Source organism: Rathayibacter rhapontici (genome assembly GCF_001995175.1).
Taxonomy (GTDB): Bacteria; Actinomycetota; Actinomycetes; order Actinomycetales; family Microbacteriaceae; genus Rathayibacter.
On the sequence record NZ_MUKN01000001.1, the window covers coordinates 1 to 56406 of the forward strand.

Here is a 56406-nt window from a genome sequence, read left to right on the forward strand (position 1 = left end):
GCCCGCGCGCCGAGGGGCCGCGCTCGCGCTGAGGCGCCGCCCGCGCGCTGAGGCGCCGCCCGGAGCGGGCGCCGCGGCCCTAGGGTGAGCGGCACGCCGAACCCGCGGCGCCCCTCGAGGAAGGCCCCGCCGTGGTCCCCGACATCAATCCCTGGGCCGTCGCCCTCGCCACCCTCTCGACGATGATCGTCGGCTCGGTCTGGTACACCCCGAAGGTCTTCGGCACGCTCTGGATGCGCCTCACCGGCATCACCGACGAGAGCATGCGCACCCGCAGCGCGGTGGTGCCGATCCTGGTGACCCTGGTCGTCAGCCTCGTCACCGCGCTGGTCCTGGCCGGCTGCGTCGACATCGCGCACGCCTTCTACGGCGGCAGCTGGTTCGCGAACTCCCTGATCACCGGTCTGTTCCTCTTCGTCGGCTTCACCGCTGCCCGGATGATCACCCACGACGCCTTCGAGGGCCGCCCCGCGAAGCTCACGATCCTCAACGTGACGCACGAGCTCGTGACGATCCTGGTGATGTCGGTGATCATCGGCCTGCTGCCGGCATGAGTGCTCCGCGCTCAGGTGCCCGGAACGGCTGCCGACGCGCCGCGAGAACGCGCCTTCCCGGGCGACTCGGCGCACAGGCCGGGGTGGCGACCGCGATGGCGCTCGCGCTGGCGGGCTGTGCGCCCGGCCTCTCGGCGTCCGCGACCGACGCCTGCAACCAGCACGCCTACTGGGTGAGCGGGGGGCAGCTGGAGGAGCGGCGCGAGCGCATCGCCGAGACCGTCGCCGAGCTGCTGACGGCCGACGATCCGGCCGAGCTCCGGACCGCGTCGGCCGCGATGACGGCGGCACTCGGCTCCGGTGATGAGGCCGGCTTCACTGCCGCGTCGGCCGCCTTCGCGGACGCCTGCGGCGAGAACGGGTGGGAGCCCCTCGAAGGCTGACGCCGGCCATCGGACCTCGGAGGACGCGGGTCTCGACACGCCGCTGCGCGGCCGCTCGACCGGCAAGGGGGCCGCGCGCCCCCGTCGTCAGAGCGCCCGCCGCAGCGCGATGCGCGCCGTCACCCCGCCGCCCGGGGTGTCGAGCAGCTCGATCGTCCCGGAGTCGTGCTCGACGACCTGCCGCGCGATCGCGAGGCCGAGTCCGGAGCCGTCGGGGCTGGCACTCCAGAAGCGGTCGAACGCGCGGGCGCGGTCGGCGGCGCTCATCCCCGGACCCGTGTCGGCGATCTCGACGACCACCTCCTGTCCGCGCTCGGCCACGCGCAGGAGCACCCGACCGGCGCCCGCGTGCAGCGCGTTGTCGACGAGGTTGTCGACGCCTGCTCGAGGTGCCCGGGAGTGAGGAGCGCCCGCGGTGCGCCGCGCGACGCCGACAGGACGAGCTCGGCGCCCGCGTCGTCGGCCGCCGCGGCCCAGAACGCCGCCCGCTCCCGCAGCAGCGCCGCGACGTCGACGGGCTCGCGCGGACGCGTGGGCGCCTGGCTCCGCGCGAGCACCAGCAGGTCCGAGACGAGGCGTCCGAGCCGGCCCGCCTCGGCGAGCGCCCGGTCGACGGCGGCGCGGTCGCCGGGCGACTCGAGGCGGTCGTGCAGGTTGTCGAGGCTCAGCCGCAGCGCGGTGAGCGGCGTGCGGAGCTGGTGCGAGGCGTCGGCCGTGAACGCCTGCTGGGCGGCGAGCAGCACGCCGATCCGGTGCGCGCCGTCGTTGAGGGTCTCGGCCAGGCGCCGCGTCTCGGCGGGCCCGACCGACGCGGGGTCGAGACGGGCGTCGAAGTCGCCCTGCGACATCCGCCCCGCCATCGCGTCGAGCAGGCGGAGGGGGCGCAGCAGCGAGGTGGAGACCAGGGCGCTCGCGAGCACCGCGAGCCCCAGCACCGCGAGTCCGACGGCGCCGCGGAACAGCCAGATCGACTGCAGCTGCTCGTCGACCGGCGCCGTGGGCAGGGTCAGCCGCACGGCGCGTCGACGACTCCGGCGTCGGTCGTGGCGGGCACGGTCACCTGGAGGCCCGGCTCGCCGAGCACCGAGTCCTCGCGCGAGCGCACGCGCTCCTCCCCCGCTAGCGCCGCCGCGAAATCGGAGTCGTCCGCCCCCGCGACCGCGCGGCCGAGCGCGGGAGCACCGTCGGGCGAGAGCAGCTCCACCCGCCCGTCGGTCTGCGCCTCGAGCTCGGCGCGCAGCCGCACGAGGGCCAGCTCGGCACCCTCGGCGGTCTCCTCGTCGGCCTCCGTCGCGGTCGACAGCAGCACCGCGATGGTCCGCGCCTCGCGGAGCGCCACCTCGCGCTGGTCGTCGCGCAGCACCCGGTCGAGGTCGAGCGCCACCGGCACGGTGAAGACGGCCAGGGCGAGAGTGACCAGCACGACGCACGCGGCGATCAGCCGACGGCGCATCAGGGCCGCTCCAGGCGGAAGCCCACTCCGCGCACGGTCGTGATCACCGCGGCGCCGGCGAGCTTCTGCCGCAGGGTCGAGACGTGCACGTCGAGCGTGCGCGTGGATCCGAACCAGTGGCTGTCCCACACCTCGTCGATCAGCGATTCGCGGGTGAGCACCGCGCCCACCGCGCCGGCCAGCGCGACGAGCAGGTCGAACTCCTTGGGAGCGAGCGCCAGCTCCTCGCCGTCGCGGTGCACGCGGCGGGCGGCGACGTCGATCGCGAGCGGCCCGAGCGCGATCACCGGGCGGGCCGGCGCCTCCCGGTCGAGGACCGCGTGACGCCTCGTCACCGCCCGGATCCGCGCCACGATCTCGCGCACCCCGAACGGCTTCGCGACGTAGTCGTCGGCGCCGACCTCCAGCCCCGCCACGGTGTCGATCTCGTCGCCGCGCGCGGTGATCACGATGATCGGCAGATCGGAGCGGGCACGCAGGCTGCGGCAGACGTCGAGCCCGTCCATGTCGGGCAGCCCGAGATCGAGCAGCACGACGTCCGGGGCGTCGGCGGCGAGCGCCTCGGCCCCGGTCGTCACCCAGTCGACCTCGAACCCGAAGCGCTCGAGCCCCTCCCGGAGGGACTGCGCGATCGAGGGGTCGTCTTCCACGAGCAGAACGAGCACCCTCGAGGGTCCCACCGCCGCCTGGGGAGGAGCGGTCACGCCGCTGCCGGCTCCTTCGAGGAGTGGTGCTCGACGATCAGCCACTCGCCGTCGACCTGCTCGTAGACGAAGGTGAAGCGCGCGGGCACCACGTCGCCGCTCGCGCCCATCGTGAACGTGTAGAGCCCGGAGTGGGACACGGTGCCGTCGCCGAGATCGCGCACGACGCCCTCGGTGATCACGCCCTGCGGCTGGTTGTCGAGGAACATGTCGAAGTAGCCGAGGCGCTCCTCCGGGGTGTCGTGCACGCCGGGCGAGACGGTGGGGAGGAGGACGGCGTCCTCGGCGTAGAAGGTGTTGACCGCCTCGGGGTCGCCCGTCGCGAGCGCGGCGTTCCACTCGTCGAACAGGCCCTGCACCTCGGAGTCGGACGGCGTCGCGAGCACCGGGGCCGAGGCCGCGACGGCTCCCGACGTGCAGCCGGTGAGGGCGAGGATCGCCGCCGCGGGAACGGCGAGCAGCGGGAGGGCGGTGCGGGTGCGGAGTGTCATGAGGAGGTCCTCGAGGTCGTGACCCGGGGCTTCCGGATCGAGCGGTCATCGGTGCAACCACTCTCTCGACCGGCCCGTCAGCGCTCCGTCAGGGGAGCATCAGGGCCGGGACAGGGTTCGCCCCGGACCCCGGCGGGGGGGCAGGTCTCGAGACGCCGCTGCGCGGCTGCTCGACCAGCGAGGATCCGCTCCGAGCTCGCGCACCGGGCCGAGGCCGGATGCCTCCCCCTGCTGATCGAGTAGCCCGCGCAGCGGCCGTATCGAGATCCACCCCCGCCGATCCTCGTCGCCGACGCCGGACGGGGGTCGGGTCGACGGCCGTCGACCTGCCAGGCTCAGAGCATGAACGCCCCCAGCGATCTGCTCGCCGTCCTCGTCGATGCCGACAACGTCCCTCCGTCCCGGATCGGGGCCGTCCTCGCGGAGGTCGCCCGCTTCGGCACGGCCTCGGTGAAGAGGGTCTACGGCGACTGGACGAGCACGCAGCTCACCAGCTGGAAGACCGCTGCGAGCGAGCACGTCATCCAGCCCATGCAGCAGTTCGCGCACACCAAGGGCAAGAACTCGACGGACAGCGCGCTCATCATCGACGCGATGGACCTGCTCTACACGGGGAGGTTCCAGGGCTTCTGCATCGTCTCCTCGGACAGCGACTTCACGCGGCTCGCCTCCCGGATCCGGGAGCAGGGGATCACCGTCTACGGATTCGGCGAGCGCAAGACGCCGACGTCCTTCCGCAACGCCTGCGACCAGTTCACCTACCTCGACGTCCTCGAGGTCATGGCCGGCGAGTCCGCACCCACCGTTCCGGCGCCGGAACGACCGGCGCCGTCCTCGCCCCAGGACGATCCGCGTCTCATCGAGGGGCTCCGGAACAGCGTCAGCACCGCATCGTCCGAAGACGGATGGGCGAGCCTCGCGGCCGTGGGGCAGCTCCTGCGCAAATGGCGCTCGGACTTCGACTCCCGCAACTGGGGCTACGCGAAGCTGTCCGAGCTGGTCCGGGCCACGGGTCAGTTCACGGTCGAGTCGACGGCGACCGGGCACCGCGTCCGCACGGGAGTCTCCTCCCCGGCACGATCCCGTCGCGGGACGGCAGGACGCGGCACCGAGGCCTGATCTCCTCCGCCCCGTCGAACCCACTGACGACGAGACGTCCCCGTGCCGTCGAGACGTCCCGCTGCTGCGGGCTGTCTCGACGGTCCGAGGACGTCTCGTGGAGGGGCGGGTCCTACTTCTTGCGGCGGGGGCCCTTCTCGACCGTGCGGATCCCGGTCGTCCCCGTCACCTGGTTCACGCCCGTGGTGTCGATGTCGGTCGGGCGCTCGCCCGGGCGGTAGGCGGTGTCGACCGCCGACTGCACCGACTCGTCGACGACCGTCGCCGCGGCGATCGCCCGCTCCATCCGGCTCTGGCGCGAGCGGAGGTAGAGGCCGAGCGCGATGATCACGATCAGCGCGAGGTACGCGAAGGCCGCGAACGGACGGGTGACCAGCGCCGTCAGGTCTCCCTGCGAGAGCTGCAGCGCCCGGCGCAGCTGCGCCTCCGCCATCGGGCCGAGGATCAGCCCGATCACCAGCGGCGCGACCGGGTAGCCGAAGCGGCGGAGGAAGTAGCCCACCACTCCGACGACCAGCAGGATCACGATGTCGACCGTCGAGAAGTTGACGGCGTACGCGCCCAGCACCGCGAAGGTCAGGATGCCCGCGTAGAGGTACGGACGCGGGATCTGCAGCAGCTTCACCCACATGCCCACCAGCGGCAGGTTCAGCACCAGCAGCATCACGTTGCCGATGTAGAGGCTCGCGATCAGCGCCCAGACGAGTCCCGGCTGGTTCGTGAACAGCTGCGGTCCCGGCTGGATGCCGTAGCTCTGGAACGCCGAGAGGATGATCGCGGCGGTCGCGGTCGTCGGCAGTCCCAGCGTCAGCAGCGGCACGAGCACGCCCGCCGCCGCCGCGTTGTTCGCCGACTCCGGACCGGCCACGCCCTCGATCGCTCCGCGGCCGAACTCGTGCTTGTGCTTCGAGAGCTTGCGCTCGGTCGCGTACGACAGGAACGTCGCCACATCCGCGCCGCCGGCCGGGATCGTGCCGATCGGGAAGCCGATCGCGGTGCCGCGCAGCCACGGCTTCCACGAGCGCTTGAAGTCGTCGCGGGTCATCCAGCTGCGCCATCCGCGGGTGACGGGGATCACCTGGATGCCGCCGTGCCGCATCCGCGACGCCACGTAGAGCGTCTCGCCGACCGCGAAGAGGCCGACCGCCACGAGCACCACGTCGATGCCGTCGGCCAGCGGCAGCAGTCCGAACGTGTAGCGCTGCTGGCCCGAGAGGATCTCGGTGCCCACCAGGCCCACGAAGAGGCCCAGGCCCAGCGAGCTGAGACCGCGCCAGACGGAGGAGCCCAGCAGGGCGCCCACGGTGATGAACGCGATGACCATGAGCGCCACGTAGTCGGCGGGAGCGAGGTTCACGGCCCAGGCCGCGATGGTCGGGGCGAGCAGGGTCAGCAGCACCGTGGCGACGGTGCCGGCCACGAACGACCCGAGGGCCGCCGTGGCGAGGGCCGCGGCTCCGCGCCCCATCTTCGCCATCTTGTTGCCCTCGAGCGCGGTGACGATCGAGGCCGACTCCCCCGGCGTGTTCAGCAGGATGCTCGTGGTCGAGCCGCCGTACATGCCGCCGTAGTAGATGCCGGCGAAGGTGATCAGCGCCGCGGTGGGGTCGAGCGTGTAGGTCAGGGGCAGCAGCAGAGCCACCGTCATGGCCGGGCCGATGCCGGGCAGCACGCCGACGGCCGTGCCGACCAGCACGCCCAGGAACGCGAAGATCAGGTACTGGGGCTGCGCGGCGATCGCGAAGCCCTCGAGCAGTGCCGAGATGTTGTCCACGTCAGCCTCCGATCGCGTCGAGGAAGGGCTGCAGCCAGCCCAGGAGCGGACCCAGCGGCAGCGAGAGCCCGAGCAGACCGCCGAAGACGATCTGCACGACCAGGCCCAGCGCCAGGCCGACGAGGATCGCGACCCACCACTTCTTCGCGCCCAGCGACCAGGCCACTCCGCCGAAGAGCACGGCCGCGGCGAGTGCCCAGCCGATCAGGTCGACGAGGACGATGTGCGCGATGACGAAGGCGACGAGCTTGCCGAGGGTGACCCAGTCGGTCTTCGCCGTGGAGTCGATGTCCTCGCCCTCCTCCTGCGGACCGAGACGGCCGCGGAGGACGTCGATCAGCACCATGACCGCCGAGAAGGTGAGGATGCCGCTGACCAGGAACGGGAAGACCCTCGGCCCGACCTGCGAGCCGGCGCCGGGGGCGCGGATCGAGAACGCGCCGACGAAGACGAAGATCCCCAGCGCGACGGCGAGCACCGCGAAGATCAGCTCGCCGATCAGGCGGCCCCGGTCGCGCGGGCCGCATCCGTCCCCGGGGCCACCGGAGGAGCGGACGTCGACATCAGTCGACCAGCCCGATGTTCTTCAGCGTCGCGCCGACCTCGGTGATGTCGCTCTCGAGGAAGTCGCCGAACTCGTCGCCGGTGAGGAACGCGTCGGTCCAGCCGCGGGTCGCGAGCTCCTCGGTCCACGCCTCGGTGCCGTGCAGCTCGGTGACGAGGTCCGTGAGGGCCGCGGTCTCCTCCTCCGTGATGTCGGAGGGGGCGAGCACGCCGCGCCAGTTGGTGAGGGTCACGTCGTAGCCGGCCTCGGTCATGGTCTCGACGTCCGGGAGGGACTCGACGGGCTCGGCCGAGGAGACGGCGAGGGCGCGCATGGTGCCGGCCTCGATGTGCTCGAGGAACTCGCCCACGCCCGAGATGCCGGCGCCGACGTTGTTGCCGAGGATCAGCGAGACGGCCTCGCCACCGCCCGAGTTCGGGATGTAGTTGAGCTTCTCGGCGATCTCGTCGCCCGAGAGGCCGGCCGACTCGAGGAGCAGGCCCGCGAGGATGTGGTCGGCGCCGCCCGCGGAGCCGCCGGTGACGGTCACCTCCTGGCCCTTGTCGACGATGTCGTCGGCGAGGTCCTCGAGGGTCTCGTACTCGGACTCGGCCGGCACCACGATGACGAGCGACTCCTCGGTGAGGCGGGCGATCGGAGTCGTGTCCTCCATCCGCACGTCGGCGGCGTTGGTCTCGACCGCGCCGACCATCACGAGGCCGGTGACCATGAGGGTGTTCGGGTCCTTCTCGTTGGCGAGGGAGGCGAGGCCGACGGTGCCGCCCGCGCCGCCCACGTTGGTGACGGGCGCCGAGCCGACGAGCTCCTCGGCGGTCAGCAGCTGCGACATGGCGCGGCCGGTCTGGTCCCAGCCGCCGCCCGGGTCGGCGGGGACGATGATCTGGAGCGACTCGACGGCGCGCCGGCGGCGGCGGGCTCCTCAGAGGCGGTGCCTCCGGACGAGCAGGCGGTGAGGGCGAGGGTCGAGGCGGCGAGCACGACGAGGAAGGGCTTGGATCGCATGGTTCTTTCTCTCCTTTGAGAACTCCCGAGTGCGAGATCGGGGGGCTGCGCCGCTGCGGCGCGCGAGTCAGAACCTAGTGACGGGGACGCGGCGGCCGCGGCTTCGGTAACTAAGAGCGGGCTTTCGTAACTATTGGTCGACAGCCGGTCGGTCTCGATCCGGTCCCGGAGCGACGTGGCGGCACCCGTGGCGCGTCATGATGGGCAGGTGGTTCGGGCAATGTCGCTTCGAGTACAGCTCCTGCTCCTGCAGGCGCTGATCGTCGCTGTCGCCGTCGTCGTGACCGGCCTCGTCGCCGGATCGCTCCAGGAGCGCTCGCTGCGCTCCTCCTATCTCGACCGGATGACCGGAGTCGCGCGCTCGGTCGCGAACCTGCCCGCGATCACCGAGGCCTTCGACGACGAGGACCCCTCGATCGTGATCCAGCCGATCGCCGAGGTGATCCGGGAGGCGTCCGACGTCACCTACGTGGTCGTCACCGACCGCGCGGGCGTGCGCTTCTCGCACCCCGACACCGAGCGGATCGGCGAGCGCGTCTCGACCGATCCGTCCGTGCCGCTGGCCGGGCAGACCTTCGTCGGCACGCAGACGGGGACCCTCGGGGAGTCGTGGCGGGTGAAGGTGCCGGTGTTCGGCTCCGACGGCGAGGTGATCGGCACGGCCTCGGTCGGGATCCTCGAGTCGGCGCTGCGCAAGGACTTCCTCGGGCACCTCAGCTGGCTGCTCTGGGCGATGGCGGGCGCCGCGGTGCTCGGGATCTTCGGAGCGGCCTGGGTCACCGCGATCATCCGCCGCCGCATCTTCCGTCTCGAGCCGGAGGAGATCGCGTCGCTCGTGACGCAGCAGGAGACGATGCTGCACCGGCTCTCGGAGGGCGTGGTCACGGTCGACGCGAGCGGGCGGATCGTGCTCGTCAACGACGCGGCGACCGCGCTGCTGGGCTGGTCGCCGGATCCGACGCTGCCGCCTCCGCTGGCGCGGGACGTCCTGGAGCCGTCGCTCCTCGAGGTGCTCGAGTCGGGCGAGCGCGAGGGCCGGCTGGTCCTCGCGGGCGAGCGGATCCTGATCGCGCGCGGCACCGGCACGCACCGCGGCGAGCGCACGGTCGGCGCGACCCTCCTGCTCCGCGACCACACCGAGCTGCACCAGCTGATGCAGGACACCGACGGCGCGCAGTCGCTCGCCGCCGGCCTGCGCGCCCAGGCCCACGAGTTCGCGAACACCATGCACGTCGTCTCGGGGCTGCTCGAGCTGGACTGCGTCGACGAGGCGCGCGCGTTCATCGCGCGGCTCGGCAGCGGCGGCCCGCTCGGAGTCGGCGGGGCGATCGCGCCCGAGATGCTGATGGAGGACGCGGAGCTCACGGCGCTGCTCATGGTCAAGAGCGCCCACGCCCGCGAGCTGCGGATCGACCTCGCCGTGTCGGCGACTCCCGAGGCCGAGGCCCTCGCCGGTCGGCTGCCCTCGACCCTGCGCGACGACGTCGTCACCGTCGTCGGCAACCTCGTCGACAACGCGCTCGAGGCCTGCTCGGCCGGGCACCGCGTGCGCGTGCAGTTCTCGATCGACGGCGGCGACCTCGTGATCGAGGTCGACGACGACGGAGCCGGCATCCCGCCGGAGCAGCGCGAGCGGGTCTTCGAGGAGGGCGTGTCGTCCAAGGGCGGCCGGGATGCGGGAGTGCGCGTCCACGGCCGCGGCATCGGGCTCGCGCTCGTGCGCCGGATCGCTCAGCGCAACCGCGGCAGGGTCTCGGCGGGGGCGTCGGAGTGGGGAGGGGCGCGCCTCACCGCGCGCCTGCACCTGCCGCCCGTCGCCGTTGCGCAGGTGGTGCGATGACCGCCCCGCTCTCGGTCGTCATCGTCGACGACGACTCTGCCATCGCCGCCCTGCACGAGCGCTTCGTCGCCGCGCACCCCGGGTTCGAGGTGCGGGAGGTGGCGGGCGACGGACCGTCCGCGGTCGCCGCGATCCAGGCACACCAGCCGGACGTGGTGCTGCTCGACTTCCACCTGCCGGGCTTCTCGGGGCTGGACGTGCTGCGGGCGGTGCGGGCGACGGCGGGGCCGCAGCCCGACTTCATCGCGGTGACAGCGGTGCGCGACGTGGAGAGCGTGCGCGCGGCGCGGGCGGCAGGCGTCCACCACTACCTGGTGAAGCCGTTCAGTGCGACGGCGCTGCGGAACCGGCTCGACGAGGTGGCGCACGACCGCCGGCTGTTCGAGGGGGCCGCGGGGCTGCACCAGGACGAGATCGACGTGCTCTTCACCTCCGGATCGCGGGCGCAGGCGCTGCCGAAGGGGCTGAGCACCGAGACGCTCGCCTCGGTGCTGGGCGCGCTGCGACCGGATGCGGACGCATCGGCCACCGAGGTCAGCGTCGCGGTCGGCATCTCCCGGGTGAGTGCGCGGCGCTACCTGGAGCACCTGGTGGCGTCGGGCCGCGCGGCGCGGACGCTGCGCTACTCCACGGGGCGGCCGTCGAGCGTGTACACGCTCGTGGAGTGACCGCCCTGCTGGTCGAGTAGCGCCACAGGCGCCCCCCTTTGCTGGTCGAGTAGCGCCGCAGGCGCGTATCGAGACCCACGACTCCCGGGACACGGGGATCTCGATACGCCGCTGCGCGGCTACTCGATCAGCAAGTGGGCGCGAACCGGGCGCGGCGCCCCAGCCAGGGCCCGGCTCGCGACCACTCGTCACGCCAAATCACGCCGAGTCGACCCGGAACGGGGCCTGCGAGGCCGGCAGGCACCGTTCAGTGACCACTCGCGGCCTCCCTGCTGGTCGAGTAGCGCCGCAGGCGCGGCCCTTGCTGGTCGAGTAGCGCCGCAGGCGCGTATCGAGACCCTCCACCACCGGACACGCGGATCTCGATACGCCGCTGCGCGGCTACTCGATCAGCGAAGAGGGGACCTCAGCCCCGCGCGACCGTCGAGCCGCGCACCAGCAGCTCCGTCGGCATGATCGTCACGCGCTCGACCGTCTCGCCGGCGAGAAGCCGCACCAGCACCTCCGCCATCGCCGAGCCGAGCTCGGTCGAGGGCTGGCGCATCGTGGTGATGGGCGGATCGGCGGCCTGCGCGAAGTAGTCGCCGTCGAAGCCCGCGAGGGCGACGTCGCCCGGCACCGACAGGCCGCGCTCGCGCAGCGCGGCGAGTGCGCCCGCCGCCATCTGGTCGTTGGAGGCGAAGACCGCGTCGATCGGGCGGCCGGAGTCGAGCAGGCGGTGCATCGCCGCGGCTCCGTCGGCCGGCGAGTAGTCGCCGATCTCGACGCGGGAGTCGTCGAGCCCGGCCTCGCGGACCGCGTCGCGCCAGCCGAGCAGCCGGTCGACGGCGGCCGGCATGTCCTGGCGGCTCGCGATCATCGCGGGCTCGCGGCGGCCCAGGCCGAGGAGGTGCTCGGTGATCTCGCGGGCCGACGCGATGTTGTCGACGTCGACGAAGTAGCTGCCCTGCTCCTCGGCGCTGAGCGGCCGACCGCCGAACACCACCGGGAGGCTCGTGCCGAGCCGGGCGTAGGAGTGGTCGCCGCTGTGGTGCGAGACGACGAGCGCCCCGTCGACGTTGCCGCCGAGGAGGTAGCGGCGGGTCTTCTCGGGCGCCGCCTCCGACGCGATGACGATGTTGAGCGTGTACTCGGTGTCGGCGAGCCGCAGCGCCGCCCCCTGCACCACCGACGCGAAGAACGGATCCGAGAACACCTTCGCGGTCGACTCCGGCACCACGAGGGCGATGACCTCGGTCTTGCGGCTCGCGAGCGAGCGGGCGGCGCGGTTCGGCACGTAGCCGAGCTCCTCGATCGCCTTGCGCACGGCCTGGGCCGCGTCGTCCTTCACCCGGGGCGAGTTGTTGACCACGCGGCTGACCGTGGAGCGCGAGACGCCCGCGCGAGCGGCGACCTCTTCGAGCGTCGGCGCGGCCGAGGCGGTGTCGTGACTCATAACGGGCCTCTCGGATCAGTGATCCGAGGGTAGTGGAGCCGCGACACCGCACCGCACGGATCAGCCCTTGACCGCGCCGCTCATGATGCCGGCGATGAGCTGGCGTCCGGCGAGCACGAAGAGCACGAGCAGCGGCACGATCGACATGACCGCTCCGGTGAGCACGATCGAGTAGTCGATGTAGTAGCCCGACTGCAGCTGCGCGAGCGCCGTCTGCAGCGTGGGATTCGTGGGGCTGAGCACGATCAGCGGCCAGAGGAAGTCGGTCCACGCCATCATGAACGTGAACAGCGCCAGGATCGCCATGGCCGGTCGGGCCGCGGGCACCGCGACGGTCAGGAACGTGCGGAACTGGTTCGCCCCGTCCATCCGGGCCGCCTCGATCAGCTCGTCCGGGATCACGTCGATCAGGTACTGGCGCATGAAGAACACGCCGAACGCGGTGACGAGGGTCGGCACGATGACCGCGCCGAGCTCGCCGGTCCAGCCCAGCTCGCGCATCAGGATGAACAGCGGGATGATGCCCAGCTGCGTCGGGATCGCCATGGTCGCGACGACCGTGATCATCAGCCCGTCGCGGCCGCGGAACTTCAGCTTCGCGAAGGCGTAGCCGGCCAGCGTCGAGAAGGTCACGACCGAGACGGTGATGACGCCCGAGACGATGATGCTGTTCATCAGCGCCGTCCAGAACGGCAGGGCGTCGAAGACCTTGGCCGCATTGGCGAGGAAGTTGCCGCCCGGCACCATCGGCAGCGTCTCGCTGCGCGTGGCGTTGGTGCCGCTCGCGACGACGAACGACCACCACAGCGGGTAGGTCGAGCCCAGGATGAACGCGCTGAGTAGTCCGTAGACGAGGAAGCCGGGGCGGTCGACCCGGCCGGCGCCCTTCCTGCGGCGGCGCGGCTCCGTCGCGGAGGCGTCCCCCTCGACGGGGCGGCGGACCGGGAACGCGGCTGATCGGGCGGGGGCGGGGGCGGTCATCGCTCGCTCGCTTTCTGGCCGAGGCCGGTGGAGGACAGGAGGGGGTCGGTCGCGGCGATCTCGTCGGCGCGGTCGGCGTCGTCGGCGCGGTCGGCCGACGAGGCGAGCACGGCCGCGGCCTTCTTCTGCGCCCGCTTGCCGAGCACGCGGTTCTCGACCGAGGCGATCCTCCGCGAGACCGCGAAGTTCACCAGCCCGATCAGCACGATCAGGAGGAACAGCAGCCACGCGATCGCAGCCGCCTCGCCGAAGTTGCCGCGGAAGAACGCCATCTCCCACAGGTAGAGCACGGTGGTCTGGAACTGGCGGTCGGAGCCGCCGATGCCGCCCGCGTTCGAGACGTCGAACAGGCGCGGCTCGGCGAAGATCTGGAGGCCGCCGATGGTCGCCGTGATGATCACGAAGATCAGGGTCGGGCGGATGTTCGGGATCGTGATCGAGACGAAGCGGCGGAACGCGCCGGCGCCGTCGATCGCGGCCGACTCGTGCAGATCGCGCGGCACGGCCTGCATCGCGGCCAGGAGGATCAGGCGTTGTAGCCGGTCCAGCGCCAGTTCACCATCGAGGCGATGGCGACGTGGCTGGCGAGGCGGTCGTTGATCCAGTCGATCTGGGGGACGCCGATCAGGCCGAGCAGGTTGTTCGCGAGGCCGTCCTGCTCGCTGAACACGCTCGAGAAGATGAGCGCCACGCGACCGGGGACACGATGTAGGGCAGCAGCACGCTCATCCGCCAGAACGTTCTGGCGCGCAGCGACTGATCCAGGGCGGCCGCCAGGACGAGCGCGACGAGCAGCTGGGGGATCGTGGACAGCAGGAAGATGCTGACGGTGTTCACGATCGAGTTCCAGAAGAACCGGTCGCCGAGCACGGCCGCGAAGTTGGCGAGGCCGACGAAGTCGCCCTGGCCCTGCAGCAGCTCCCAGTCGAAGAGCGACACGACGAGCGTGTAGACGAGGGGGAACGCGCCGGTGATCGCGAAGAGCAGGAAGAACGGCGAGATGTAGAGGTACGGGGAGGCCTTCACGTCGAAGCGGCCGAGCCGCTGGCGGAAGGTCAGGGGGACGCGGGCGGTGGGCCGCTCGCCCCTCGGCGGGGTCGCCGTCGCCGGCGGGGTCAGTGTGCTCGTCATGGCGCGATCGCTTTCCTCGAGGAGAGGGGCCCCCACCCGGCGGAACGGTGCCGCCGGGTGGGAGCCTGTCGGGAGGGAGGGGTGGGAGAGGCGCGTCAGTCGACGAGCTCGCCGAGGAGCGTCAGCGCTTCGGCCCAGGCGGCGTCACCGTCGAGCTCGCCGCGGTCGACCTTCTGCAGCACGGGGCCGAAGACGTTCTCCTGGATGAGCGAGTCGTCCGGTCCCTTGTACTGGGCGACGACCCCTTCGGCGCGCTTGGCGAGGATCGCACCGGTGGGCGAGCCGTTGAGCGCCGGGTCCGGCTCGGCGGCGGAGGCGAGCTCCTCCTGAGCGGCGACGGTGCTCGGGAAGGGACCGGCCGCTTCGAACGCCGTGATCTGCTGCTCGGGCTCGCTCAGCCACGAGGCGAGAGCGGCGGCCTCAGCGGGGTGCTCCGACTGGGTCGGGACCGAGAGGAAGGAGCCGCCCCAGTTGGCCGCACCGCCCGGGAACACGTCGGCGAAGTCCCAGCCGGTGCTCGCGGGGTCGCCGCCTCCGGCCTCCACGCCGCCCTTGAGGGTGCCGAACATCCACGCGGGGCAGACGAAGGTGGCGAAGGTCTGGTCGGTGAACGACTTGCCCTTGTTCCAGTCCCAGGCCTTCTGGCCGGCCGAGAGACCGGATCCGGCGGCGTCGGTCAGCTGGGCCCAGCGCTCCTCGAGCTCGGGGTTGCCCTCGATGTTCAGCTCGCCGTCGGCCGTGTAGTAGCCCTCGGGAAGCTGGTTGACCATGGCGTTCCAGACGAATCCGGAGTGGTCGAACCAGGCCTTGCCGGTCTTCTCGGTGTACTGCTTCCCCGCGGCGAAGTAGTCGTCCCAGGTCGCGTCCGCGCCGCCGAGCAGCTCGGCGACGGCCTCGCGCTCGGTGGGCAGGCCGGCGGCCTCGAAGGCGGCCGTGCTGTAGCAGAGGCCCTCGGGGCCGATGTCGGTGCCGTAGCCGATGACGCGGCCGTCGGGGTCGGTCGCCTGCTCGTACTTCCAGTCGACCCAGTCGGCCTTGCGGTCCTCGATGCCGTGGTCGCGGAGGTCCACGAACTGGTCCGAGACCTCCATGATCTGGCCGAGCCAGCCCTCCTCGATCGCGAGGACGTCGGCGAGGCCGGAGCCCGCGGCGAGCTTGGTGAAGGCGTCGGTGCGGGCGTTGCCGCCGGTGTCGATGTTGTTCGGGACGATGGTGATCCCGGGGTTCGCCTCCTCGTACTCCGCGTAGAGGTCGTCGAACCCCATCGCGTTGAACGTGGTGACGGTCAGTTCGATGTTCTCGCCCTCGGCGGCGTCGGATCCGGATGACGAGCATCCGGTGACGACGAGGGCGAGGGTTGCGGCGCCGGAGATCGCTGCGGCGATCCTGGCGCGTCGTGATGCGAGCACGGTCACTCCTTCGTGAGTTGGTGAGGGCATCCCGTAGAGCGCTCTCACGCGGCTGTGCTGCGTCCGTGAGAGCGCTCTCACGAGGTGTAGGGCGAGTGTACGAACACTTCCGCGGAGAGGTCAAGAGTTTCGAGAGAGCGCTCTCAAAATGCTCTGGACGCTGTTCTCGAGCCGAAGAGGAGTGGGCATCCGTCCATGCGAGGGGACCGACCACGGCGGCACGCAGAGGCTCGGCGAGGAGCGGCCTTCGCCGACGATCGTGCGCGCCCGGTGCTCCCGGCCGGGGTGCTGCGGCCGTGCCGGTCTGCGCGGCTGGGCGAGGCGGGAGGAGGAGCACCGGCTTCTCCGCCGTCGTCACCCTCGGATCATGCTCCACACCAGGGTCGGACGCGCGGGACCGGCTGAGGGAGCCTCCGCCCTGTCGACATCCTGATCCGGATGCTTCACGTCGGCGATGACCACGGACGCGATGCTCCGCCACCCCGGAGTCTGTCGATCCGTCACGGACGGCCGCCGCGAACCGATCGGAGCGGCCGTTCGTGACGGATCGACGGGGCCACCCGGCCGATCGTGACGGATCGACGCACGTGCGCCCACCGATCCGTCACGAACGGCGCGGCGTCAGCCGATCAGCACCGCGAAGCCCTCGGCGGGCACCGGCACCGTGACCGCACCGGCTGCGGCCTGCTCGCTTACGAGCACCCCGTCAGCCGAGTACACGCGCAGGGTGCCCGAGCCCTCGAGGGTCGCCGAGCGCGTCGACGTGGTGGAGTTGCGCACCAGCTCGGTGCGACCGCCGTCGCCCTCGAGCACGAGCCGCGAGACGACCGGTCGCACCAGCAGCGCGTCGAGCTTCGTCTCACCGGTCACTCCGCGCACCTCGACCGTCGTGGCGTCCGCGGGCACCGTGCGCCGCAGCTTCTGCGGCAGCAGCGCACCCGACGCCTCGGTGATCCCGCGCGCGCCGACAGTGCTCTTCAGCAGGTCCAGCGGTCGCGTCCCGGTCGACCACGCGCTGAGCGGAGTCGTCGCCGTCGCCTTCTCGACGCGCTCGATCACCGGCTCGATCACGCGCTCCTGCGTCGAGGAGCCGATGCCGATCGTCGCCGAGCGGCGCCAGTTCGTCAGCGACAGGTACGAGCCGCTCCACGAGGACTCGCCGGTCCAGCTCGACTCCGGAGTGACGACCGTGCCGCCCTGCGCCGTCTCGGCCTCGACGACCTCGAGGCCCTCGCGGCTCACCTGGGTCGCGACCGAGCGCGCGCGATCGGCCAGCTCGGGCCGGTCGTCGAGCGCGATCATCGCCAGCAGCCCGTGGATCGTGCTCTCGGCGCCGCTGTTGCGGTTGACGCTGCCGTCGGCCTGGACTCCGTCGAAGGTGATGCCCGTCGCGGGGTCGTAGACCGCGGTGCCGCTGCGGTTGAGCCCGAAGAACCAGGCGCCCTGCACACCGGCGAGGTCGGTGAAGGCGCTCGACCCGGTCGCGTCGGCGAGGGCGAGCGAATTCTGCAGCCGCGAATCCGCTCCGTAGGCGATCTGCACCGTCTCGGTCGGGCTCGGGTAGCGGCCGTTGTCGGGGCCGCCCGAGGTCAGCAGCTCCGGCGCGAAGCGGGAGCCCTCGACGACGGCGGGCTCGAGGAGCGAGGCGTCGCCCAGTGCGACGGAGGACTCGGCGAGCGCCGCGGGCATCTGCGACGCCCAGGAGTGCCAGAGCGAGCGCGACTTCGCCCACGGCAGGATCGCGCCGTACGGCCACGACGTGGTGTCCCCCTCCGTCGTCGTGCGCGCGAGCGCCGCCACGCCCTCGGCGAGCTTCGCGGTGCTGGCGCGCACCGCGGAGTCCTCGGGCACGGCCTCGACGTACGCCGAGAGGCCCAGCAGCGCCTCGGCCGTCGCATCGGCGCCGTCGACGATCAGCCAGGCGGGCACCCGGACGCCGTCGGCCGTCGCGTACCGGCCGTAGCGCGTCAGCACCTCGCGGTCGACCGCGGAGACACCGAGGCGGAGGCGCTCCTGCAGGAACGCGGCGAACTCGGGGTCGTCGTCCTCGAACGCCGCGTAGCCCTCGCCGAGCGCCCAGAGGGTGCGGGCGAGCCAGTAGCTGTCCTCGGAGTCGCTCGGGTCCGGCAGCTCGATCGGCTCGGCGCTGGGGTTCAGCTCGCCGTCGGGCTGCATCCAGAGCACCACGTTGCCGGCGTCGTCGCCGTCGGTGGTCTGGAAGTAGGCGAGTGCGCGCAGGGTCTCGTAGGCGTTCTCGCGGCTGGCCGTCGATCCGGTCTGCTGCCAGTGGCGGAGGTAGGCGACCGCGGCGCGCGAGATGTCGTCGGTGTTGTAGGCGCCCTGCCCCCAGTCGCCTGTCGCCGCATCGAGCGGGCCGCCGCCGACGCGCTCGAACGTGCCGCCGTCGCGGGCGTCCGCGTAGGTCCACGGCATCACCAGCTCGGGCTCCTCGGCGAGGCGGTACGTGGTGTGGCCGGGCTCCGGAGTCGGAGTGGCGGTGTCGAGGAGGAAGTCGAGGTGCGCGGTGTTCGCGAGGGGGTCCGCCGCGTGCGCGGGGGCCGCGCGAGGGTGAGACCCCCGGCGACGAGGGCGGTGGCGGCCAGGGCGGCCGCCGTGCGTGTTCTGGCGTTCGTCATTGAACTCTCCGATGGGTGGGTGTGGATGGGCTTCTGATCGTGGGGGGTCTCGAGACGCCCGCTCCGCGGGCTACTCGATCAGCAAGGGAGGGGGACTGCGGCGCGAGCAGCGGACCGCTCGCTGGTCGAGTAGCCCCGCAGGGGCGTATCGAGACCCATCTACTCCAGAAGTGGTCGATCTCGATACGCCCGCGAGCGGGCTACTCGATCAGCAAGGGGCGCGGGCTCCGCTCCCCTCACCCGTCCGTCCGCACGAGCCGGGCCGCGCCGATCTTCGAGTCGGCCATGCCGTAGAAGACGAAGTGCTGCCCGTCGATCTCCTCGATCGCGGTCGGGAAGACGACGTTCGGCACGATGCCCGAGCGCTCCTCCTCCGTCTCGGGGGCGAGCAGTGGCCCGGCCGTGCGCGCGATCACGCGCGACGGGTCGTCGCCGTCGAGGAGGATCGCTCCGGCCGCGTAGTTCACCTTCTGCTGCTGCGCGAACGCGCTGTCGATCACTCCGGTGACCCCGTGGTGGATCAGCAGCCAGCCCTCGGGCACCCGGAGCGGCGCCGGGCCGCCTCCGATCTTCAGCTCCTCGAAGGGGAACTCGGGCCCCGCGAGGAACCGGTGCCGCGTCCACCGGGTGAGGTTCGCGAGGTCGCGGTCGACCTCAGCGACCGGCACGTAGCTGATCCAGATGCTCTGCCGCGGGTCCTCGACGCCGGCCGGCAGGCGCACGCCCTCCCCCGGCTTCGTCTCGCCGAGGTCCCACATGGGCCGGTGCAGCACCGCGAAGGCGCGCGTGCCGTCGGGCGCCGTCACGATCTCGGGGAAGAACACGGTGTCCTTGTTGTGGAAGAGCCCCAGGTCGATGTCGAGCGCGTCGTCGTAGGCGAAGGTCACCGGGCCGAGCCGGCGCCACTCGCGCAGGTCCTCCGACACGGCGAGCGCCGTCCGCGGGCCGAGCGGACCGTACGCCACGTACGTCATCACGTGGAGCCCGAGCGCCTCGATGAACGTGACGCGCGGATCCTCCACTCCGGAGTTCGCCGCGCCCCGCTCGAACCCGCGGTCGGGTGCCAGCACGACGCCCTCGCGCTCGACGCCGACGGGCACGCCGTCCTCGACGAGCACCCGGGCGAGGCCCACGCGCGACACGTTGCCGGTCGCGACCATGCGGGGCAGCAGGTACAGCTCGCCGCCCGGGCCGCGTCCGCTGCCGGGGTTCAGCACGCCCTCGGCCTCGAGGTCGTCGCCCGGCAGGGGCTCCATCACGATGCCGACGCGCTCGAGACGGTAGGGGACGGTGGTGAGGGTGGGAGTCATGGTCAGCCTTTCACTCCGGATCCGAGATCGGTCGAGACGAAGTAGCGCTGGAACACGATGAACAGCACGACGACGGGGGCGGCGAGCACGACGGCGCCCGCCAGGATCGCCCCGAACGGGTTGTCGGTCGACGACGCGACGTTCGAGATGTAGTTGGCCAACGACACGGCGAGCGGCTGCAGCGACGCGTCCTTGGTGATGAGGAAGGGCCAGAGGAACTCGTTCCAGGGGCCGATGAAGGTGAGGAGGACCGCCGTGACGAGCGCGGGACGCACCAGCGGGAGGGCGACGTTCCAGAGCAGCTTCAGCTCGCCGGCGCCGTCGATCCGGGCCGCTTCGAACAGCTCCTTGGGCAGCTGCAGGAAGTACTGGCGGAAGATGATCACCGCCGTCGAGTTGATCGCGAACGGCAGGATCATGCCCACGTGGCTGTCGGCGAGACCGTAGTCGCGGGCGATCAGCACGTAGAGCGGGATCTGCAGCAGCTGGAACGGGATGACCTGCACGAGCAGCGCGAGCGCGAACACGGCGTTGCGTCCGCGCCACTGCAGCATCGCGAGCGCGTACCCGGCCAGCACCCCGAGCACCACGGTGCACAGCAGCACGCCGCCCGTGAAGATCCCGGAGTTGACCAGGCCGGTGAGCAGGCTGATCCGCTCGTTCACGTTGACGTAGTTGTCGAGCGTGAGGTTCGCCGGGTCGGGGACCGCTCCGGCGAGGGTCGGGTCGGGGTCGGTCTGCAGCGAGCCGACGACCATGTAGTAGAAGGGGAACAGGAACACGATCGCGCCCAGCCCGAGGACCACGCCCCGCAGCACGACCGCCGAGCGGCTCATGCCCACGGGGCGTCGGCGCGTCCTGATCGGAGTGACGGCGGGCACGGCCGAGGCCGCTCCTCCCGCGCTGACCTGCGCGCTCATGAGTTCCTCTCCCCGGCGAAGCGGTTCTGCAGGTAGGCGATGATCAGGACGCCGATGACGAGGACGACTCCGATGGCCGACGCCACGTCGGGCTGCCCCTGCTGGAGGCCCAGCTGGTACATCAGCAGCACCGGGGAGGCGGAGGCGCCGTTGGGCCCGCCGCCGCCGGTCAGGAGGTACGGCTCGGTGAAGAGGTTCGCTCCGGTGACCGTCGAGACGAGCAGCACCAGCAGAGTCGCGGGCCGCACGCTCGGCACGGTGACCGAGAAGAACTGGCGCACGCGGCCGGCTCCGTCGGTCGACGCCGACTCGTACAGCTCCTTCGGCACGTTCTGCAGCGCCGCCAGGTACAGCAGGATGTAGAACCCGAGCTGCTTCCACGTGACGAAGATCGCGATGACCGGCATGGCCAGGTTCTCGTTGATCAGCCACGACGGATCCGGCGCCAGCGGGCCGAGCAGGCTGTTGACCAGCCCGTTCCCGTTGAACAGGAACAGCCACACCGCGACGATCGCGACGCTCGCCGTCACGTAGGGCACGTAGAACGACACCCGGAGGAACGTGCGCAGGTGCACGACCTTGTCCAGTGCCGAGGCGAGCAGCAGCGCCAGGACCACCGTGAGCGGCACGTTGATGACCAGGAAGATCCCGATGTTGCCGAACGAGCGGATGACCTGCGGATTCGAGAACGCGGTGACGAAGTTCTCGAGCCCGACGAACGGCCGGTCGACCTGCACGCCGGGCGCCGCGAAGAAGAAGTCGTGGAACGCGATGTAGACCGAGTACCCGACCGGGAACGCGAACACCGCGAGCACGAAGATCAGGTACGGGCCGCCGAACAGCAGTCCGAGCGGCTGGGGTCCGAGCACGCGGCGGAGCAGGCTCCGCTTCGCGCGCGGGCCCGGGGCTCCGGCGCCCGTGGACGCCGGAGCCTTCGGGGTGAGCGTGGTCACGGCCGGCTCACTGCTGGCCGGCGAGCCCGGTGACGGTCTCGGCCGCTCCGTCGAGAGCCGACTGCACGTCGCCCTCGCCGAAGATCACGGTCTTGCCCCACGCGTCGCGGATCGCCTGCAGCATCTGCACCGTGTTCGGTCCCGACGGCACCTCGATGGTGCGGCTCGCCTGGTCGCCGAAGCGCTGGTAGGCGGGGTTGGCCTCGAAGTAGTCGGCGTAGGTGGTCTGCAGGTCGGTGCGCAGCGGCATCTGGCCGGTGGTCTCGAGGAGCGAGCGGTCCTGCTCCTCGCTGGTCGCGAACTTCAGCACCTCCCACGCGGTGCCCTTGTTCTCGCAGGCGGAGTAGAGGCCGACGTTCTTCGCGTCGCTGAACGTCCAGGTGTCCTCGGGCGCGGTGCCGTCGGGGGTGGGCACCGAGACGGAGCCCCAGTTCAGGTCCTCGTAGACCGAGACGGCCCAGGGGCCCACGATCGACATGGCGGCCTGACCGTCGGCGAACGCGTCGCCCTGGTACTGCTCGCGACCGGCGAGGCCCTGGTCGTAGAGGCCCTTCCAGAACTCGGCGACCTCGTAGCCCTCCTCGCTCGCGAAGGTGGCCTCGCCGTCCTCGACCAGGCCCGTCCCTCCGGTGGCCGCGGCGTACAGCGGCATGAAGTCGAACTGGGTCTGGAAGAACTCGCTGGTGGGTGCGGGCTGGATCGCGGCGGGCGCGGCTCCGGACTCGACGAGCGTCTTCGACGTGGCGACGAACTCGTCGTAGGTCGCCAGCGACGGGTTCTCGGGGTCGAGACCGGCCTGCGCGAAGAGGTCCTTGTTGTAGAAGATGACGACCGGATTGCTCTTCCACGGCATCTGGAAGTAGTCGCCGTCGGCGTTCTGGTACTGCTCGGCGAGGTCGCCGCTGCGGGTCTCGATGTGGTCGTCGCCGTCCTCGAACTCCGACAGGTCGACGAGGCCGCCCTGCTTCTCGAACTGGCCGACGGCGCTGGGAGCGGTGTTGAAGACGAGGCACGGCGCGTTGCCGGCGGTGATCGCGGCTCCGATGACCTCCTCGCTGCTCTTGCCGGCCGGGATCTCCTGGCCGGTGATCTCCTGGTCCGGGTTGTCGGCGTTCCAGGCCTCGACCATCGCCTCGCCCCAGGCGACCTCCTGCTCGTTGTTCGAGTACCAGATCGTGATCGGGCCGGTGGCGGTGAGGTCGGTGGACGCTCCTCCACCGCCTCCACTGCAGGCGGTGAGGCCGATCGTCGCCAGTGAGGCGATGCCGATCCCGGTGAGCCATCGTCTCGTCGTCGAGCTGCTCATGGTGTTCTCCTTGTCCTGTGCTCGGCGCGCGCGGCGGTGCGCGCGCCTCTCAGTGGGTCGGCCGCGGCGGAGCGGTCGAGTGGCGCACGACGAGCCCGGCGGGCTCGAGGTCGACGTCGGGGGCGCTCCCGGTCTCGATGAGATCGAGGAGCGTGCGGGCCGCCGCCTCTCCCCAGCGCGCGGGGCGCGTGCGGGCGGAGGTCAGCGACGGGTAGACGTGGGCGGCGATCTCGGAGTCGTCGAATCCGGTGATCGAGAGGTCGTCGGGCAGCCGGAGCCCCCGGGTGTGCGCGACGCCGAGGCCGGCGATGGCCATCGGGTCGTTCGCGTAGACGACGGCGGTGGGCGGCTCGGCGAGGTCGAGCAGCTGCTCCATCGCCCGCGCGCCCTGGCCTGCGCTGAAGTCGGTGGCCACGACCGGGCCGGGCTCGAGTCCCGCGTCGGCGCACGAGCCGAGGAACGCCGCGCGGCGGCGGCGCGAGTGCAGCAGGTGGTCGGGACCGGCGACATGGGCGATGCGCCGGTGGCCGAGTTCGGCGAGGTGCGCGACGCGTCGGCGATGCCCGCGGCGTCGTCCATGACCACCGCGGGCGACGGCGATCCGTGGAAGCGGCCGAGGGTGACGGCGGGCAGGCCGAGCTCGGCGAGCAGGGCGGGGCGGGAGTCGTCCCCGCGCAGATCCGTCAGGAAGATCCCGTCGACGCGGCGATCGGCGGCGAGGGTGCGGTAGACCGCCTCCTCGGACGCGCCCGGCTCGACGACGCTGAGCACGAGCACCCGGCCGTTCTCGGCGAGCACGCGCTCGACGCCCGAGATGAAGGAGGGGAAGAACGGATCCGCGGCGATCACCTCGGGGTCGCGCGCGACGACGAGGCCGACGGCGAACGACACGCTGGTCGAGAGGGAGCGGGCGGTGACGCTGGGGCGGTAGCCCAGCTCGGAGGCGACCTGCAGGATCCGCTCGCGCGTCCCGACGGAGACGCCGGGCCGATCGTTGAGCGCGAACGAGACGAGCGCCTTGCTGACGCCGGCCTCGCGGGCGACGTCGAGGATCGTGGGCCTGCCGGCCATCGTGCGCCTCCTCGTCGAGTGTGAACCGGTTTACTGAACCGGTTCAGAGCACCGTAGCAGGATCGAGGACCGGTGAGAAGGGGCGCGGTCGCCGAACCGGGAACACTCCGCGCCTCCCGTGCGTTGGCACCCGTATGACCGTTCCCCTCTCGATCCTCGACCTCGCCCCCATCGCCCCCGGAGAGACCGCGCGCGACAGCTTCGCCGCCTCGGTGGCGCTGGCGCAGCAGGCCGAGCGCAGCGGGTACCGCCGGGTCTGGTACGCCGAGCACCACAACATGGCCTCGATCGCGTCGAGCGCCACCTCGGTGCTCATCGCGCACGTCGCGTCGCAGACCTCGACGATCCGCCTGGGCTCCGGCGGCGTCATGCTGCCCAACCACTCCCCGCTGACCATCGCCGAGCAGTTCGGCACCCTCGCGACCCTGCACCCCGACCGCATCGACCTGGGCCTGGGCCGCGCGCCGGGCAGCGACCAGGCGACGTTCCGGGCGCTGCGCCGCGATCCGGAGTCATCCGAGCGCTTCCCGCAGGACGTCCTCGAGCTGCAGGCCTTCCTCGCCGGCGAGTCCCGGATCCCCGGTGTCAGCGCGACGCCCGGAGCCGGCACCCGCGTGCCCCTCTACATCCTCGGCTCCTCGCTCTTCGGCGCCCAGCTCGCCGCGGCCCTGGGCCTCCCCTACGCCTTCGCCTCGCACTTCGCGCCCGACGCGCTGCACCAGGCCGTCGCCGAGTACCGCCGCGGCTTCCGCCCGTCCGAGCAGCTCGACGCCCCGTACGTGATCGCCGGAGTGAACGCCATCGCGGCCGACACGACCGCCGACGCCGAGCGCCAGTTCGCCGAGATGAAGCGGGCGCGCCTGCTGATGCTGCTGCGCCAGAGCGGCCAGATCCCGTTCGATCAGCGGTTCTCGGACGACGAGCTCGACAGCCTGCTGAGCGCCCCGGTCGGCGCGCACGTGGCGAGCATGACCCACTACACCGGAGTCGGCACGAGCGAGGAGGTCGCGGACTATGTCAGCGGATTCGCCCGCTCGGCCGACGCCGACGAGGTCATCGTCGCCCACGCCTCGCTCGCGACCCCCGCGCGGTTGCGCTCGGTGGAGCTGCTGGCCGACGCGCACGCCCGCGTCGCCGCGTGACCGCCTGAGGCCCGGAGCGCGGATGTCGCAGCGCAACCGCCTGCAGAAGTAAGGCTGAGAGGCCGGATGTCGCGCACTCCGCGCGAGTCCGGCCTCTCAGCCTTCGTTCCGACGGTCCGGCGTGCGGATCCCGTCCGCAACCGAGGGCCAGAGCCCGCGAGCGGCCCGCAACGGCCCGCCTCAGCCTCCCGACCTCGGTTGCGAACACCTCAGGCCAGCCCCGCCCCGCCCACCGCCAGGCTCACCACGACCGTCAGCGCCGTCGTCCACAGCACGATCGCGACGCCCTGCCACAGCAGCACGCGCCCCTTCGCCACTCCGGCCCCCGCGAGCATCACCGCCGTGAAGTGCGTCGGCAGCAGCAGCGGCCCGAGCAGGCTCACTCCAGGCACCCCGTAACGGGTGAACGCGCGCTGGAACTTCTCGCGCCGCGCGGAGGACTTCCGCGTCCGCCCCTTCGTCACGGCCGAGCGCACCCCCGCCCCCAGCAGCACCAGCAGCGCCACGCAGACGAAGTTGCCCACCGCGCCCGAGATCGCGGCGACCACCGGGTGGATGCCGCCGATGATCCCGATGGTCGCCGCCCCCTCGCCCTCGATGAAGGGCACGGCTCCTGCGGCCGCCACCACGAGGGGCTGCACGAGGTCGGGGACCCGCGCGAGGAGGTCCTGGAATCCGAGGATGGCGTCGGCTGCGATGTTCGACATGTCGTCTCCGCTCTGCTGACCGCGTCGGCGGCCCTCCCGTCTCTCGGGGATGACTCCATCCGACCGGAGTCGCGAGCACCCCGGCAGTGCCGCCGGGTCACCTCGGCAGGGGAGGAACTCACCCCCGAGGGGTGACATCCGTCATGGTCGTACTGTGGGCGGCATGAGCACTGCGCCCGAGACGATCGACGTCGCCCCGCCGTCCGGCCGCGGTGTGTCGGCCACCTGGTGGTACACCCTCGTGTCGGCGGGATCGTTCGTGCTCGCCGTGCTGTTCGTCTGGTCCGTGCCGGTCCTCGTCGGCGATCCGCAGCCGTGGCGCGTCGCCGCGTACTTCGGGAGCGCCGCGGTCTGGTGCGCCGCCTTCGCGGTCCTGGTCCTGCGCTACCGCCGGGCGCGGGAGGACTCGCCCGTCGGCCCCTCGGCGGTCCTCGTCGTCGGAGTCGCAGCGGCGGCCGGCGTCGGGGCGGCGACCGGCAGCGTCACCTCCGCGCTCTCCCTCGCGTTCGTCCTGGTCGGCGTCCTGCCGTGGCCGCGGGGCGTCCGCGGTCGCCTCACCGCGCTCCTCACCGTCGTCCTCGTGGTGTCCGCGGCACTCGAGCACGAGCGGCTGAGCGCCGGACCGCTGTCCGAGGCCGACCTGTGGCCGATGATGCTGATCTTCGCCGCCGCGCTGCCGTTCTCGATCGTCAGCATGCTCTGGTGGTGGGACATCGTGCGCGAGCTCGACCGCGCCCGGGCGGCGGAGGGTCGCCTCGCGGCCGCGCAGGAGCGGCTGATCCTCGCGGGCGACGTCCACGACCTGCAGGGGCACCACCTCCAGGTCATCGCCCTGCAGCTCGAACTCGCCGAGCGCCTCCTCCGCGACGATCCCGACGGAGCCCTCGATCAGCTCCGCGCCGCTCAGCGCAGCGTCGACGGCGCCCGTACCGGCACCCGCGACCTCGCTACGCGCTTCCGCAGCGTCTCGCTCTCGGACGAGCTCGAGAACGCCGCCGACCTCCTCCGCTCGGCCGGGCTGCGCGTGCAGCTCGACATCGGCCCGGAGGCGGACCTCGCGCCCGCCGACGCCCTCGGCCCCGTGGTCCGCGAGAGCACGACCAACATCCTCAAGCACGGCGGAGGCGAGTCCGCCCGCCTGCGGCTCGCCCGCGAGGACGGCCAGTGGCGCTTCCACGCCGAGAACGACCTCCCCGCCGAGCCCGAGGCGCCCGACGAGCAGGGCGCCGGCATCGCCGGCATGACCGAGCGGATCGAGCGCGCCGGCGGCACGCTGCGCACCCGTCCGACGCGGCGCACCTTCGAGCTCGAGGCGCGCCTGCCCGTCGGAGGTGCGCGGTGATCCGCGTGCTCCTCGCCGACGACGAGGACATGATCCGCACGGCTCTCGCCGCGCTGCTCCGCCTCGAGGACGACCTCGAGATCGTCGGCGAGTGCCGCGACGGCGAGGAGGCGGTGGCCGAAGCGCTGCGCCTCGAGCCCGACGTCTGCCTCTTCGACGTCGAGATGCCCGGCATGGACGGCATCGAGGCCGCGGAGCGACTGCGCCGCTCCTCCGCCACCCGCGTCGTGGTCGTGACCCGCCACGCCCGCCCCGGGGTGCTGCGCCGAGCGCTGGCCGTGGGAGTCGCGGGCTTCCTCCCCAAGTCGCGCCGCGCCGAGGACGTCGCCAGGTGATCCGCCTGGTCGCGAGCGGACGCCGCTACGTCGATCCCGAGATCGCCGCCGACGCCCTCGCCACGACGCGCAGCCCCCTCACCGACCGCGAGCTCGACGTGCTGAGCGCCGGCTCCCGCGGCGAGACCATCGGGCAGATCGGAGCCGCGCTGCACCTCTCGAACGGCACCGTCCGCAACCACGTCTCGTCGATCCTCCGCAAGCTGCAGGTCGACACCCGCCAGCGCGCGGTGATCGAGGCCCGCGAGCACGGCTGGATCTGAGCGCGTCGCTCCGGCCCGACGGCCGAGGCCTGCAGAAGTGAGGCTGAGAGGCGGGGATCGGCGCAGGTGACGCGCGATCGGCCTCTCAGCCTGAGTCCTGAGGGGTTTCAGCCGGTGACCGACCGCGGCCGCCCCGCCCTCAGTGCCCGCGCGCGATCCACTCCTCGCGATGCGGCGCCTCCGCCCCGATCGTCGTCGAGTCGCCGTGCCCGGTGCGCACGACCGTGTCCGCCGGCAGCGTCAGCAGCCGATCGGTGATCGACTCGATGATCGTCGGGAAGTCGCTGTAGGAGCGGCCGGTCGCGCCGGGTCCGCCCTGGAAGAGCGTGTCGCCCGTGAAGACCGTGCCGAGCTCCTCGGCCACGAAGCAGACCGCTCCGGGCGAGTGGCCCGGCGTGTGCCGCACCTCGAGCTCGATGCCGGCCACGGCGATCCGCTGCCCGTCGACGAGCGCCGCGCTCGGCGCGCTGTCGGGGTGCACCACGTCCCAGAGCATGCGGTCGGAGTCGTGCAGCAGCACGGGCGCACCCGTCGCCTCGCGCACGCCCGCCACCGCGTCGATGTGGTCGTCGTGGGCGTGGGTCAGCAGCACGGCTACGAGAGTGCGGTCGCCGACCGCCGCCAGGATCGCGTCGGCGTCGTGCGCCGCATCGATGACGACGCACTCGGAGTCGTCGCCGACGATCCACACGTTGTTGTCGACGTCCCAGGTCCCGCCGTCGAGGCTGAACGTCCCGCTGGTGACGAGGTGGTCGATCCGCGCGCCCATCAGAGCACCACCACCGAGCGCAGCACGTCGCCGCCGGCCATCGTGGCGAAGGCCTGCTCGATGCCGCGGATGCCGATCCGCTCGCTCACGAACTCGTCCAGGGGCAGTCGGCCCTGCAGGTAGAGGTCGGTCAGCATCGGGAAGTCACGCTCGGGCAGGCAGTCGCCGTACCAGCTCGACTTCAGCGATCCGCCGCGGCCGAAGACGTCGAGGAGGGGGATCTCGAGGGTCATCTCGGGCGTCGGCACCCCGACGAGCACCACGGTGCCGGCGAGATCGCGGGCGTAGAACGCCTGGCGCCAGGTCTCGGGACGGCCGACCGCGTCGATCACGACGTCGGCGCCGAACGTGTCCGTCAGCTCCTGCACCGCGGAGACGACTCCCGCCTCGTCGAGACCGCTCGAGTCGACGACGTGGGTCGCGCCGAGCTTCTGCGCGGCGACCAGCTTCTTGGGGTCGCGGTCGATCGCGATGATCGTGCTCGCTCCGGCCAGCTTCGCGCCGACGACGGCGGCGGTGCCGACTCCGCCGCAGCCGATGACGGCCACGGAGTCGCCGCGCGTGACGTTGCCGGTGTTCATCGCGGCGCCGAGGCCGGCCATGATGCCGCAGCCCAGCAGGCCCACGGCGGCGGGGTCGGCCGACGGGTCGACCTTCGTGCACTGCTTGGCGTGCACGAGCGTCTTCTCGGCGAAGGCGCCGATGCCCAGCGCGGGGCTGAGCTCCGTGCCGTCCTCGAGGGTCATCTTCTGGGTGGCGTTGAAGGTGGTGAAGCAGTACCAGGCTCCGCGCGCACGCAGGCGCGGCACTCGCCGCAGACCGCGCGCCAGTTGAGCACGACGAAGTCGCCGACGGAGACGTGCGTCACTCCCTCGCCGATCGCGCTGACCCGGCCCGCCGCCTCGTGCCCGAGCAGGAACGGGAAGTCGTCGCTGATCCCGCCCTCGCGGTAGTGGTAATCGGTGTGGCAGACACCGCAGGTCTCGATGTCGACGACGGCCTCGCCGGGCCCGGGGTCCGGGATCACGATGTCGACGAGCTCCACGGGAGCGCCCTTCGATCGGGCGATGACTCCGCTCACAGTGGTGGGCATGGGGGCTCCTTCGTCGGGCGGGGGTGGTGCTCGGAACCGTTCCACCGTACCGGCCGGGACCCTCGGCGCCGTGAAGGGGAGCGACCCGCACCCGCCCGCGGTCTAGGGTCGGGGGCAGCGCCGCGATCGCCGTGCTCCGAGCACGAGGAGGATCGCCGTGGAACGTCAGCAGGCGGAGGATCACGTCCGCACCGCGCAGAGCCGCGCCGAGTCGTTCGGCAGCGGTCGCCTCGTGTCGACGTTCTCCGTGCGGCACCGCCTGGGGCTCGACGTCGCATTCGTGCTCGACGGCGCCGCGGGCGACTTCCAGATCGGCATGGGCGCCGCCTCCGAGGACTACAGCTCGGTGATGTCGCTCGGAGTCGACAGCCGCGAGGGCCGCCTGCGCGCCGTCGGACTCTGGACGGTCGACGGCCGCGCCGAGAAGCTCGCCGCCCGCATCCTCCTCCACGACAGCGGGCTAATCGTCGTCGAGGCCGCGCCGCTGCCCCTCGCGAAGCGCCCCCGGTCGCTCAAGTGCTGGTCGTTCCTCCGCCAGGACGGAGTGGACCACCACTCCGACGTCATCGGCGTCGTCTCCCCCGAGCTGGCCGCCCTGCCCCCGGTGACCCTGAGGACCTACCCGCGCTGACGGGTCGGCCCGCGTCCTGAGGACCGTCCTCGGGGAACCCCCGAGCCCACCCGCTCGATCGCCCGGAGGCGATCGGCTCGCCGATAGAGACGTCCCCGCGCGCCCCGCCCAGCGTCTCGGCGGCTCCGCCGCAGACCCTTCCCAGGTTGGCGCGTCGCACCCTTCGCTACAGTTGACCCCAGCAAGGGGAGTACTCCCGTCTGCGGTGAGCCCGTCATTACGAATGCGACAGAGCATTCCGGGCCATCGGCTCCGCCCGTGAAGACCTGAGGTCCGCGGCGGAGTGGAGGAGACCTTGGTGTCATCCTGACCACCCACCCCTTGGAGTACGCCGTGCAGGTCACCCCCGCCGTCTGGCTGATCACGATCGCCGTGACGATCGCCTTCTTCGTCTACGAGTTCTTCGTCCACGTGAGGAAGCCCCACGAACCGACCATCGGCGAGTCCGCCCGCTGGTCGGCCTTCTACATCGGCCTCGCGCTGCTGTTCGGCGTCGGCATCGGCGTCGTCACCGACTGGCGCTACGGCGGCGAGTACTTCGCCGGCTATCTCACCGAGAAGGCGCTGTCGCTCGACAACCTCTTCATCTTCCTCATCATCATGAGCGGCTTCGCGGTGCCGAAGAAGTACCAGCAGAAGGTGCTGATGATCGGCATCGTCATCGCGCTGATCATGCGCGGAGCGTTCATCGCCGTCGGTGCGGCGCTGATCGAGAACTTCTCGTGGGTCTTCTACCTCTTCGGCGCCCTGCTCTTCGTCCTCGCCTACCAGCAGATCAAGGGCGACCACGGCGACCCGTCGAACAACGCCTTCATGCGCCTGGTGCGCCGCATCCTCCCCGTCACCGACGAGTACCACGGCGACAAGCTGACGGTGAAGAAGGGCGGCAAGCGCTTCGTCACCCCGATGCTGCTGACGATCGTCGCGATCGGCTTCATCGACCTCGTCTTCGCGCTCGACTCCATCCCCGCGATCTACGGTCTGACCAGCGAGGCCTACATCGTGTTCACCGCGAACGCCTTCGCGCTGATGGGTCTGCGCCAGCTGTTCTTCCTCATCGGCGGACTGCTCGAGCGCCTCGTCTACCTCAGCCAGGGCCTGGCCGTGATCCTCGCGTTCATCGCCGTGAAGCTCGTGTTCCACGCCCTCCACGTCAACGAGGTGCCCTTCATCAACGGCGGCGAGCCGCTGCTGTGGGTGCCCGAGATCCCGATCTGGTTCTCGCTCACCTTCATCGGAGCGACGATCGCCGTCGCCACGGTCGCGAGCCTGCTCAAGACCCGCGGCGACCGGGGCAGGTCCGACCGCGCGAGCGTCGACGGCGAGCCGATCGAGACCGCGAAGGACGTCGACTCGCGCACCGACGCGTAGCACTCCGCACCGCACGCAGCGCCGCCCGGGAGGCCGTTCCTCCCGGGCGGCGCTGTGCCGTCGGGCCGCCGTGCCGTCGAGCGGCGCTGAACCGTCAGCTCTCGAGCACGAAGTCGACCGGCGTCGACACCACGCCGTTCGCCTGCACGGTGACGGAGTGGGCGCCCGGGTAGTACCGCCGGGTCGTGATCTCGCGGAACGAGTGCGTCCGGGTCACGGTCGTCCTCTCGCCCGCGGCGAAGCGCCGGGTCGCGAGGCGGAAGGTCTTGGGTCGGACGGAGCCGTCGGCCCGCTGGAAGCCGATCGAGTAGTCGATGACGACCGTCGCCTCCGTCCCGCCCTCGTTGACGACCTCGGCCGAGATCTCGACGGAGCCGCCCCAGGGCACCGCGTCGACGGAGAGACTCGGTCGGCCGACCTGCAGCAGTCCGCCGTCGAAGCCCGCGAGGACGAGCGCTGTCGGGTGGCCCTTCTTCAGCAGGGTCCTGAGTGCGTGGCGCACCACCCGGGGCGTGTTCGCGTCCGGGTCCGCCGACCAGCCCGCAGCCGTCTCGACCACGAGCTCCGGATCGATGCGACTGAGGTCGTTCAGGTGGTTGGCCGTCGAGCGGCGCACGTACTCGGACTCGTCCCGGTAGGAGGCGTCGAGGATCCCGCGGGTCGCACGCGGGTGCGCGAGCAGCCACGGCACCCGCTTCGCCCAGGGCAGGAAGGCGCGCGAGCCCTCGGTGGCGAGCCGCCGCACGTGCTCGTTCTCGTGGTCCGTCCAGGCGAGCATCACCGCGAGCGCCCGCTCGGGCCGGGCGATCAGCAGGTCGCGGATCGCGAACTCGCCGGTCAGGCCGACGGTGAGCCGCGCGAGGAGCGCGAGCGCCGCGTCGAACTGCTCGGCGGATCCGCTCTCGAGAGCGCGGCCGGTGACGAGCTCCGTCACCGGCCAGATCATCCAGCCCTCGAGGAGCTGCTGCTCGACGAGATCGAGGACGAGGCTCTCGACGGCCGGGAACCCTGCGGGCAGGTCGCTCAGCAGCGCGTCGCGCACGAGGTCCACGCGCTGCCGGAGCCGGAGGCCGTCCAGTGATCCGCTCACCGCGGCGAGCGCCGGCAGCTCCTCCGGACCCACCGCCCGGATCGACGCGGCCAGCCGCTCGACGACCTCCGGGCCGATCAGATCGTCCATCGCGCCCACGGTGCACCCCTTCCGTCGTGTCGGATCAGGGTCCCATGCACGCCGCGTCCGGGGTCCGTGGATCTCGATCCGCCCGCTCCGCGGGCTGCTCGATCAGCAGAGCGCGCCGCCCCTCTCGATGACACCCTTGCTGGTCGAGCACCCCCGCAGGGGCGTCCCGAGACCCGCGTCCACCGAGGACCGACCCCTCAGATCTCCGTCCGCTCCACGTCGACGACCTCGCGCCGCAGCTCTTCGGTCACGTCGCGCTCCCCCGCGACCGACGACACCCGGAGCGTCACACGCTCGACGGGCACGACGGTCCGGGTGATCCCGATCCGCTCCTCGTGCAGGATCACGACGACCGGCTCGACAGGAGCGGCCGCTCCGCCGCCCGGCAGCGGATCGCCGCCCTCGAGCGGCTCCCGCACAAGGCGGATCTCCTCGCGGCGGACGTCGACGGTGATCGTCCGCTGCTCGGTGACGACGACGCGCTCGAGCCGGACGCGCTCGGTCGCGAACCGCCGCGTCGAGACGGCGAGTCGCTCCTCGTGCAGAACGACGGACGGAGGGATCTCGGGCGACGCGCTCATGCGAGGAGCCGGGAACAGGGATGCATGGTGTCTCCGATGTGATGCGATGCGATGCGATGCGAGGAGCGGACCGGCGACGGGAGCGCCGGGAAGAAGGGAACGGCCGGTCCCACTCCTAGGAGCGGGACCGGCCGGTGGAGTGCTGCCGGGTCAGACCGCGCGGCGCGCGCTGGTCTTCTGACCGGTCTGCTGCTTCGCGGCCTCGGCGGCGCGCGACGCCTGCTCCGTCACGGACGGGGCGTTCTTCGCCTCCTGCTGGATCTTGGGCGCCTCGGCCTCGGCCTTGGTGAGGATCGCCTCCCAGCGCTGCTGCATCGGCTTGATGAGGCCGCCGCCGGCACCGACGATGATGCGCGGCGATGATCGCGAGCACGGCGATGAGGATCGGCGTGCTGACGGTCGTGGCGACCTCGATCTGGTTCAGGGCCGCGGTGGCTCCGAGGAACAGGATGAAGATCGCGACGATGTTGCCGAGGAGCTTGCCGTAGGACAGGCCGCCCAGGGTGTTCTGGATGAGCCCCTTGGCGCCCGCGGCGATCGCGGCGGCGATCACGATGATGATGATCGCGACGATGATCTTCGGCAGGAAGCCGATGATGCCCTGGAGCAGGTCGCTGACGGGGTTCGGTCCGAAGACACCGAACGCGAACTGGAGCACGAACAGCACGAGCGTGTAGTAGATGATCTTCGACACGATGTCGGAGGCGTCGAGCTTCGAGTTCGCGAGCGCCTTCTTGATGCCGCCGCGCTCGACGGCGCGGTCGAAGCCGACCTTCGTCAGCAGCCGCGAGAGGCCCTTCTCGATGAGCTTGGCGACGATGAGGCCGACGATGAGGATGAGCAGGAAGAGCAGCGCGAGCGGGACGAACGCGATGACCGCGGCCAGACCGTTCTGCAGTGCGGCGGGGAAGTCCATGGGGGAGCCTTTCGGGCGGGGAGGGCGGGGAGGGTGCGGGGACGGGGCGGTGCGGCCGATCGGGTGGTCGGCCGCACCGGTGCGCGACTAGCGGGTGCCGGTCTCGTCGGTGGTCGTGGTGCGGGTGGTGGTCGGGTCGACGAGCTCGATCTCCTCGTGCGAGACCTCCTCCTCCACGCGCTGCTGCTCGGTGACGGTCTCGGTGCCGAGGCTGACGCGCTCGACGGGGACGGTCTCCTTGGCGGTGACGACGCGCTCCTCGGTGAGGACCACCTCGTGCTCCTCCTCGCTGAGGTCCGGGCCCGCGAGGGCGTCGCCGGCGTTGGCCTCGGTGATCGGCTCGCGCGTCAGGGTGACCTCGTCGTGGCTGACCGGGACGGTCCGGGTGACCTGCTCGGTCACGATGTGCTTGCGCAGGCGGGCGCGGCCGGCCTCGACCGTCTCGGTGCCCACGCGCAGGCGCTCCTCGGAGCGCGTCATCGCGTCGTCGGTCGTGGGGCCGGAGGTGTCGTGGCCCTCCGTGCCGCGGCCGGTCGTGCCGCGGTCCGTCGTGTCGTGGCCGTCGGTCACGAAGTCGGTGGTCGAGCCGGTGTCGGCGTCCTGGTCGTAGAGCGGGCTCTCGGCGCGGGTGCCGCCGACTCCGTAGTAGGAGTACAGGGCCTGCTCGTCGTCGGCGGTCAGGGCGCCGTCGTCCTCGATGCGCGGAGCGTCCTTGACGAACGCCTTCTCGTAGGCGACGCGGACCACTCCGCCGTCGAACGACGCGTCGCTCAGCGGGGCGAACGACTCCGAGGAGCCGAAGAGACCGGTGCGGATGGTGACCCAGGTGGGCTGCTGGCTGGCGGTGTCGACGTAGACCTGGCCGACGGTGCCGATCTTGGAGTCGTCGGTGCCGCGGACGTCGGCGCCGATCAGGTCGTCAACGGTGCTGCTGTCGATCATGGTGCACTCTCTTTCGCCGGGCACTGGCCCGGATAGCGGTGACGGACGGACGAGCGGTCCGGACGCGCTCCCGGTCTGGGAGCGCTCTCCGATTCCCCGGAGGAACTGGACCGGCCGCGGAGCGAGCTCGTGCAGTCGCCCCGCTGGGAACGGACTTACGGTGTAAGCCCTGGTGAACCTTACGGCGTAAGCGTCACTAGGGTGGAAGAGCTTGTGCGCCGCTCTCCGACCTGATATCCGGACCGCCTGGAGCCCCGCAGAGAGGTGTCATCCGTGGTCGATCACGCTCGAACGTCCCGATCCGGCTCGTCGGCGCCGCGGCTCAGCCGCGACCTGATCATCGACACCGCCCTCGCCCACATCGACCGATCGGGAGCCGAGGCCCTCTCGATGCGGTCGCTCGCGCAGGAGCTGGGCGTCGAGGCCATGTCGCTCTACCGCTACGTGCACGGCAAGGAGGACCTCCTCGAGGGCGTCATCGCCGTGCTGATGAAGGACCTCACTGCGACTCTCGCCGACGCGGACGCCCAGCACTGGCAGGAGTTCCTGCAGACCGCCGCCCACGCGGTGCGCCGCATCGCGATCGACCACCCGAGGGCGTTCCCCCTGGTCGCGACCCGGCACCCGGCTGCTCCCTGGCTGCGCCCGCCGCTGCGGAGCATCGAGGTCGTCGACACCTTCCTCACGACCCTGACGGCCAACGGCTTCACCGACGAGCAGGCCGTCGGCGCCTACCGCTCGTTCAGCAGCTTCCTGCTCGGCCAGCTGCTCCTGCAGTCCGCGGTCCTCGGCGCCGAGACGTCGCCGACCGACCTCCCGCTCGACGAGGGCGACGCCGACATCCCGCAGCGGGACGGCAACCTCTCCCTCGACTCCGCGCCCGAGGTCCGGCGCCTGCGCACCCTGCTCAGCCAGGACCGCAGCACCGAGGAGTTCGAGATCTCCCTCGAGACCCTCCTCGACCGCCTCGACCTGCAGCTCTCGCAGTAGGCTGGCGCCGCCCGCTCGCTCGCTGGTCGAGTAGCCCCGGAGGGGCCTATCGAGACCTGCCGGGCTCAGCAGATCGGGACCATGATCAGGTCTTCTGGAGAGTGTGGATCTCGATACGCCCGCTGCGCGGGCTACTCGATCAGCAAGCAGGCAGCCATTCGCATGAGGTGACTCCTCCTCGCAGAACCACCCGCATCGCGAGAACCCGCCGGGGCGCGGATCACCCGAAGATCCGCGCCCCGGCGGGCACGACAGTCCTACGCCCTCAGAGCGCGGGAGTCCAGATGCGCATCGTCGACGGCCCGCGGTTCGCCCAGGTGTAGTACGGCCGGAACTCGACGTCGAAGCGCTGCTCCACGGAGACCGGAGCGGCCCCGTACGCCCACGCCTCCTCCTGCGCGCTCACCGCCGCGATCGCCGCGCGGGCGCCGCCGTCGGGCGCCGCGACCGGCTCCACCGAGCGGTCGATCGCGATGTGCTCGGTGTCGAGTCCGGCGGGCAGGTCGATCGACTCGACCGCCAGCACGAAGGGCCCGCGCTCGAGCGCGACCTGCCCGCGGACGGCGTCGATGCGCGGATGGGGCGTCACGAATCGCGCGGTCATCGGGAGCGACAGCCGCACGACCTCGCCCGCGCGGAAGGCGCGCCGTACGGTCACCGTGTCGCGCGACTCCTCGACCGGAGCGCCGTCGAGCAGCGCCGAGCCGCGGGCCCACGGCGGGATGCGCAGGGTGAGCGAGAACTCCGCGTCCTGCTCGATGCGCACCGCGATCGCCCCGTCGGCGGGGTACTCGGTCTCGACCTGCAGGGCGATGCCGCCGGTCTCGACCCGGTAGGCGCCGTACTGGTGCAGCTGCACCCCGTCGTCGTCGGCCGTCGCGAAGCCCAGCTCGACGCTCGCGAGCGTCCGCGCCGTGTTCGTCGGGCAGCAGGACACCCAGAACCAGGGAGCCCGCAGGCTCGACTGCGCCCGGTCGGTCTCGACCGACTCGTCGGGCTCCACTCCGTCGACCCGCTGCTGCAGGGTGTTCGTGTAGAAGAAGGCGCGGCCGTCGGCGCGGGTCGCCGGCAGCACCGCGTTCAGCAGGGTCCGTTCGATCAGGTCGGCGCAGGCCGTGTCCCCCGAGCGCAGCAGCAGCCGCCAGCTGAGCATGTCGGAGGCGATGGCCGCGCAGGTCTCCGCGTAGGCGCGGTCCGAGGGCAGCTCGTAGTCGGCTCCGAACGCCTCGTCCTGGTGGTGCGAGCCCATGCCGCCCGTGATGTACGTGCGCCGCGCGACGGTGCTCGACCACTGGCGCCGCACGGCGTCCTCGAGCTCGGCGTCGCCGGTCTCGACCGCCACGTCGAGGGCCCCGGAGGCGAGGTACAGCGCGCGGACCGCGTGGCCGCGCAGGACATCCGCCTTGCGGACGGGGACGTCGTCCTGGAAGTACTCCGGACCGAACTGCACGGCGCCGAGGGTGCCCGTGCCGCGGCGCTCGACGAAGAGGCGCGCGAGCTCGAGCCAGCGGCCGTCCCCCGTGGCTCGGGCGAACTCGGCGAGCGCCGGCTCGATCTCGGGGTGCCCGCAGACCGCGACGCGCCCGCCGGGTCCGAACTCGCGCCAGACGTGCTCGGCCAGCCGCCGCGCCACCGCGGGCAGCAGGTCGTCGTGCCCCGTGCGCAGCCGCGCCACGGCCGCCTGGATCAGGTGCCCGAACGAGTACAGCTCGTGCCCCCACTCCAGATTCGAGTACCGCGCGGGCTGCCCCTCGCGGCCGAAGCTCGTGTGCAGGTAGCCGTCCTCCTCCTGCGCCGCGGCGACCCGGGCGACGAGGGCGTCGTAGGAGGAGGCGAGCTCCGCGTCGTCCGACCGCCCCAGCTCCCAGGCCATCGCCTCGAGCAGCTTGTAGACCTCCGAGTCGACGAACTCGATGCCCGCGTGCCGGTTCCCGGCGGCGTCAGAGATCGTGCCGTCGGCCGCGCGGTCGAAGTTGCCGGCCCAGCCCACGCGCTCGATCCACGAGAGGCAGTGGCCGATCACGGCCTGCGCGCCGAGGTCCTGGTACTGCTTCCAGAAGCCGCCGGTCAGTCGGATCTCGTGCTGCCCGAGCGGGCGCAGCCGGCCGGAGCCGGGGGCGACCGGCCCGCCGAGGGCGGTGGTGGTCGCGGGGGACGTCGTGGTCACGGAGTTCTCCTAGGTGGAACGGTCAGTCCTTGACGGCGCCGGCGGTGACTCCTGCGGAGACGTAGCGCTGGGCGACGACGAGGAGCACGGCGGCGGGGAGGGAGGCGACGACGGCGGTCGCCATGATCGAGTTCCACTCCTGGTTGTTGTTGCCGATGTAGCGGTAGATGCCGAGCGTGATCGGCTGCAGATCGCCTCCGCTGTCGAGCGTCGAGGCGAAGACGAAGTCGGACCACGCCCAGAGGAACGCGAAGAGCGAGACGGTGACGACGGAGTTGCGGCTGATCGGCATGACCACCGACGTGAAGGTGCGCCAGGCGCTCGCGCCGTCCATCCGCGCCGCCTGGGTCAGCTCGTCCGGGATCCCCGACATGAACGCGGTGAAGATCAGCACGCCGAACGGCACCGCGATCGTGGAGTCGGCGACGATCAGCCCGGCCACCGAGTTCAGGAGCCCGAGGTTGAGGTAGATGGCGTAGAAGCCCATCGCCATGATGATCGCCGGGATCATCTGCGCGATCAGCAGCACGAACGAGACCGCGTTCCCTCCGCGCGGCCGCAGCTTCGCCAGCGAGTAGGCGGCCGGAGCGGCGATGACGACCGTGAGCACGACCGTCCCGAGCCCGACGATCAGGCTCGTGCCGAGGAACGGCAACTGCTCGCGCAGCACCGCCTCGTAGCCCGTGAAGGTGGGCGAGAGCGGGAACCAGTCCGGCGGATCCTTGCGCATCGAGCCGGTCGGGGTGAGCGAGACGTTCACCATCCAGTAGACGGGGAACAGCATGATCCCGGTGAGCACGAGGCCGATCGCGGTCAGCCACCAGGGCCTGCGCGCGGTCACGACTGCGCCTGCTTCCGCTGCACCCGGATGTAGACGACGCCGAAGGCGAGCGCCAGGAGGATCAGCAGGTTGCCGACGGCCGCCGCGGGTCCGAAGTCGGGCAGCATCGAGCCGAAGCCGAGCTGGTAGGTCCAGGTCGCGAGCGTGGTGGAGGAGTCGGCCGGGCCGCCCTTCGTCATGATCCAGATGATGTCGAACACCTTCAGCGTGTAGACGAGGCCGAGCAGGATCGTGATCGCCGAGACCGGCCGCAGCAGCGGCAGCGTGATGCGCCAGAACTGCTGGGCGCCGGTCGCGCCGTCGAGCGAGGCCGCCTCGTAGAGGTCCTGCGAGATGTTCTGCAGACCGGAGTAGAGGATCACGAGGTTGAACGGGATCCCGATCCAGATGTTGGCGATCAGCACCGCGATCAGCGAGGTCGACGGCGACGTGAGCCAGTTGATCTGCCCGATGCCGAACGACTCCAGGAACGCGTTGACGATGCCGGATTCGCTGTTCAGCATCCACGACCAGGTCGACGCCGACACGATCAGCGGCAGGAGCCACGGCACCAGGAACAGCGCCCGCAGCGTCGCCGAGAGCGGGAAAGTCCGGTAGAAGAAGACCGCCAGCGCGAGCCCGATCGAGAACTGGAACGCGATCGAGACGACCGTGAAGACGGCCGTGTGCAGGAGCGCCGGCCCGAAGGTCGCGTCCTGGAACACCCGGATGTAGTTGTCGAACCAGATGAACGCCGCGTCGCCCTGCACGAACGAGCGGACCGTGTAGTCCTTCAGGCTCAGCTCGAGGTTGCGGTAGAGCGGGAACGCGTAGAAGACGAGCAGGTAGGCGACCAGCGGAGCGAGGAACGCCCACGCGATCAGCCGGCTGCCCTCGAGGCGCGTGCGGCGCCGGGGCGGAGAGACGTCCGCGGGGGCGGCGTCCCTCCGCTCGCCCGCGCGCTGCAGCAGCCGGGCGGTCTCGGTGGTGGTGGTCATGATCTCTTCCCTCCGACGGCCGGGCCGGTGCGCGCGGCACCGGCCCGGCCCCTCCGGCTACTTCGTGGCGGACTCGGCCGCGGCCTGGGCGGCCTTCAGCGCGTCCTCGGGCGACTGCGCGCCGCTCAGCGCGTTCTGCACGGCCGACCAGAGCTGCTCCGAGATCTGCGGGTACTTCGTGCCGAGATCGTCCGAGGTGCGGCCCTTGGCGGACTGCACCGCCTCGACCCAGGGCTCGAGATCGGCGTTCGCGGCGACCTGCGCGTCCTGGGCCTCGGCGGTCGGCGCGATGTACGAGAGCGTCGTGTCGGTCGTGACCAGGTTGTCGGTCGACGTCAGGCACTCCGCGATCGCCGCGGTGGTCTCGTAGCGCGACTCGTCGCTCTGCACCGGGAGGGTGAGGAACTCGCCTCCGGTCGGCGCCGGGGCGGATCCGCCGTCGATCGCGGGGATCGTGAGGATCCCGTAGTCGATGCCGGACGCCTTCGCGTTCGCGAGCTGCCAGGTGCCGTTCTCGCCGAACGCGAACTCGCCGGTCTCGAACTCCTGCCAGCTGGTGGTCTGCGTGTTGCCGATGACCGAGTTGGGCGCGTAGCCCTTCTCGACCCAGTCGGTCCAGAGCGAGACGGCCTGGACGGCCTCGGGCGAGTCGAGCTCGGTGAGCTCGGCGCCCGATCCCCAGAACCACGGGAGGAACTGGAAGCTCCCCTCCTCCGTGCCGATGCCCGAGAACGTGATGCCCTTGCCGCCCGAGGCGGTGACCTTCGCGAGCGCGTCGGTCAGGCTCGCCCAGTCAGTGACGGAGGCGATGTCGACGCCCGCCGCGGCGAGGACCGTCTTGTTGTAGTAGAGCGCGAGCGTGTTGGCCCCGATCGGCACGCCGAACGTGTCGCCGCCGGTCTGCCCCGCCGCGAGGATGTTCGCGTCGATGTCGCCGGTCTCGAGCCCGTTCTCGGCGGTGGTGGTCAGGATCCCCGACTCGGCCAGCGTCGAGACGACGGGGTTGTCGACGAGCAGGATGTCGGGCGAGTTCCCCTGCTGCCCCGCGAGCAGGGCCTTGTTGGTCAGGTCGGTGGTGTCGTAGCCGGTCCGCTCGACCGTCACGCCCGCCTCCGTGCCGCAGGCGTCGATGAGCTGAGCCCACTCGCTGCTCTCGTCGAACTGGGGGTAGGGGTCCCAGAACGTGTAGGTTCCTCCCGCGGCCGAGGTGGAGCCGCCCCCGGATCCTCCTGCGCAGCCGGTCAGTGCGGCCGCCGCCGCTCCCAGCGCGACGGCGGCGCTGAGGCCCCGTGCGTACTTCCTCGTCCTCACGGATGTTCCCTTCGTCGTTGACGGGTCCGTCCCGGTCCGCTCACCGCGGTACCGAAACTACTTTCTGCGGGTTGAACCTACGCAGGCGGCCACCGGTCGTCAAGAGATCATTGCGTTTCGGTCTTTTCGGGTTTTCGCGGACTCGTGCGAGGATCGGGCGGAGCGCTCATCCGCGCCGCCGATCGGAGGACGCCGTGACCCCGCGCAAACCCACAGGCTCGATCACCCTGACCGACGTCGCCCGCGTCGCCGGCGTCTCGGTCGCCACAGCATCGAAGGCCCTGAACAACCGCGATCAGGTGCGCGCCGAGACCCGTCAGCGCGTCCTCGACGCCGCCGCCTCGCTGTCGTTCACCCCGAACCCGTTCGCCAAGGCCCTGAACTCGTCGCGCACCGGCACCATCGGCATGCTCACCAGCGACCTCGACAACCGCTTCGTGCTGCCGGTCCTCCTCGGCGCCGAAGACGCGTTCGGCGCCGGCTCCACCTCGGTCCTGCTCTGCGACGCCCGCGGCGACTCCATCCGCGAGCAGCACCACATCAAGAACCTGCTCGCCAAGCGCGTCGACGGCATCGTCGTCCTCGGCCGCACCACCAACTCGCGCCCGTCGATCACGAGCACGATCCCGGTGCCCGTCGTCTACGCCTACGCCCCCTCGGAGGATCCCGCCGACTCCTCCTTCACGCCCGACAACGCGCAGGCCGGCGTCCTCGCCGCGAGTCATCTGCTCGACCGCGGCCGCCGCCGCATCGCCCTCATCAACGGCGAGCCCAGCTACGCGGCCGCCCGCGATCGCGCCGCGGGCGTGCAGCAGGCGCTGACGGAGGCGGGCCTGCCGCTGGTCGGCGGCGACGTGCTCTACGGCCAGTGGTCCGAGAGCTGGGGCCGGCAGTGCGCGGAGGAGCTCGTGAACGCGCACCCGGACCTCGACGCGATCATCTGCGCGAGCGACCAGATCGCGCGCGGTGCGCTGGACCACCTGCGCGAGAGCGGGCGGCGGGTGCCGCGGGACCACCTGCGCGAGAGCGGGCGGCGGGTGCCGCGGGACGTGGCGGTCGTGGGCTTCGACAACTGGGATCTGCTCGTCGAGGCGGCGCGGCCGCCGCTCTCGAGCATCGACATGCAGCTCGAGACGCTGGGGCGCGCCGCGGCGGAGGAGCTGTCGCACGCGATCCGCGGCGGAGCGACGCCGGGCGTCCGGCGCATGCCGGTGCGGCTGGTACCGCGGGAGTCGTCGGCGTGAGGGGTGGGAGCCCGACGAGCACAGCCGCGTTCGTCGCCGGCGTTCCCTTCCGAGGGCAGCAGCTGTCATCCTCGACTGAGGACGTCTCTCGATATCGAGTGCTCGGTCAGCCTGGACGTGATCCCGTGCAGTCGCCGTAACGTCCACTGGGCACCCCTCCTCCCTCACTCGCCCATCCGGGACCGGCCCGGTGAGAGCCTGAAAGGCCTGAACGCATGACCGACTCCCCGCGCCCCACCTCCGGGCTCTCCCGCCGCACCGTGCTCGCCGGATCCGTCGCCGGCGTCGGCGCCGCCCTCGCCTTCGCCTCGCCGGCGGCGGCCGCGAACTACACGGCGATTCCCAAGCTTCCCGGTGAGGTGTCGCGGATGGAGACCAAGACTTCTCGCACAGGGAGGAGGTCGTACGAGGTCGTCGACGTCGTCGTCGCCGGTGACCGCGCCCGTCTGTTCATCCCGCACTCGGCGAAGCCGTCTCTGACCACGGGCCGCGGATTCATCTGGTACTTCCACGCCCGCGGCGGCAACCACACAGCGCTCTCCAGCGCCTTCGCGTACACCGCCGACCAGGCGGTGGACAAGGGCATGATCAGCATCTGCCCGACCTACGGCGGCAGCATCTGGACCAGCCAGCGCGCGATCGACATCCTCAACGCCGTGGTCAAGTGGGTCACCGGGATCTGGAAGGTCGACGTCAGCTTCCTCCGCGCCAACTCCGGCGGCGGCCCCCTGATGACCTGGGCCTACGGCAACCGGCTCATCCCCGACATCCGCGGGGCCTATCTCTGCAGCGGCACCTTCGACATGGTCGAGAAGGCCACGCGCGACCCCGCCACCGTGATGCAGTACTACAACAACGACATGAACCTCGTCGCCGCCACCAACCCGGCACGCCTCCCTCAGTCCGTGTGGAGGAACACCCGCTTCCGCATCACCGGGTCTCTCGACGACACCGTCGTGCCGTTCGAGAAGCACGGTGTCGTGCTCTACAACCAGTCACGCCCGGTCGCGAAAGAGGCGACCATCAAGTACCACAGCGGCGAGGGCACCCCGACCGGGCACGTGTTCCCCACCTTCACCAACCAGGACATGCTCGACCACTTCCAGCGCTGGCTCACCGAAGGACCCGCCGAGGAGGCCCCGGAACCCGCAGTCCCCGGAGCGGGCACCTATCAGAACGGGTCCGCGTTCATCGCTACCCAGGGCACCTGGTCCACTCTCTCCTCCACCGCCGACAGCGGCGGCAGCATCGCCTACTCCACCACCACCGGGGCGTCGGCGACCCTGAGGTTCACCGGCACGAAGGTCAGCTGGGTGAGCCGGAAGACCAGCTCCTCCGGCAGCAACGAGGTCTACATCGACGGGAAGCTCATCACCGTCGTCGACCGCTACAGCGCTACCACCCGCTACGCGCAGACCGTCTGGACCAGCGGCACCCTCGCCGCCGGCACCCACACCATCATGATCAAGCGCGGCAGCACCAAGAATCCCGCCTCCACCGGATCGAACATCATCCTCGACGCCTTCATCGTCGGCTGACACGACGGAGCGACGCGGAGACGAGCGGCGGATCGATGAGGCATCCTCCGGCGCTCGCACATCGCGTCCAGTGCCGACGAGCTGCGCCTGGATCCGATCCGCGCTCGACGCCCTCCGTCGCGGCCGCTCGCCCAGTCTCGGCTGCTGCATCCGCCGACCCCGTTCGCGCTTCCAGTGCGGAGCCTTCGTCCGGCCTGACTCGTCACGGGTGCTCGAGGAGGCCGAGCGGGTGTCACGGGTCGTGTGCGACATCGCTCGGCCCGGATGAGGGCGACCACCGCACTGCATCCAGGTCGTTACCGGAAGAGGGGACCGCCCGTCCCTCGTCCGCTCCGGCGTTCGCCCACGATCACAGGAGAGCCGATCTCTCGACCGTGTAGAGCTCCTTCACCTGCTCGGCGGTGAGCGCCCGGTCCCAGACGCGGAGTCGCGCGAGAGTTCCCTTGAAGCGGTTGATCATCCCTCCGTCGCGACCGACTGCGCCGACGACGAAGTCGCCCGGAGCCGCGTTCAGACCCTCGTCGAAGCGATAGGGGTTCTTGGCGTACGTCGCTCCGAGCTTGTCGGTGAACTTCGGATAGCCCGTGGCCGTGCCGTCGAGGTACGACACCGCTTCCGCTCCGTCGTACGTGCCGACGTGCAGCTGCCACACGCCGCGGGTGATGCGCCGGGGCTCGACGGAGTAGTCGCGCGAGAACGGGTAGCCCGGCGTCGGCCCTCCGGTCTTCGAGACGTGCATGCACACCCGCTCCCAGCCGCCGTACTCCGGCAGGTTGTTGAACAGCGCGTAGGAGCGCAACGGCCCCACGGTGGACTCCTCCCACACGCCGGCGAGGCAGGAGCCGCCGGGGGCGGAGCTGAGGACCCAGACGGCGATCGTGACCGCTCCCGTCGAGGCGCCGAGATTGAGCGGGCCGAGCTCGCCCTTGGGCACCATCAGATGATCGGTGCTGCCGTTGAAGGAGACGCCCTCCCCGAACGGGGTGCTGACGCGCTGCGCGCTGGATCCGACGCCCTGCTGGAGGGCGGGAGCTCCGGCCACGGCGGACGCGAAGGGAGCGCTGCTCTCGGCGAAGGACCACTCGGCGGCCGGGACCGGCACCGTCGTCGCGGGCGCGACGGTGCGTCGCTGACGACGAAGGCGTCGAGGATCAGAGTGGAGCCCGTGGCCGCCGGATTGCGGGTGGTCCCGCGGGAGATCGTGATTGTGTGAGGTCCGGCCGGCAGCGGGCCGCTGCTCCAGACCGTCTGCTTCGATCGGGTCGTCGCGCTGTAGCGGTCGACGGAGGCGACCTTCACGCCGTCCAACTCGACCTCGTTGATCCCCGACGAACCCGTCAGACGACTGACCCAGCTGATGCTCGTACCCGTGAACGCGAACGTCGCCGAGGCGCCCGCCGTGGTCGAGTACGCGATGCTCCCGCCACTGTCCGCCGCCGACCTCAGGGTCGACCACGTGCCCGTCGTCGTGATCGCCTCGGACCCGTCCTCGTACGTCCCCGCACCCGGAAGCACCGTCGCGGGCGGCGGCGTCGCGTCGCTGACGACGAACGCGTCGAGGATCAGAGTCGAGCCCGTGGCCGCAGGATTGCGGGTCGTCCCGCGGGAGATCGTGACCGTGTGAGGTCCGGCCGGCAGCGGGCCGCTGCTCCACACTGTCTGCTTCGAACGGGTCGTCGCGCTGTAGCGGTCGACGGACGCGACCTTCACACCGTCGACCAGAACCTCGTTGACGCCCGACGAGCTCGTCAGACGGCTCACCCAGCTCACGCCCGTGCCCGTGAACGCGAACGTCGCCGAGGCGCCCGCCGTGGTCGAGTACACGATGCTCCCGCCACTGTCCGCCGCCGACTTCAGCGTCGACCACGTGCCCGTCGTCGTGATCGCCTCGGACCCGTCCTCGTACGTCCCCGCACCTGGAAGCACCGTCGCGGGCGGCGGCGTCGCGTCGCTGACGACGAACGCGTCGAGGATCAGAGTCGAGCCCGTGGCCGCAGGATTGCGGGTCGTCCCGCGGGAGATCGTGACCGTGTGAGGTCCGGCCGGCAGCGGGCCGCTGCTCCAGACCGTCTGCTTCGATCGAGTCGTCGCGCTGTAGCGGTCGACGGAGGCGACCTTCACGCCGTCCAACTCGACCTCGTTGATCCCCGACGAACCCGTCAGACGACTGACCCAGCTGATGCCCGTGCCCGTGAACGCGAACGTCGCCGAGCGCCCGCCGTGGTCGAGTACGCGATGCTCCCGCCACTGTCCGCCGCCGACTTCAGCGTCGACCACGTGCCCGTCGTGACGATCCCCTCGGCGCCGTTCTCGTACGTCCCCGCCCCTGGGAGGACCGCCGCCGGCGGCTCCGCCTCGGGTACCGGCCCCTCGGCGAGCCAGCGCTGGAAGGTGTCCAGCATGTCCTTGTTCGTGAAGCTCGGGACGGCGTGCCCGCCGGTGCCCTCGCCCGGGTGGGAGCGGAGGGTCGCCTCCTTCGCGACCGGCAGAGCGGCCGCGTGCAGAGCGGTGCCGTGCTTCGCGAAGGGCACGACGACGTCGTCCGGAGAGCCCGTGATGCGGAGCCGGGCGTTGCGCCAAACGTCCTGCGGAAGACGAGCAGGATTCGCCGCGACGATGGCTGCGAAGTCGGGGAAGTGCGGAACCACCTTGTCCGGCTCGCTGGTCGCGCGCTCCTCCAGATCGTAGGAGCTGCTGCTGAGGTAGGCGCCGAGGACCTTCGGGACGAGGCGGTTGGCGTAGGCCCACGCGAGCAGGGGTCCGCCGCCGGAGTCGGAGCGCAGCAGACTCGCGTCGATGCGCCAGAGGGACGAGGCCCAGGCGGCCACGGCGACCTGGATCTCGAGCGCCCGAGCGCTCGTCCAGATGCTCCCGCCGTAGGTGGGGCAGATGCTGATGATGCCGCGATCGACGGCCAGATCCGCCGAATAGGCGAAGGCGCTGGAGAGCGCCGTGTGGGTCCCGTTGCGGGCGTGGTAGTACCAGAGCATCGTCGCTCCGACGCTCTGCGAGGGCGCCGATGCGTGCGGGACGAAGAGTCGGGCACGGTCTCCCGCGACGACCACGTCGATGATCTCGTAGCGCTTCCTCCCCGTGCGCGACGTGGCGGTCGCCAGGCGGGACACCTCGCCGGGGAGCTTGGGGACCGCTCCGACGTCACCCGCGGCGAGCGCCGGAGCAGCGAAGACGACGGCACCCGCGCCGGCCAGAGAGCCTGCGAGGATCGCCCGCCTGGACACAGCGGAGAGAGCCTTCGGAGGAGTGGTCATCGCTGTCGAGCCTTCCGGTCGTCTCTCCGCGAGGACGATGTTCGACACGAGAGGAGGGGGGTCGCAGATACCGACGGACGGCGGGAAAGCCCTGTCCATCATCTGTCGTAGAGAGTCTAGGTGGAGAGGACGTCGGGTGTCAGCCCGGAGAGACATCGTGTCCTCACCTGATCACGGACGCCTCCGTCCGCCGGCCTCCTCCGCATCCTCGGGATGGTGCCAGGGCCCCGCTCCCTCTCGGGCACTGAGCCGTTCCGCTCACCGAAGCGCTTCCCGCGGACCTCGATGGATCCGCGGGATCGCACCCTACGAGCGCAGCGCGCCCCGCTCGGCCGATGCCCGCCCCTCCGCCACCCGCATCGTCCCGCCCGCCTGCGCCGCGAACGCCCGAGCGGTCGCCGCGATCGTCCGCTGCATCACCCGCACGGCCGCCGTCGGCTCCAGATCAGCCGGCCGCGCCAGGCTGATGGTCCGGGTCAGCCGCGTCGGCTCCTCGATCCGCAGAGACCGCAGCCCCGGCCGCCCCTGCAGCACCATCGCCGGCACGATCGCGACGCCCAGGCCCCGCTCGGCGAAGCGCAGCACCGCATCCATCTCCGCTCCCTCCAGCACCACGTCGGGCGTGAGACCGGCCGCCGAGAACGCCGCGTCGGTCGTGCGGCGCAGGTCGTAGCTCGAGTTGAAGACGATCTGCGGCAGACGGGCCACGGCCGCCAGATCGAGCGCGCCCGACTCGGCCAACGCCGGCTCGGCGGCCGACGAGACCACGACGAGCTCCTCGACGAGCAGCGGAGTCACGGTGAAGGCGCCGAGGGCCGCCGCGGTGGACGTCGTCACGAGTGCGAGGTCGAGCTCGCCCCGAGCGAGCCGGTCGAAGAGGCTGCGCGAGCCGTCCTCGGCGAGGTGCAGCTCGATGGCGGGGTGCGCCGCGTGGAACGCGTGCAGCACCTCGGCGACGAGGCTGATGCAGAGCGTCGGAGTCGCGCCGAACCGCACCCGGCCGCGCTCGAGCCCGGCCAGCTCCGCCAGCTCGCGGCGCACCGACTCGGCGTCGGCGAGCATGCGGCGCGCGAGCGGCAGGAGGAGCTCGCCCGCCGAGGTGAGCGTGTTGCCCGCGCGGGACCGGTGGAACAGCTCCGACCCCAGATCCTGCTCCAGCGCGGAGATTTGGCGGCTCAACGAGGCTGCGCCAGGTGCAGCGACTCGGCCGCTCGGGTGAAGCTGCCCGAGCGTGCGATCTCGACGAATCCGGTCAGCTGCTCGAAGTTCATCAACATAGCCTAAGCGCATCGCCAGCAGCCGGAAGATGCATTGGAGTAATACGAGCGGGATACCTAGCGTGGAGGCATGACCACTTCAGCGACCACCACCCCGGAGCGCCGGATCTCCACCTCCGTCCTCGTCATCGGCACCGGAGGCTCGGGCCTGCGCGCCGCGATCGAGCTGGCCGAGGCCGGCGTCGACGTCCTCGCGCTGGGCAAGCGCTCGAAGTCCGACGCCCACACCTCGCTCGCCGCCGGCGGCATCAACGCGGCCCTCGCCACGATGGACCCCGACGACAGCTGGCAGCAGCACGCCGCCGACACCATCACCGAGTCGTACCTGCTCGCGAACCCGCACACCGTCGAGATCGTCACGAAGAACGCCGCCCGCGGCATCCAGGACCTCGAGCGCTACGGCATGCCGTTCGCCCGCGAGGACGACGGCCGAATCTCGCAGCGCTTCTTCGGCGCGCACACCTACCGCCGCACCGCCTTCGCGGGCGACTACACCGGCCTCGAGATCCAGCGCACGCTCGTGAACCGCGCCGCCCAGCTCGAGATCCCGATCCTCGACACCGTCTACGTCACGCGCATCCTCGTCAACGACGACGGAGCCGTCTTCGGCGCCTACGGCTTCGACCTCGTCGACGGCACCCGCTACCTCATCCACGCCGACGCGGTGATCCTCGCCGCGGGCGGCCACAACCGCATCTGGCGCCGCACCTCCTCGCGCCGCGACGAGAACACGGGCGACTCGTTCCGCCTGGCCGTCGAGGCCGGCGGCCGCCTGCGCGACCCCGAGCTGGTGCAGTTCCACCCGTCGGGCATCATCGAGCCCGAGAACGCCGCCGGCACCCTCATCTCGGAGGCGGCGCGCGGCGAGGGCGGCATCCTCCGCAACGGCCTCGGCGAGCGGTTCATGCACGAGTACGACCCCGAGCGGCTCGAGCTCTCGACCCGCGACCGCGTCGCGCTGGCCTGCTACACCGAGATCAAGGAGGGTCGCGGCACGCCGAACGGCGGAGTCTGGCTCGACGTCTCGCACCTGCCGCGCGAGACGATCATGACCCGCCTCCCCCGCGTCTACCAGACGATGCTCGAGCTGCAGATGCTCGACATCACGACGGACCCGATCGAGATCGCGCCGACCGCGCACTACTCGATGGGCGGCGTCTGGGTCCGCTCGGACGACCACAGCACCGACGTCCCCGGCCTCTACGCCATCGGCGAGGCGTCCAGCGGTCTGCACGGCGCGAACCGGCTCGGCGGCAACTCGCTGATCGAGCTGCTCGTCTTCGGCCGCATCGTCGGACAGGCCGCCGCGGAGTACTCCGCCTCGCTCACCGCGCAGACCCGCTCGGCGGCGTCGCTGCAGGTCGCCCGCGACGAGATCGCCGACCTTCTCGCCGCCGACGGCACCGAGAACGTCCGCGCCCTGCAGCGCGCCATCCGCAACACGATGACCGAGCGCGCCGGAGTCGTCCGCGACGAGGCGGGCCTGCTCGCCGGCCTCGCCGAGCTCGACGCGATCGAGGCGCGCATCGCCGACATCGGCGTGCACCCCGACATCGCCGGCTTCCAGGACCTCGCGCACGCCTTCGACCTCAAGTCCGCCGCCATGGCCGCCCGCGCCACCCTCGAGGCCGCCCTCGAGCGCCGCGAGAGCCGCGGCTGCCACAACCGCAGCGACTACCCGGACCTCGACCCGGCTCTGCAGGTCAACCTGGTCTGGTCTCCCACCACCGGCATCACCCGCGAGGAGATCCCGGCGATCCCGGAGGAGATCGAGTCCCTCGTCCGCGAGGTGGCCACCGCGGGCAAGCTGCTCGAGTAGCCGGGCGCGCCCCCGCACGACGCCGGCCCGGCGCAGGACGGGCCGGCGTCGTGCCGTCTCAGCGCGGCAGCACGCCGTCCGCGCTCCGCCGCTCCGGATGCCGACCCTCGACCCGGTGCCGGTACCCGCTGTCACTCCTCCGGCATCGAGAAGTCCGCGAAGTCGAACCCCGGCGACACCAGGCAGCTCACCACCGCGTCCTCCGTCGAGGGCAGCGTCCGCTGCCACACGTCCGCCGGCACGAGCGCCTGCACCGCAAGCCCGTCGACCGCCGACCCCAGCAGCACGGTCCCGCCGTCCACCGGCTCCTCGCCGTTCCCGCCGAACTGCAGCGCCACCCGCCCCGGTCCGTTCCAGATCCAGGTCTCGGCCGACGACACCCGGTGCCACGCGGAGCTCTCGCCGGCGGGCAGCAGGAACACGATCAGCGTCGCCGCCGGCCGCTTCCGCACCGAGCCGTCGGGCGCCGTGAGCGTCAACCGCTCCGGAGACGTCCACGTGCGCCGGTACCAGCCGCCCTCCGGATGCGGCTCCAGACCCATCGCAGCGGCGAGCGCCGGCCGCCGCACGCTCTCGAGCACGCGTCCGTCCACGCTCAGCCGGTCCACCAGCTCGCCCGTCAGCTCCGCGCCCATCGGACCTCCCCCGAGATGATCGTGGCGAGGGCCGTGCCCTCACCCGCCTCCACTATCGCGGCCACCAGGTCGTCCGCGGTCGCGGCGCTCACCTCGAGCACCGCGAGATCGGCGAGAGCGCCCGGCACCAGCGCGCCGAAGGACTCCGCCGCTCCCATCGCCACCGCCCCGCCCCGGGTCGCCGCGTGCAGGAGCCGCGAGTGCAGGTCCCGTCCCGTGTAGCCCTGCGCGCGCGCGATGCGGTGCAGCTCGCCGACGTCCCCGAGCAGATCCAGGGACGGAGTCGACGAGAGCGAGTCCGTGCCGACCGCGATCGCGTTGCCCTCGCGCAGGTAGTCGGCGACCGGCGCCTCGTCGAGGCCGATCACCGCGTTGGAGCGCGGGCACAGGGCCACCGAGGTGCCGGTCCGCCGCAGCGCCGCGCGATCCTCGGCGTCGACGTAGACGCCGTGCGCGATGTGCACGTCGTCGCCCAGCGCGCCGATCGTCTCGGCGTACGCGACCGGACGCAGCGCGCTGCCGCCGTTGCGCAGCAGGTGGAAGCCGTCGTAGCCCCAGCGTCGCCACTGCTCCGCGAGCGCACCGCGGCCGTGCATCGTGTACTCCGCCTCCCACGCCGACTCCGCCAGGTGCAGGTGCCGGCGGACGCCGAGCTCCTGCGACAACCCGGTCAGATCGCTGAGCACGGGGGTGTCGAGCGAGTAGGGAGCGTGCGGCGACAGGCCGATGCGGGCGACCCCGGAGGTGCGCACGAGCTCCGCGGTGATCGCCCGGCCACTGCCGCGCCAGTCGTCCTCCAGGAGGCTCATCAGCTCCCAGTAGGCGATGCCGTGCACGCGGCCCGCCTCGAGCACGTCGAGCGCCTCGAGGTCGGTGACGATGTCGGCGATCGCGGTGGTGCCCGTCGAGACGGCGATCGCCAGTCCCTCCGCCGCCGACGCGGCCCAGTCGTGCTGCTGCTCGTAGACGATCTGGAACGCCCGCGACCAGTCCTCGAACCCGTCGTAGCGGCCGGCGCCGACGGCCGCCATGCAGGTGTACTGCAGGTGCGAGTGCGCGTTGACGAGACCCGGAGTGATCGCACCGGCCCACTCGCGCACCCGGTCCGCTCCCTCGGCGAGGACCTCGTCCCTCGGGCCGACCGCGACGATCCGCTCGCCGCGCACCGCCACGGCGCCGCCGCGGATCGGCTCGCCCGCCACCGGCACCACCCAGGGCGCCAGGTGCACCTCGACGCCGGTCACGGGATCCACGCCGACGGCATGAGCCCCGCGATGCTCGCGACCGAGGCGGTGACGGCCAGCAGCACGGCGAACGCCGTCACCGCCCAGTCGGCCGGGGTGTAGCGGATCTCGCGCAGCCACGTGCGCTTCGCGGTGCCGAAGCCGCGCAGGTCCAGGGCGTCGACCGTGTCCTCCGCGTCCACGAACGAGGTGATGGTCACCGGCACCATGAGCGGCGCGATCTCGCGCAGGCGTCGCACGGGGTTCCGGGTCTCGGCGCGCTCGTAGCCGCGCAGCCGCTGGGCGGCCGCCGTCTCCTGCAGGTTCGCGGCGGCGCTGGGCAGGAACTTGAAGGTCAGGTCGATCCCGTAGGCGAAGCGCGCGGGGATCCCGAGCCTGGCGAACGCGACGGCGAGGTCGCCCGGTCGGATCGCGAAGGCCAGGGGGAAGCCGACCGCGACCAGCGCGAGGAAGCGCAGCAGCATGTTCACCGCGTACGACACCGCTCCCTCCGTGATCGGCAGCCCGATCACCGGCACCGTGAACAGGGTCGCGCCCGTCTCGGGCTCCCCCGAGCTCGTCGCGCCGACGATCAGCCCGTTGATCCCCGCGAAGACCACCACGAACACGGCCACGACGGCCCAGTTCGACCGGACCTCGCGGAACGGGATCCGCGCGCTGAGGTAGTAGGCGAACGCCGCCACGGCGAGCGCCGCCATCCACCGCAGATCCTTCACCTGCGTCGCGGTGACGACGAGCGCCACCGGGACGAGGATGAGCACGCGCGGATCCCGACGGCCGAGGAAGGAGTCGCCGCCGAGGTACCGAGGCGAGACCTCCATCCGTCAGCGCCCGGCGAGGTTCTGGAGCGGCTTCCAGACCCGGTCGAGCACGGGGACCAGGATCACCGCGGTGATGCCGGTCGCGAGGATCGCGAGGAGGTAGGAGCCGAAGAACCAGTACTCGACGGTGACGCCGAGCAGCAGGTCGGTGACGGTGAAGAGCAGGCCCACGACGACCGCGGCCACCGCGATGGACGCGGCCCAGACGACCTGGCGGCCGGTCGTCCGCGGCTCCTTCGCGTAGTAGCCGATGAGGCCTGCGAGCAGGCCGACGAGGCCGTTCGCGATGCTCCAGTTCCAGTAGGTCAGGAATCCGTAGCCCATGATCTGGTCGACGATCGCGTTGCCGACGGCGCCGGTGAAGAACCCGGCGACCGGGCCGAAGCGCAGACCCACGAAGGGGATGATCGCGATCGCGGGGCGGATCGAGATCATCGTGCCGGGCAGCACGAAGCTGAGGGCGCCGAGCGCGCCGTAGAGCGCGGCGCCGACGGCGCCGAAGACGATCGTGCGGGACGAGACGGCCCAGGGGCCGGTCCGGGCGGGAGTCGCGGTGGTGGTCACGGGAGGGTCCTTTCGAGGGGGTGGGGAGGAGCGTCGAGGGAGTGAGGAGCGTCGAGGGCGAGGCGCAGGCGCCGGGCCAGGTCGAGGGGGCGCGGCAGCCGGCCGGCAGCCGGTCCGTGCTCGCGGGCGGCGCGCACGAAGTCGGTCTCGCGGAGCACGGAGCGTCCGTCGACGGCGGTCCCCGGCTCGTGCCAGAGCTCGAGGTCGTGCACGATCTCGGCCGGAGTCGCGTCGGCGACGATCCCGCCGCCGTCGACGACCACGATGCGGTCGGCCCGCGCGAGCGCCATGTCGACGTCGTGGGTGATGAAGTAGACGCTGTCGATGCCCTCGATCGCCCAGACCGCGTCGAGGAAGTGGCGCGAGGACCGCTCGTCCTGGCCTGCGGTGGGCTCGTCGAGGATCAGCGTGCGGGGCCGGAGGGTCAGCGCCAGGGCCACCGCGAGCCGCCGCTGCTGACCGAAGGACAGCGTGCGCGGCGGCCGCTCCAGGATCCCCGGCACGTCGTGCAGCGACACGGCGCGCAAGGCGGCGTCGGCGATCGCGGGGATCTCCTCCTCCGGCACCCCCAGGTTGCGCGGCCCGAACGCGAGCTCGGCACCCACGTTCTCGCTGAACAGCGCCTGACCGGGGTCCTGGAAGAGGTAGCCGCAGGTCGAGACGAGCTCTGCGGCGCTCAGCTCGTGCACCGGGCGCGCGTCGAGCAGCACCCGTCCGCGGGTCGGAGCGACGAGCCCCACGGCGGCGCGCATCAGCGTCGACTTCCCGGCGCCGTTGCGCCCGAGGATCGCGACGCGCTCCCCCGCCTCGAAGCGCCGCTCGACGGCCGCGACGACGGTGCGCGCTCCGTAGCCGAGCTCGGCGCCCTCGAAGTGCAGGCGGGGCCCGGCACCCGGAGCGACCGCGGGGCCCTCCGGCATCGCCTCCTCCTCGCCCTCCGCGCTCGCGAGCAGCGCGTGGAACGGCAGCTTCACCGACTCCGGCGACGCGACCTCGAGGAACCCGTCGACGTCTCCCGAGTACACGACGCGCCCCTCCTCGAGGTACACCACGCGGTCGGGAGCGAGCGCGAGGACCTCGTCGACCCGGTGCTCGACGATCACGGCCGCTCCACCGCCGTCGACGTAGGAGCGGACCGCCGCCAGCAGCACGTCCGCCGCATCCGGATCCAGGTTCGCCAGCGGCTCGTCGATGACGATCACCTTCGGATCCAGCACCAGGATCCCGGCGAACGCGACGAGCTGCAGCTGACCGCCCGAGAGCTCGTGCGGCGGCGTCCCGAGCAGCGCGGTGAGGCCGAGCCGCTCGGCGACCCGGTGCGCGCGCTCGCGGATCTCGCGCGGCGGCGTCCCGCGGTTCTCGAGCCCGAACGCGATCTCGGCGAGCACGCTGTGGCCCACCACCTGCTTCGCCGGGTCCTGGAGCAGCGTGCCGACGACCTCCGAGAGGTCGCGCAAGGCGAGCGGAGCGGCGTCCCGGCCCTCCACCTCGATCCGGCCGGTCACCTCGGCCCGGTACGAGCGCGGCACGAGCCCGTTGAGCACGCGCAGCAGGGTGCTCTTCCCGCAGCCCGAGGGCCCCGCGACCAGCACGACCTCGCCGCTGGACACCGAGAACGAGGCGTCGACGAGCGCGGGCACCGTGGCGTTGCGGTACGTCACTCCCACGCCCTCGAGGCGGAGCAGCTCGCTCACGAGCGCGCTCCGTCCCGCTGCGGAGCGGCGCGGCGCCCGGTCGAGGTCCAGCTGCCGAGGAACTCCTGCTGGACGCGGCTCGCCCGGTCGATCGAGACGCCGAGCGAGGCGAGCTTGGCGCGGGCCACGCGGTCGTCGACCTCGGGCGGCAGCAGGTGCACCGCCGGAGCGAGGCTGCCCGCCTCCCGCGCGAGCAGGTCGATCGCGGCGGCCTGCACGCCGAAGGAGAGGTCCATGATCTCGATCGGGTTGCCCTCTCCGGCGGTGCAGTTGATGCATCCGCCGTCGTCGAGGACCACGATCGAGCGTCCGGTCGGCAGCACGAAGCGCTCGAGTGCGTGGCCGATGGTCTCGCGGACGGCGCCCGCGGCGATCGCTGCGTCGATCGCGATCTCCTGCGCCACGCCTCCCGACACCGCGACCGCGGCGCCCTCGGGCAGAGCCAGCAGGTGCTCGACGTCGATCGTGTGCGCGATGCCCGTCGCCGAGACGAGCAGGTCGGCCGAGCGGGCGGCGTCCTCGAGCGGAGCGACGTCGTAGCCCGCGAAGACCGCCTCCAGCGCCCGCACCGGATCGACCTCCGCGACCGTGATCCGCGCGCCGAGGGCACGGGCGTGCTGCGCCACTCCTCGGCCCACGTGCCCGAACCCGGCCACCACGACGTGCGCGCGGTCGAGCGGAGTCGCGAGCAGGTCGAGCATCGTGAGGAGCGTCGACTGTCCGGTTCCGTGCCGGTTGTCGAAGAGCGTCTTGCAGCGGGCGTCGTTCACGGCGAGCACCGGGATCCGCAGGGCGCCCTCGCGCTCCATCACCCGCAGCGGCCGCAGTCCGCTCGTCGTCTCCTCCGTCGCGCCCCGCAGGGTGTCGAAGACGGCGGGACGCTCGGTGTGCGCCAGGCGGGTGACGGCGGAGCCGTCGTCGACGAGGACGTCCAGCCGGCGGTCGAGGAGGTCGAGCGCGAAGGCGCGGTCCTCGGCGGCGGTCGCATCGGAGCGGGCGAAGACGGTGACGCCCGCGTGCTCGAGCGCGGCCGCGGTG

51 protein-coding genes and 5 pseudogenes (1 of these 56 only partly in view) are annotated in these 56406 nt (G+C 71.7%); 16 read left to right on the top strand and 40 right to left on the bottom strand.

Going from position 1 to position 56406, the window contains the following annotated elements:
• Nucleotides 1-131 precede the first annotated feature (131 nt).
• Together B0T42_RS00005 and B0T42_RS00010 are read left to right on the top strand one after the other, a co-directional pair.
• The gene (locus B0T42_RS00005) at nucleotides 132-554 is read left to right on the top strand and encodes a DUF1761 domain-containing protein (RefSeq protein ID WP_055784746.1); all 423 of its coding nucleotides are present in this window, start codon (nucleotides 132-134) and stop codon (nucleotides 552-554) included.
• Nucleotides 555-649: 95 nt separating this feature from the next.
• Nucleotides 650-937: a hypothetical protein gene (locus B0T42_RS00010; RefSeq protein ID WP_139344357.1), complete on the top strand. Its 288-nt coding sequence runs from the start codon at nucleotides 650-652 to the stop codon at nucleotides 935-937.
• 87 nt (nucleotides 938-1024) lie between these two features.
• On the opposite strand, the gene B0T42_RS20395 is transcribed toward B0T42_RS00010, so the two are convergent.
• The 5 genes from B0T42_RS20395 to B0T42_RS00030 are packed head-to-tail and all read right to left on the bottom strand — an operon-like array spanning nucleotide 1025 to nucleotide 3585.
• Nucleotides 1025-1270: a sensor histidine kinase gene (locus B0T42_RS20395; RefSeq protein ID WP_342418178.1), complete on the bottom strand. Its 246-nt coding sequence runs from the start codon at nucleotides 1268-1270 to the stop codon at nucleotides 1025-1027.
• A complete protein-coding gene (locus tag B0T42_RS19775; protein WP_094742635.1) occupies nucleotides 1201-1953 on the bottom strand; it encodes a sensor histidine kinase in 753 nt (250 codons plus the stop codon). Before B0T42_RS19775 ends, B0T42_RS20395 begins: the two co-directional genes overlap by 70 nt.
• Nucleotides 1944-2390, bottom strand: coding sequence for a hypothetical protein (locus B0T42_RS19780; RefSeq protein WP_094742636.1), 447 nt, complete (start codon nucleotides 2388-2390; stop codon nucleotides 1944-1946). The genes B0T42_RS19775 and B0T42_RS19780 overlap by 10 nt, the downstream gene beginning before the upstream one ends.
• Nucleotides 2390-3094 (bottom strand): response regulator transcription factor, encoded by a 705-nt coding sequence (locus B0T42_RS00025; protein ID WP_274703327.1) that lies wholly within the window; start codon nucleotides 3092-3094, stop codon nucleotides 2390-2392. The genes B0T42_RS19780 and B0T42_RS00025 overlap by 1 nt, the downstream gene beginning before the upstream one ends.
• On the bottom strand, nucleotides 3091-3585 hold the full coding sequence (locus B0T42_RS00030; protein ID WP_077221429.1) for an SgcJ/EcaC family oxidoreductase: 495 nt from the start codon (nucleotides 3583-3585) through the stop codon (nucleotides 3091-3093). Before B0T42_RS00030 ends, B0T42_RS00025 begins: the two co-directional genes overlap by 4 nt.
• Before the next feature lie 342 nt (nucleotides 3586-3927).
• On the opposite strand from B0T42_RS00030, the gene B0T42_RS00035 reads away from it, so the two are divergent.
• Nucleotides 3928-4704, top strand: a complete 777-nt coding sequence (locus B0T42_RS00035; RefSeq protein ID WP_077221430.1) for an NYN domain-containing protein — start codon at nucleotides 3928-3930, stop codon at nucleotides 4702-4704.
• Between the two features lie 112 nt (nucleotides 4705-4816).
• Here B0T42_RS00035 and B0T42_RS00040 read toward each other — a convergent pair whose 3' ends face one another.
• From B0T42_RS00040 to B0T42_RS00050, 3 genes are all read right to left on the bottom strand, one after another.
• A complete protein-coding gene (locus B0T42_RS00040) occupies nucleotides 4817-6478 on the bottom strand; it encodes a tripartite tricarboxylate transporter permease (RefSeq protein WP_077221431.1) in 1662 nt (553 codons plus the stop codon).
• A gap of 1 nt (nucleotide 6479) precedes the next feature.
• The gene (locus B0T42_RS00045; protein ID WP_236720019.1) at nucleotides 6480-6956 is read right to left on the bottom strand and encodes a tripartite tricarboxylate transporter TctB family protein; all 477 of its coding nucleotides are present in this window, start codon (nucleotides 6954-6956) and stop codon (nucleotides 6480-6482) included.
• A gap of 85 nt (nucleotides 6957-7041) precedes the next feature.
• Nucleotides 7042-7872, bottom strand: a complete 831-nt coding sequence (locus B0T42_RS00050; protein ID WP_236720020.1) for a Bug family tripartite tricarboxylate transporter substrate binding protein — start codon at nucleotides 7870-7872, stop codon at nucleotides 7042-7044.
• Nucleotides 7873-8265: 393 nt separating this feature from the next.
• On the opposite strand from B0T42_RS00050, the gene B0T42_RS00055 reads away from it, so the two are divergent.
• Together B0T42_RS00055 and B0T42_RS00060 are read left to right on the top strand one after the other, a co-directional pair.
• Nucleotides 8266-9885, top strand: coding sequence for an ATP-binding protein (locus tag B0T42_RS00055; RefSeq protein ID WP_077221433.1), 1620 nt, complete (start codon nucleotides 8266-8268; stop codon nucleotides 9883-9885).
• Nucleotides 9882-10553, top strand: a complete 672-nt coding sequence (locus B0T42_RS00060; protein ID WP_077221434.1) for a response regulator — start codon at nucleotides 9882-9884, stop codon at nucleotides 10551-10553. Before B0T42_RS00055 ends, B0T42_RS00060 begins: the two co-directional genes overlap by 4 nt.
• 406 nt (nucleotides 10554-10959) lie before the next feature.
• Here B0T42_RS00060 and B0T42_RS00065 read toward each other — a convergent pair whose 3' ends face one another.
• From B0T42_RS00065 to B0T42_RS20815, 11 genes and pseudogenes are all read right to left on the bottom strand, one after another.
• Complete coding sequence (locus B0T42_RS00065; RefSeq protein ID WP_077221435.1) at nucleotides 10960-11988, bottom strand: LacI family DNA-binding transcriptional regulator; 1029 nt, start codon at nucleotides 11986-11988, stop codon at nucleotides 10960-10962.
• Nucleotides 11989-12048: 60 nt separating this feature from the next.
• Complete coding sequence (locus tag B0T42_RS00070) at nucleotides 12049-12969, bottom strand: carbohydrate ABC transporter permease (protein WP_077221436.1); 921 nt, start codon at nucleotides 12967-12969, stop codon at nucleotides 12049-12051.
• Nucleotides 12966-14100: pseudogene (locus B0T42_RS00075) on the bottom strand (carbohydrate ABC transporter permease). Before B0T42_RS00075 ends, B0T42_RS00070 begins: the two are co-directional and overlap by 4 nt.
• 95 nt (nucleotides 14101-14195) lie before the next feature.
• Nucleotides 14196-15509, bottom strand: coding sequence for an ABC transporter substrate-binding protein (locus B0T42_RS00080; protein ID WP_236720021.1), 1314 nt, complete (start codon nucleotides 15507-15509; stop codon nucleotides 14196-14198).
• 621 nt (nucleotides 15510-16130) lie between these two features.
• Nucleotides 16131-17942 (bottom strand): hypothetical protein, encoded by a 1812-nt coding sequence (locus B0T42_RS00085; RefSeq protein WP_236720022.1) that lies wholly within the window; start codon nucleotides 17940-17942, stop codon nucleotides 16131-16133.
• 439 nt (nucleotides 17943-18381) lie between these two features.
• Nucleotides 18382-19455 (bottom strand): glycoside hydrolase family 130 protein, encoded by a 1074-nt coding sequence (locus tag B0T42_RS00090; RefSeq protein WP_077221438.1) that lies wholly within the window; start codon nucleotides 19453-19455, stop codon nucleotides 18382-18384.
• Nucleotides 19456-19457: 2 nt separating this feature from the next.
• Nucleotides 19458-20291, bottom strand: coding sequence for a carbohydrate ABC transporter permease (locus tag B0T42_RS00095; RefSeq protein ID WP_055788634.1), 834 nt, complete (start codon nucleotides 20289-20291; stop codon nucleotides 19458-19460).
• Between the two features lie 80 nt (nucleotides 20292-20371).
• Complete coding sequence (locus tag B0T42_RS00100; RefSeq protein ID WP_077221439.1) at nucleotides 20372-21328, bottom strand: carbohydrate ABC transporter permease; 957 nt, start codon at nucleotides 21326-21328, stop codon at nucleotides 20372-20374.
• A 7-nt stretch (nucleotides 21329-21335) separates the two neighbouring features.
• Nucleotides 21336-22634 carry an extracellular solute-binding protein gene (locus tag B0T42_RS00105; RefSeq protein ID WP_077221440.1) on the bottom strand — a complete coding sequence of 433 codons (1299 nt, stop codon included), beginning with the start codon at nucleotides 22632-22634 and terminating at the stop codon, nucleotides 21336-21338.
• A gap of 49 nt (nucleotides 22635-22683) precedes the next feature.
• The gene (locus tag B0T42_RS20810; RefSeq protein ID WP_342418183.1) at nucleotides 22684-23235 is read right to left on the bottom strand and encodes a LacI family DNA-binding transcriptional regulator; all 552 of its coding nucleotides are present in this window, start codon (nucleotides 23233-23235) and stop codon (nucleotides 22684-22686) included.
• Between the two features lie 377 nt (nucleotides 23236-23612).
• Nucleotides 23613-23705: pseudogene (locus B0T42_RS20815) on the bottom strand (LacI family DNA-binding transcriptional regulator); the annotation flags it as partial.
• Nucleotides 23706-23839: 134 nt separating this feature from the next.
• On the opposite strand from B0T42_RS20815, the gene B0T42_RS00115 reads away from it, so the two are divergent.
• A complete protein-coding gene (locus B0T42_RS00115) occupies nucleotides 23840-24847 on the top strand; it encodes an LLM class flavin-dependent oxidoreductase (protein ID WP_077221441.1) in 1008 nt (335 codons plus the stop codon).
• Between the two features lie 209 nt (nucleotides 24848-25056).
• Here the strand turns inward: B0T42_RS00115 and B0T42_RS00120 are convergent, their stop codons facing one another.
• Nucleotides 25057-25554, bottom strand: coding sequence for a small multidrug efflux protein (locus B0T42_RS00120; protein ID WP_077221442.1), 498 nt, complete (start codon nucleotides 25552-25554; stop codon nucleotides 25057-25059).
• A gap of 163 nt (nucleotides 25555-25717) precedes the next feature.
• On the opposite strand from B0T42_RS00120, the gene B0T42_RS00125 reads away from it, so the two are divergent.
• Both B0T42_RS00125 and B0T42_RS00130 read left to right on the top strand, forming a co-directional pair.
• Nucleotides 25718-26896, top strand: coding sequence for a sensor histidine kinase (locus B0T42_RS00125; RefSeq protein ID WP_158077988.1), 1179 nt, complete (start codon nucleotides 25718-25720; stop codon nucleotides 26894-26896).
• Nucleotides 26893-27494 (top strand): annotated as a pseudogene (locus B0T42_RS00130) (response regulator). The gene B0T42_RS00125 and the pseudogene B0T42_RS00130 overlap by 4 nt, the downstream one beginning before the upstream one ends.
• 139 nt (nucleotides 27495-27633) lie before the next feature.
• Here B0T42_RS00130 and B0T42_RS00135 read toward each other — a convergent pair.
• Together B0T42_RS00135 and B0T42_RS00140 are read right to left on the bottom strand one after the other, a co-directional pair.
• Nucleotides 27634-28263, bottom strand: coding sequence for an MBL fold metallo-hydrolase (locus tag B0T42_RS00135; protein WP_077221444.1), 630 nt, complete (start codon nucleotides 28261-28263; stop codon nucleotides 27634-27636).
• Nucleotides 28263-29356 (bottom strand): annotated as a pseudogene (locus tag B0T42_RS00140) (S-(hydroxymethyl)mycothiol dehydrogenase). Before B0T42_RS00140 ends, B0T42_RS00135 begins: the two are co-directional and overlap by 1 nt.
• 157 nt (nucleotides 29357-29513) lie before the next feature.
• Here B0T42_RS00140 and B0T42_RS00145 point away from each other — a divergent pair.
• Nucleotides 29514-29987, top strand: a complete 474-nt coding sequence (locus B0T42_RS00145; RefSeq protein WP_077221445.1) for a hypothetical protein — start codon at nucleotides 29514-29516, stop codon at nucleotides 29985-29987.
• A 333-nt stretch (nucleotides 29988-30320) separates the two neighbouring features.
• Entirely contained in the window at nucleotides 30321-31358 is a 1038-nt protein-coding gene (locus B0T42_RS00150; RefSeq protein ID WP_077221545.1) for a TerC family protein, read from the top strand.
• A gap of 94 nt (nucleotides 31359-31452) precedes the next feature.
• Here B0T42_RS00150 and B0T42_RS00155 read toward each other — a convergent pair whose 3' ends face one another.
• The 4 genes from B0T42_RS00155 to B0T42_RS00170 all read right to left on the bottom strand — a co-directional run bounded on the left by B0T42_RS00155 (nucleotide 31453) and on the right by B0T42_RS00170 (nucleotide 34977).
• Nucleotides 31453-32538: a DNA alkylation repair protein gene (locus B0T42_RS00155; RefSeq protein ID WP_236720023.1), complete on the bottom strand. Its 1086-nt coding sequence runs from the start codon at nucleotides 32536-32538 to the stop codon at nucleotides 31453-31455.
• A gap of 197 nt (nucleotides 32539-32735) precedes the next feature.
• Nucleotides 32736-33119: a YsnF/AvaK domain-containing protein gene (locus B0T42_RS00160; protein ID WP_077221447.1), complete on the bottom strand. Its 384-nt coding sequence runs from the start codon at nucleotides 33117-33119 to the stop codon at nucleotides 32736-32738.
• Nucleotides 33120-33234: 115 nt separating this feature from the next.
• Complete coding sequence (locus tag B0T42_RS00165; protein WP_201788454.1) at nucleotides 33235-34035, bottom strand: mechanosensitive ion channel family protein; 801 nt, start codon at nucleotides 34033-34035, stop codon at nucleotides 33235-33237.
• A gap of 87 nt (nucleotides 34036-34122) precedes the next feature.
• Nucleotides 34123-34977: a PRC and DUF2382 domain-containing protein gene (locus tag B0T42_RS00170; protein ID WP_077221448.1), complete on the bottom strand. Its 855-nt coding sequence runs from the start codon at nucleotides 34975-34977 to the stop codon at nucleotides 34123-34125.
• Nucleotides 34978-35250: 273 nt separating this feature from the next.
• Between B0T42_RS00170 and B0T42_RS00175 the strand changes: the two genes are divergently transcribed.
• Nucleotides 35251-35967 carry a TetR/AcrR family transcriptional regulator C-terminal domain-containing protein gene (locus B0T42_RS00175; RefSeq protein ID WP_094742637.1) on the top strand — a complete coding sequence of 239 codons (717 nt, stop codon included), beginning with the start codon at nucleotides 35251-35253 and terminating at the stop codon, nucleotides 35965-35967.
• A 265-nt stretch (nucleotides 35968-36232) separates the two neighbouring features.
• Here B0T42_RS00175 and B0T42_RS00180 read toward each other — a convergent pair whose 3' ends face one another.
• The 4 genes from B0T42_RS00180 to B0T42_RS00195 are packed head-to-tail and all read right to left on the bottom strand — an operon-like array spanning nucleotide 36233 to nucleotide 41263.
• Entirely contained in the window at nucleotides 36233-38134 is a 1902-nt protein-coding gene (locus tag B0T42_RS00180; protein ID WP_077221450.1) for a glycoside hydrolase family 127 protein, read from the bottom strand.
• Between the two features lie 22 nt (nucleotides 38135-38156).
• Complete coding sequence (locus B0T42_RS00185; RefSeq protein WP_094742638.1) at nucleotides 38157-38975, bottom strand: carbohydrate ABC transporter permease; 819 nt, start codon at nucleotides 38973-38975, stop codon at nucleotides 38157-38159.
• Nucleotides 38972-39952 carry a carbohydrate ABC transporter permease gene (locus B0T42_RS00190; RefSeq protein ID WP_077221451.1) on the bottom strand — a complete coding sequence of 327 codons (981 nt, stop codon included), beginning with the start codon at nucleotides 39950-39952 and terminating at the stop codon, nucleotides 38972-38974. The genes B0T42_RS00185 and B0T42_RS00190 overlap by 4 nt, the downstream gene beginning before the upstream one ends.
• A 57-nt stretch (nucleotides 39953-40009) precedes the next feature.
• Complete coding sequence (locus B0T42_RS00195) at nucleotides 40010-41263, bottom strand: sugar ABC transporter substrate-binding protein (RefSeq protein WP_077221452.1); 1254 nt, start codon at nucleotides 41261-41263, stop codon at nucleotides 40010-40012.
• A gap of 194 nt (nucleotides 41264-41457) precedes the next feature.
• Here B0T42_RS00195 and B0T42_RS00200 point away from each other — a divergent pair, with 194 nt between their 5' ends.
• Both B0T42_RS00200 and B0T42_RS00205 read left to right on the top strand, forming a co-directional pair.
• Nucleotides 41458-42507: a LacI family DNA-binding transcriptional regulator gene (locus B0T42_RS00200; RefSeq protein WP_236720024.1), complete on the top strand. Its 1050-nt coding sequence runs from the start codon at nucleotides 41458-41460 to the stop codon at nucleotides 42505-42507.
• 215 nt (nucleotides 42508-42722) lie between these two features.
• Entirely contained in the window at nucleotides 42723-44045 is a 1323-nt protein-coding gene (locus B0T42_RS00205; protein ID WP_077221454.1) for a hypothetical protein, read from the top strand.
• Between the two features lie 349 nt (nucleotides 44046-44394).
• On the opposite strand, the gene B0T42_RS00210 is transcribed toward B0T42_RS00205, so the two are convergent.
• Nucleotides 44395-45087, bottom strand: a complete 693-nt coding sequence (locus tag B0T42_RS00210; protein ID WP_139344358.1) for a LamG domain-containing protein — start codon at nucleotides 45085-45087, stop codon at nucleotides 44395-44397.
• Nucleotides 45088-45414: 327 nt separating this feature from the next.
• Here B0T42_RS00210 and B0T42_RS00215 point away from each other — a divergent pair, with 327 nt between their 5' ends.
• Nucleotides 45415-45669 (top strand): hypothetical protein, encoded by a 255-nt coding sequence (locus B0T42_RS00215; protein WP_139344359.1) that lies wholly within the window; start codon nucleotides 45415-45417, stop codon nucleotides 45667-45669.
• 105 nt (nucleotides 45670-45774) lie between these two features.
• On the top strand, nucleotides 45775-46080 hold the full coding sequence (locus tag B0T42_RS00220; RefSeq protein WP_077221457.1) for a hypothetical protein: 306 nt from the start codon (nucleotides 45775-45777) through the stop codon (nucleotides 46078-46080).
• Between the two features lie 124 nt (nucleotides 46081-46204).
• Here B0T42_RS00220 and B0T42_RS00225 read toward each other — a convergent pair whose 3' ends face one another.
• The 3 genes and pseudogenes from B0T42_RS00225 to B0T42_RS22145 form a co-directional block, all read right to left on the bottom strand.
• The gene (locus B0T42_RS00225) at nucleotides 46205-47314 is read right to left on the bottom strand and encodes an alpha/beta hydrolase family protein (protein ID WP_077221458.1); all 1110 of its coding nucleotides are present in this window, start codon (nucleotides 47312-47314) and stop codon (nucleotides 46205-46207) included.
• Nucleotides 47315-47620: 306 nt separating this feature from the next.
• Complete coding sequence (locus tag B0T42_RS00230) at nucleotides 47621-48376, bottom strand: LysR family transcriptional regulator substrate-binding protein (RefSeq protein WP_446737338.1); 756 nt, start codon at nucleotides 48374-48376, stop codon at nucleotides 47621-47623.
• Between the two features lie 84 nt (nucleotides 48377-48460).
• Nucleotides 48461-48591 (bottom strand): annotated as a pseudogene (locus B0T42_RS22145) (LysR family transcriptional regulator); the annotation flags it as partial.
• A gap of 70 nt (nucleotides 48592-48661) precedes the next feature.
• Between B0T42_RS22145 and B0T42_RS00235 the strand changes: the two are divergent.
• The gene (locus B0T42_RS00235; RefSeq protein ID WP_077221459.1) at nucleotides 48662-50410 is read left to right on the top strand and encodes an L-aspartate oxidase; all 1749 of its coding nucleotides are present in this window, start codon (nucleotides 48662-48664) and stop codon (nucleotides 50408-50410) included.
• 131 nt (nucleotides 50411-50541) lie between these two features.
• Here the strand turns inward: B0T42_RS00235 and B0T42_RS00240 are convergent, their stop codons facing one another.
• The 6 genes in view from B0T42_RS00240 to B0T42_RS00265 are tightly spaced (at most 3 nt apart) and all read right to left on the bottom strand, a layout consistent with a single transcriptional unit that may run on beyond the window.
• Nucleotides 50542-51045: a cupin domain-containing protein gene (locus tag B0T42_RS00240; protein WP_077221460.1), complete on the bottom strand. Its 504-nt coding sequence runs from the start codon at nucleotides 51043-51045 to the stop codon at nucleotides 50542-50544.
• The gene (locus B0T42_RS00245) at nucleotides 51030-52298 is read right to left on the bottom strand and encodes an amidohydrolase family protein (protein WP_236720025.1); all 1269 of its coding nucleotides are present in this window, start codon (nucleotides 52296-52298) and stop codon (nucleotides 51030-51032) included. The genes B0T42_RS00240 and B0T42_RS00245 overlap by 16 nt, the downstream gene beginning before the upstream one ends.
• The gene (locus B0T42_RS00250) at nucleotides 52286-53110 is read right to left on the bottom strand and encodes an energy-coupling factor transporter transmembrane component T family protein (RefSeq protein ID WP_077221462.1); all 825 of its coding nucleotides are present in this window, start codon (nucleotides 53108-53110) and stop codon (nucleotides 52286-52288) included. The genes B0T42_RS00245 and B0T42_RS00250 overlap by 13 nt, the downstream gene beginning before the upstream one ends.
• A 3-nt stretch (nucleotides 53111-53113) precedes the next feature.
• Entirely contained in the window at nucleotides 53114-53674 is a 561-nt protein-coding gene (locus B0T42_RS00255; protein WP_158077989.1) for an ECF transporter S component, read from the bottom strand.
• Nucleotides 53671-55368 carry an ABC transporter ATP-binding protein gene (locus B0T42_RS00260; RefSeq protein WP_158077990.1) on the bottom strand — a complete coding sequence of 566 codons (1698 nt, stop codon included), beginning with the start codon at nucleotides 55366-55368 and terminating at the stop codon, nucleotides 53671-53673. The genes B0T42_RS00255 and B0T42_RS00260 overlap by 4 nt, the downstream gene beginning before the upstream one ends.
• Nucleotides 55365-56406, bottom strand: partial view of an adenosylhomocysteinase gene (locus B0T42_RS00265; RefSeq protein ID WP_077221464.1) — the 3' portion only. Its footprint extends 245 nt past the window's final position; only the last 1042 of its 1287 coding nucleotides appear in the window; the start codon falls outside the window, past its right edge; its stop codon occupies nucleotides 55365-55367. The genes B0T42_RS00260 and B0T42_RS00265 overlap by 4 nt, the downstream gene beginning before the upstream one ends.

Excerpts from the sequence above, each read along its gene's own strand:
- B0T42_RS00010 (WP_139344357.1), top strand. The coding sequence starts at position 650 with ATGGCGCTCGCGCTGGCGGGCTGTGCGCCCGGCCTCTCGGCGTCCGCG.
- B0T42_RS19780 (WP_094742636.1), bottom strand. The coding sequence starts at position 2,390 with ATGCGCCGTCGGCTGATCGCCGCGTGCGTCGTGCTGGTCACTCTCGCC.
- B0T42_RS00030 (WP_077221429.1), bottom strand. The coding sequence starts at position 3,585 with ATGACACTCCGCACCCGCACCGCCCTCCCGCTGCTCGCCGTTCCCGCG.
- B0T42_RS00035 (WP_077221430.1), top strand. The coding sequence starts at position 3,928 with ATGAACGCCCCCAGCGATCTGCTCGCCGTCCTCGTCGATGCCGACAAC.
- B0T42_RS00050 (WP_236720020.1), bottom strand. The coding sequence starts at position 7,872 with ATGTCGCAGCTGCTGACCGCCGAGGAGCTCGTCGGCTCGGCGCCCGTC.
- B0T42_RS00055 (WP_077221433.1), top strand. The coding sequence starts at position 8,266 with ATGTCGCTTCGAGTACAGCTCCTGCTCCTGCAGGCGCTGATCGTCGCT.
- B0T42_RS00060 (WP_077221434.1), top strand. The coding sequence starts at position 9,882 with ATGACCGCCCCGCTCTCGGTCGTCATCGTCGACGACGACTCTGCCATC.
- B0T42_RS00065 (WP_077221435.1), bottom strand. The coding sequence starts at position 11,988 with ATGAGTCACGACACCGCCTCGGCCGCGCCGACGCTCGAAGAGGTCGCC.
- B0T42_RS00070 (WP_077221436.1), bottom strand. The coding sequence starts at position 12,969 with ATGACCGCCCCCGCCCCCGCCCGATCAGCCGCGTTCCCGGTCCGCCGC.
- B0T42_RS00085 (WP_236720022.1), bottom strand. The coding sequence starts at position 17,942 with ATGCCGTGGACCTACGCGGACGCCCGCGACGGCGGCACGTTCGAGCGC.
- B0T42_RS00090 (WP_077221438.1), bottom strand. The coding sequence starts at position 19,455 with ATGACTCCCACCCTCACCACCGTCCCCTACCGTCTCGAGCGCGTCGGC.
- B0T42_RS00095 (WP_055788634.1), bottom strand. The coding sequence starts at position 20,291 with ATGAGCCGCTCGGCGGTCGTGCTGCGGGGCGTGGTCCTCGGGCTGGGC.
- B0T42_RS00105 (WP_077221440.1), bottom strand. The coding sequence starts at position 22,634 with ATGAGCAGCTCGACGACGAGACGATGGCTCACCGGGATCGGCATCGCC.
- B0T42_RS00115 (WP_077221441.1), top strand. The coding sequence starts at position 23,840 with ATGACCGTTCCCCTCTCGATCCTCGACCTCGCCCCCATCGCCCCCGGA.
- B0T42_RS00120 (WP_077221442.1), bottom strand. The coding sequence starts at position 25,554 with ATGTCGAACATCGCAGCCGACGCCATCCTCGGATTCCAGGACCTCCTC.
- B0T42_RS00125 (WP_158077988.1), top strand. The coding sequence starts at position 25,718 with ATGAGCACTGCGCCCGAGACGATCGACGTCGCCCCGCCGTCCGGCCGC.
- B0T42_RS00135 (WP_077221444.1), bottom strand. The coding sequence starts at position 28,263 with ATGGGCGCGCGGATCGACCACCTCGTCACCAGCGGGACGTTCAGCCTC.
- B0T42_RS00155 (WP_236720023.1), bottom strand. The coding sequence starts at position 32,538 with ATGGACGATCTGATCGGCCCGGAGGTCGTCGAGCGGCTGGCCGCGTCG.
- B0T42_RS00160 (WP_077221447.1), bottom strand. The coding sequence starts at position 33,119 with ATGAGCGCGTCGCCCGAGATCCCTCCGTCCGTCGTTCTGCACGAGGAG.
- B0T42_RS00165 (WP_201788454.1), bottom strand. The coding sequence starts at position 34,035 with ATGGACTTCCCCGCCGCACTGCAGAACGGTCTGGCCGCGGTCATCGCG.
- B0T42_RS00170 (WP_077221448.1), bottom strand. The coding sequence starts at position 34,977 with ATGATCGACAGCAGCACCGTTGACGACCTGATCGGCGCCGACGTCCGC.
- B0T42_RS00190 (WP_077221451.1), bottom strand. The coding sequence starts at position 39,952 with ATGACCACCACCACCGAGACCGCCCGGCTGCTGCAGCGCGCGGGCGAG.
- B0T42_RS00205 (WP_077221454.1), top strand. The coding sequence starts at position 42,723 with ATGACCGACTCCCCGCGCCCCACCTCCGGGCTCTCCCGCCGCACCGTG.
- B0T42_RS00225 (WP_077221458.1), bottom strand. The coding sequence starts at position 47,314 with ATGACCACTCCTCCGAAGGCTCTCTCCGCTGTGTCCAGGCGGGCGATC.
- B0T42_RS00230 (WP_446737338.1), bottom strand. The coding sequence starts at position 48,376 with ATGCTCGCCGACGCCGAGTCGGTGCGCCGCGAGCTGGCGGAGCTGGCC.
- B0T42_RS00235 (WP_077221459.1), top strand. The coding sequence starts at position 48,662 with ATGACCACTTCAGCGACCACCACCCCGGAGCGCCGGATCTCCACCTCC.
- B0T42_RS00240 (WP_077221460.1), bottom strand. The coding sequence starts at position 51,045 with ATGGGCGCGGAGCTGACGGGCGAGCTGGTGGACCGGCTGAGCGTGGAC.
- B0T42_RS00250 (WP_077221462.1), bottom strand. The coding sequence starts at position 53,110 with ATGGAGGTCTCGCCTCGGTACCTCGGCGGCGACTCCTTCCTCGGCCGT.